Raw genomic sequence first — 56,550 nt, 5'->3', positions numbered from 1 at the left:
CCTGACGTTGCGCGGAAGTCAGTTGTTGCCAAGCGCGATTGAGCGATTGCAAACCGACGCTGCCGTCCTCTTCACGGTGGGCTGCCAGGGTGAGATTTTCGCCCCAGGCCCGACGCTCCAGCTCCACCAGTTCACTGGGTGGCAAGACCTTGTCCTTGCGCAACTCCGGCAACAGTCGAATCACCGCTGACCAATCACCGCGCTGCTGATGCAGTCGCTGCAACTGACGCAGGGTCTGGGCGTTATGCGGATGGCGTTCATGCATCGCTTGCAGCGTGCTCAAGGCGCCGTCGGTGTCGCCTCGATCCGTCTGCAATTGTGCGTGAGTCAACGCAATGGCCAGCTCCGCCTGGGGCTGACGTTCCAGGGCACGCTCGAGCAAATTGTCGCTCTGCTCGTAAAGGCCCTGCTCGTTGGCCGCACGGGCGGCGCCGAGGTAATACAGCAACGGCTGGCGCTCGGCTTCGGCAGCACGATGCAAGTGCCGCTGGGCACTGGCCCAGCGCCCTTCGGCCAGGTCCAGTTGGCCGTGTTCAATCGCCACTTGCACCCGACGACTGCGGTTACGCCGCGACCACGGGTTGACCACCCCAGTGGAAGTGGTCACCAATCCGATCAAGGCGCTCACGCCTCGCCATAAAAGCCAGAGCATCACCACCAGTGCCAGGGTTACCCACAAGCCGGCTTCGTAACGGAAATTTTTGTACGCCACCAGCACGTAACCTGAATGCTCGGCAATCGCCAAGCCCAGTAACGCGGCGGCAGCGATGACCACGAACAGAATCACGTAAAGACGTTTCATGGCGTGGCCCCCTGCTCGCCAGGTTTGGGCAGCGGCTTGACCGATTCTTCGGCATTCAGGTTGCGGCGCTCAAGGTAGGCCTGAACGCTGCTCAGGGTACCTGTCAGGTCCGGCGTGACCACCGTCACCGGCTGCTTGCCCAGCTCAACCACTCGCTCGAGCATGACTTTGCTTTGCGGGTTGTCCTGATTGAAGTTGCTCTTGAGTACGTCGCGCGCCTCGGTCAGCGCCTGGGTGTAGACCGGTGCCTGACCGTTGAGGGCGGCCCATTGCGCTTGCTGCAGTGCCAGGCTCAAGGCCAGGCGTACCTGCACCAGGCTCTGCCCGGCCAGGAGCGGACGGACGTTCTCGTCAGCGTTGAAATCGATGCGGATATAGCGCGAGATCTGATCCCACCACTGTGCCCAACGGCTGGCGCCATCGCCATCGGCGGTCAGGCCCAGCAGGGACTCACCACGGTCCTTGTATTCAGGCGCCAGCTCGGTGAGTTGCAGCACCTGGTCACGCAGGGCACCCAGTTGCAGGAACAGCCCGGTGCGATCCGGCTGTTCAGTGCTGCGCAACGCAGCGAGCGTCTTGGCCAATTGTTCGCGGGCGGCGAACGAGCCAGGGTCATTTTGCTCACGCAGGATTTCGTCGGCGCCCTGAACCAGGGCCTGAGCGCTGCTGATGTCTTGCAGGGCAGAAAGACGCAGGCTGGCCAGGCGCAGCAGATGCTCGGCTTCGGCCAGGCGCCAGTCCTTGCGGCTGGCACCGAGCACGGTTTCCAGGCGCTGGTTCAGGCGTTGCTGATCGCCTTGCAACTGGGCGACCTGACGTCGCCGCTCCTCCAGTTCTTCGGCCGGGGGCAATTGCGCCAGGCGCTCACTCAAGCGTTGCTCATTGAGCTTGAGGGTCTGGGCTTGATCGTTCAGCGCCTGAACCTGGGTGGACTGCTGTTGGTTATTGGCTTGCAGGTGACGTACCTGCCACACACCCCAGCCGCCAACGGCCACACCGGCAGCCCCCAACAACAAGGCGACAATGGCCAGCCCGTTGCCGCGACGCGGCGCCATCGGGGCCGGAGTTTCAACCGGTGCATCGATCGCCGGCTGGTCTTGATCTTTTGGCAAGGCTGTCTCGCTCACGTATCCATCCTTTGCATTAGAAAACGGCACGGAGTGTTCCCGTAACGCCGCCAGCAAAGCCGCGGCATTGGCGCCACGACAATCCACAACTGTTTGGGCCCCGGCGGCACGCGCCAGCTCGGCAACCCTTGGGCTTGGAACAAACAACGGTAACCGAGCCAGAGCGGGCCACGCATCGCCAGCCAGCCGTTGCAGATGCTCGAAGCTCTGCCCACTGCTGACCACCAGCGCGTTCAAGCGTTCCGCTTCGACTCTGGCCGGCAACTCACCGTCGCGGTAGTTCGGCAGGCCGCGCCGGTACAATTCCAGATAATCGACACTAGCACCTTGCTCGCGCAAACGCTCTGCCAGCAAGCCGCGCCCTCCCTCGCCACGCACAATCAAAACCTGTGGGTCGGGCCGGGTGACAGCCTGGCGCAATGCAGGGAGTTCAAGCAAGGCTTCGCTGTCGTCACCGCCGTCGGGATAAAACACGTTGAGGCCGGCGTCGGCAAGGATCTGCCCGGTGGCGGCCCCCACGCTGAACCAAGGCTGGTCTGGTGGCTGGGGCCAATATTGGCGCAGCAGTTCCACGCACAAACGGGCTGCGGGCTTGCTGACCACAATCACCGCGCAGTACTGGTCCAGCCTCTGGAGGATCGCCCGCCCGGAGTCGGACACGGGAATCGGTTCGATATCCAGCAACGGCAGGCTGGTGCTGAATACCCCTGCTTGCGCCAGGACAGTCGCCAGGGCCGACGACTCGTCTGCCGGCCGGGTCAGCAGCAACCGCCAGCCTGTCACGCGTGGCCAGCCTCGCCGTAGACCGCTTTGAGAATGTCATTGGCGCCCTGGCTGAGCAGCTCTTCGGCCACCCGTACGCCCAACGCCTCGGCGTCGCGGCGCGGCGCCCGGGCTTCGGCGCTGAGCAGGCGACCACCGTTGGGATCGCCCACCAACCCGCGCAACCAGACCTGTTCGCCCTCCAGCACGGCATAACAAGCGATCGGCACCTGGCAACCGCCATTGAGATGTTTGTTGAGGGCGCGCTCGGCGAAGACCCGGGTGGCGGTGTCTTCATGGTGCAGCGGCGCCAGCAGGGCGTGAATGTCGCTGTCGGCGCTGCGGCACTCGATGCCCACCGCACCCTGGCCTCCGGCCGGCAGGCTGTCATCGACGCTGATGGCCGAGGTGATGCGGTCTTCGAAGCCCAGGCGGATCAGGCCGGCGGCGGCGAGGATGATCGCGTCATACTCACCCGCATCGAGCTTGGCCAGGCGAGTGTTGACGTTGCCGCGCAGAAAGCGGATTTGCAGATCCGGACGGCGGGTCAGCAATTGCGCCTGGCGACGCAGGCTGGAGGTGCCGACCACGCTCCCGGCAGGCAGCGCATCAAGACTGGAAAACGTATTGGAAACGAACGCATCACGCGGATCTTCCCGCTCGCAGATGCAAAACAGGCCCAGGCCTTCGGGGAAGTCCATGGGCACGTCTTTCATCGAATGCACCGCAATGTCGGCTTCGTTGTCCAGCAGCGCGGTTTCCAGCTCCTTGACGAACAGGCCCTTGCCGCCGATTTTCGACAGCGGCGAGTCCAGCAGCTTGTCGCCGCGACTGACCATGGGCACCAGGGTCACGATCAGGCCGGGGTGAGCCTCTTCCAGACGGGCTTTGACGTATTCGGCCTGCCAGAGGGCCAAGGCACTTTTACGGGTGGCAATGCGGATCTCGCGAGGGGACATGGATCAATCCGTACTTAAAAGATACGACGGATAATAACAGCTCAGCTAAATCCGCTTTGATTTGAATCACGACCCTAAGGCCTCCCTGGCCGTAGGGGGCGTTCTCAAATCAGTTTCCCCACCGCGTTGTCGCCTTGGAACGTTGAGCTAAAGCTGTTGCATCATCTTGCGCACGCCAGCTACATGCCGTCGGCTGACAATCAGCGCGTCGCCATTGAGTCCCTTGAGAAACAGCTGGAAATGTCCAAGGGGGGTACGCTGTAAACGTTCGATACGCTCGCGAGCCACGAGGGCATTACGGTGGATGCGCACAAACCGCTCGCCGAACTCGTCTTCCAGGGCCTTGAGTGGTTCGTCCAACAACACCTCGCCACTTTCATGGCGCAAGGTCACGTACTTATGGTCGGCAATGAAGTAGACCACCTGGTTCAACGGGATCAGCTCGATGCCCTTGCGAGTGCGGGCACTGATATGACTGCGTGGGCCGCTGCCACTTTCAGCAGCCGGGCGAGTCAGCGCCGCCAGTTGCACCCGGTTGGGCCGCTCAGCCTTGCGCAAGGCGTCGGCGATCGCCTCGGCAGAAACCGGTTTGATCACATAGCCCACGGCACCGGCTTGCAACACTTCGGGCGGGAAGTCATCCCGAGTCGTGCAGAACACCACCGCAGGCGGTGACTCTCGCTCGCACAACTTTGCCGCGACCTGCAAGCCATCCAGGCCAGGCATGCGAATGTCGAGCAGCACGATATCCGGTTTATGGCTGTCGATAAGGGCCAATGCCTCTTCGCCATTGGTGGCGCTCGGCTCCAGGACACTGTAACCCTCGAGCTCGCCAACCATTCGGCTCAGGCGCTCACGGGCCAGTGGTTCGTCATCAACGATCAGGACATTCATATTGCGCTGGATTCCTGCGTGAGTCTCGCACAAGGATAGCGTAGACAGGGGAAGTGACATCCGTCACCGCGATCCACGCTAAGACTCATTCGAGGGCCAAAAAGTGCCGCGAGGCGGTGACCTATCTTTACCAGCGCTTGCCAACCGGTGCCCGAGGCGTGTTGTCGCACGGCGCCGCCGTAGGGATTGTTAATATTCGATCTGATCAATATGAGCTCCCCCTTTTCTATTCGTCCGATGCGCCATGAATGAAAAAAGCAAAAGTCCTATCGTCCACTGTAGACGGTTGCCGCGACGATATTGCTCAATCGGAAAATATCGTTGCGCGAAAACCCCATTGAATGCTCAGGCTGCGCGGAAAAAACCTGCCGACCAGTGCCAGCGCCAGCCCCGGCAACCCTGCTATCATCCGCCGCAGCCTTTAAACGCTATTTTTTCTTCAGCCGATCACGAGCGAATTCATGAGCACTGACAAGACCAATCAGTCCTGGGGCGGCCGCTTCAGTGAACCCGTCGACGCCTTCGTCGCCCGCTTCACCGCCTCCGTCAACTTCGACCAGCGCCTGTATCGCCACGACATCATGGGTTCGATCGCCCACGCCACCATGCTGGCCAAGGTCGGTGTGCTGACCGATGCCGAGCGCGACAGCATCATCGATGGCCTGAAGACCATCCAGGGTGAAATCGAGGCCGGCCAGTTCGACTGGCGCATCGATCTTGAAGACGTGCACATGAACATCGAAGCGCGCCTGACCGACCGCATCGGCGTGACCGGCAAGAAGCTGCACACCGGGCGCAGCCGCAACGACCAGGTGGCCACCGACATCCGCCTGTGGCTGCGCGATGAAATCGACCTGATCCTGGCCGAGATCACCCGCCTGCAAAAAGGTCTGCTGGAGCAGGCCGAGCGCGAGGCCGAGAGCATCATGCCGGGCTTCACGCACCTGCAAACCGCTCAGCCTGTGACCTTCGGGCATCACATGCTGGCCTGGTTCGAAATGCTCAGCCGCGACTTCGAGCGTCTGGTCGACTGCCGCAAACGCACCAACCGCATGCCCCTGGGCAGCGCTGCGCTGGCCGGCACCACCTACCCGATCGATCGCGAATATACCGCCCAGCTGCTGGGCTTCGACGCCGTGGGTGGCAACTCGCTGGATAATGTCTCGGACCGCGATTTCGCCATCGAATTCTGCGCCGCCGCGAGCATCGCGATGATGCACCTGTCGCGGTTCTCCGAAGAACTGGTGCTGTGGACCAGCGCACAATTCCAGTTCATTGACCTGCCGGACCGCTTCTGCACCGGCAGCTCGATCATGCCGCAAAAGAAAAACCCCGACGTGCCGGAACTGGTGCGGGGCAAAAGCGGCCGGGTGTTCGGCGCACTGATGGGCCTGCTGACCCTGATGAAAGGCCAGCCATTGGCCTATAACAAGGACAACCAGGAAGACAAGGAACCGCTGTTCGACGCCGCCGATACCCTGCGCGACTCGCTGCGGGCCTTTGCCGACATGGTCCCGGCCATCAAACCAAAGCATGCCGTGATGCGCGAAGCGGCCCTGCGTGGCTTCTCCACGGCCACCGACCTGGCCGATTACCTGGTGCGCCGCGGCCTGCCGTTCCGCGACTGCCACGAAATCGTCGGCCACGCCGTGAAGTACGGCGTGGACAGCGGCAAGGACCTGGCAGAGATGAGCCTGGACGAGCTGCGTCAATTCAGCGATCAGATCGAGCAGGACGTGTTTGCGGTGCTGACCCTCGAAGGCTCGGTCAACGCCCGTGACCACATCGGCGGCACCGCGCCAGCACAGGTCAAGGCTGCCGTGGTGCGCGGCCAGGCGTTGCTGGCCGCCCGCTAACAGCTAAAAACATCGCGAGCAGGCTCGCTCCCACAATAGATCCTCAGTGAACACAAGTCTTGTGAACATGGAGATCCAATGTGGGAGCGAGCCTGCTCGCGGTGACTGACTTCAAAACACTACAAAACTCACTTCTTAGCCGCGATCATCGCCAAAAACTCCGGCATCGCCGCCTCTCGGTCCGCCGCAATCCGCTGCACATGCGGGCTCTGCTCCAAGCGCTCCATCAGCGCCTTGGCCGCAGGCATGTCTGCCAACAGGTCGATATCGAACAATTTCCTGCCCACCTGACAGGCCAGCGACACGCTGTAGAGCAAATACAGATCGGCAATACTCAAGCTGTCGCCCGCCACGTAGGGCGAGAATTTGCCGTGCCTGGCGAGTGAGGCGAACCCCAGCAGCAATTCGGCCCTGGTCTTTTCCTTAATGGCATCGGGTACCGTCATGCCAAAAAACGCCTCGGCGTAGCAGGCCCGTCCCGGCAGTTCGATGTACAGCTCGATCTCCCTGCACAGAGCCAACACCTGGGCGCGCTCGAACGGGTCACTGGGCAGCAGAGCCTTGCCTGGCTGGGTTTGCTCAATGTATTCGAGGATCACGCTGGTTTCGTTGACAAAGCCTTGTTCGGTTTTCAGCACCGGCACCTTGCCGCGAGGGCTGATAGCCAGCGCTTCGGGGGTCTGGTTGCCGAAGAACAGTACTTCTTCGAAGGGCAGGCCCTTCTCCAGCAGGGCCAGCTTGACCATGTTGTAATAATTACTGACGGAGAAACCATAAAGCTTGAGCATGGCAAAGCCTCCAGGCCGTGCGGGGTTGGCAGCCTTGGGTTATAGACCGTCGGGGCGCTTCTCGCCAGGCGCATCACGCCACTGAATGCAGGTAAACTGCCGACCTTTCTTACAGGAGCCTGCCATGAGCGAGCCAACCGACATCGACAGCGACGAAGAAGAGTTCGTCGAGAACACGCTGACCCAGGCCATCGAAAACCAGATCGAAAGTGACAACCCGCCAGCGGCCAAGGCCATTTTCAATAAATTGACCCTGGTGGGTTATGAGCGCGAAGAAATTCTCAACCTGATGGCCCATGTGCTGGCGGTGGAAATTGACGCGATCCTGGAAGAGGACCGTGCGTTCGATACCCAATGGTACGAAGCCGCCCTGCGCGCCCTGCCGGAGTTGCCGCCGGAGAAGAAATAACCGACAGGCGCAGTTGCTCCTGTGGCGAGGGGATTTATGTGGGAGCAAGGCTTGCCCGCGATGAAGGCGATGCGATCTTTCAGAAATCGAGGGGCTGTTTCGCGAGCAAGCTTTGCTCCCACAGTCCAGCGGGGCGGTGCAACGTCTCGATAAATCCCCTCGCCACGGGGTGATTTGCCTGACAGAACAATGACCCCCCTCACCCGAAACAAAAAAAGCATGACACTGACACTGGACAGCTAGGCCGAGTGCGCTCACTTTAGTGACGCTGTCGTCCAAATTCCTAGAAAGGATGGAGTCCTTATGTCGCTTACCCCTGAGCTGGTTGCCGAACTGGAAATCCTTGCACTCTTCAACCTGGACAGTTCCCAGGAAGGCCTGAAAATTCATCAGACCGCTGCCCCTAAAGCTATTGCTGCCGCCCAACGCCTGTACGAAAAAGAGCTGATCGACCAACCCGACGGTGGTTATCTGACCAGCCTTGGCCGAGATGCCGCACAAAATGTACAAACCGTTCTGACGATACTCAGCGTTCAAGAAACCGCCTGATTCCTCCTGTCGCCCACGGAAATCTCCTTTGCAGAGATTTCCGCAGGCGCCCTGACGCCCCGCTTAAAAAATCTGACGTCAAATCCCTATTTTCAGCTTAAGAATTGCGGAGCTCGGACGCTAACCTGCCATCGCCTGTGATCTCCCACGTTCGACGCCGCGAGCCGGTTTGAGCTGACATGACCCGCAATCACGAAATACGCCCCGATCTGGACGAGGGAATCGACCGCAAGGTGCTGAGCCAGTTGCGCGCACGTTTTCTCAAGCTCAACACCGTCCGGATGGAGCGCGCCCTGGAAGGCCTGTCAACCCGCCAGCAAGGCGTGCTGACGCTGCTGCCGCTGCTTTTTCACGTCAACCACCCACTGTTGCCCGGCTACGTCTCGGGCAGCACGCCCGCCGGGTTGTCGAATTACGAGCCCAACGCCACCGTCCTCGCCGAGGCACAGCGGCTGACCCGTTCGTTTTCCTACAAGCCGCGCCACGGCAGCACCCCCCCGCGACCGATTCTGGGTCTGTTTCTGATGGGCAGCCTCGGCACCCTGGCCCAGGCCGATCAGAGCGATATGGACGTGTGGGTCTGCCACGGGCCGGACCTGAGCGACAACGAACTGGCCGAGCTGCGCAGTAAATGCCAGTTGCTGGAGATCTGGGCCGCGACTCAGGGCGCCGAAGCACATTTTTTTCTGATCGAGCCAGCGCGCTTCGTGCAGGGCGACCGGGACAACCAGCTCAGTTCCGACGATTGCGGCACGACCCAGCATTACCTGCTGTTGGACGAGTTCTACCGCACCGCGATCTGGCTGGCCGGGCGCACGCCGATCTGGTGGCTGGTGCCGGTCTACGAAGAAGACAACTATGAGCAGTACACCCATACGCTGATTTCCAAGCGTTTCATCCGCGCGGACGAAACGCTGGACCTGGGGCATCTGGCCTGCATCCCGCCGGGAGAATTCATCGGCGCCGGCCTCTGGCAGTTGTTCAAGGGCATTGAATCGCCGTACAAATCAGTGCTCAAGCTGCTGCTGACCGAGGTTTACGCCAGCGAACACCCGAACGTGCGGTGCCTGAGCCTGCGTTTCAAACAGGCCGTGTTTGCCAACCGCCTGGACCTGGAGGAACTGGATCCGTACATGGTGGTTTACCGCCGCCTTGAGGAATACCTCAATGCCCGGGGCGAACCCGAACGCCTTGAGTTGATCCGACGAGCGCTGTACCTGAAGGTCAATCGCAAACTCACCGGCCAGGCGCGCAGCGGCGGTTGGCAACGGACGCTGCTTGAGCGACTGGCCCGGGAATGGGGCTGGGACCAGCGCCAACTGGCGCTGTTGGACAGCCGCAGTCAGTGGAAAGTGCGCCAGGTCAGCAACGAACGGCGGGCGCTGGTCAACGAGCTGACCTACAGCTACCGCTTCCTGACCCAGTTTGCCCGCACCGAGAAAACCGTCAGCCTGATCAACAAGCGTGACCTCAGCGTCCTTGGCCGGCGCCTGTATGCGGCCTTCGAACGCAAGGCCGACAAGGTCGAGGTCATCAACCCCGGGATTGCACCGGACTTGGCCGAAGACACCCTGACGCTGGTCCAATCGCCCAACAAGAAAGAGCCGGGGCAGCGTCATTGGGGCCTGTACAACGGCAGCCTCAACGCCCTGGAGTGGGAGAACTTCGCGCCGATCAAACGCAGTCGTGAACTGCTGGAGCTGCTGACCTGGTGCCATCGCAACGGCGTCATCGACAGCAGCACACGCCTGGCGCTGCACCCTGGGGATAGCGACCTGAGCGAGTTCGAACTGTTCAACCTGCTGGGCAGCCTGCAACAGTCCATCGCCCTGCCCCTGACCGCGGTGGATGAGGAACAGCTGCTGCATGCCAGCGTCCCCAGCGAAGTGCTGATTTTAGTGAACGTTGGTGTCGACCCGCTCAAGCATCACCGTGACCTGAATATCCTGATGACCACCGAGCGTACCGATTCCCTGAGCTACGCCGGGGTCCGGGAAAACCTGGTGCTGACCCTCGATCAGGTCACGCTCAATAGCTGGAATGAGGTGCTGGTCACCCGTTTTGACGGTGAGCACGCCCTGCTCGACTGCTTGCGCGACTACCTCAACGACCTGCCCACCACACAGCGCCAGCCGCGCTTGCAAGTGCGCTGTTTCTGCCACAACCGCGCGCAGTTCATCGCGCGACGGGTTGAAGAAGTCATCGAAACGGCCCAGACCCTGTTGTTGAGCCGACTCAACCACCGCTATCTGCTTCAGGTCCAGCAGCATTATCACGTGCTGGAACTGGTGCCCGGCCAGGTCAACCACGTGGCGCTGGCCAGCCTGTCGGCGCTGATGGATTACCTGGGCGAGGAAATGACAGCCTACAGCCCGCTGCACCTGGACCCGATGGCCCTGGAAGACCACGACCTGGCGATGGTTTTGCCCATGGCCCAGCCCGAGTGCATCCAGGTGTTCTACCGCGTCAACGAGGACGAAGCCGAGCTGTACGTGCTCGATGAGCTCAACGCCTTGTGGCAACAGCACCTGCCTTATCACGACGAACAAAGCCTGCTGGTGCCGCTGCAACGCTTCTTGCAATCGGTGCTGTATCGCCGAGACGCCTTGCTGCCGATGGATGCGGCCCAACCGTTGACCCTGGAAACCCTGTACTACCAGCTTTTGCCCTCAGGCAACGGACGGGCACGGCGGATCGAAGCGCGACAAGCGCCGCAGACACCAGTGAACAAGCCGTTCTATGACGTGCAGGCAATCATTGGCAAAGTCGCGCATGGGCAAGTGCACGTTACCCTGTATTGCGATCAGCAGGAGTTTTCGGAGCTGGAGCATGGCGACCAGCTGTTTCGCGTGGTCGCCAGGGAGATCGTCGAACAGCGCCGTGACGCCGAACGCTACCGCTGCTACATCACCGACCTGGACCTCTCGGGCCTGGTGGGTGACGGGGCCTGCTCAAGTAATTTGTATCTGCGCTACAAGGCCGATCTGGAGCGCGCGCTGAACGAAGCATTGGCTCTAGTCTGAAGCACTCAGGGGTGGGAAATCGCCGCCCGCTTTGGGCTGGTATTCCACTTCGAGCAACGTCAGCTTCAGCGTCTTGCCGCCCGGAGCCGGCCAGTCGATGTGCTGGCCGACCTTCAGGCCCAGCAGTGCACTGCCCACCGGGGCGAGGATGGAGATCTTGCCTTCGCCGGCATTGGCGTCCTGCGGGTAAACCAGGGTCAGGTGGTAGTCCTTGCCACTGCTTTCTTCGCGGCAGTGCACACGCGAGTTCATGGTCACGACATCGGCGGGCACTTCCTCGTGGCCCACCAGGGTCTCGGCGCGATCCAGTTCGGTTTGCAACGCAATCACGCCCGGCAGCGTTTCATCAAGGCTGTCGATCAGGCGTTCCAGACGCTGTACGTCCAGACGGGTAAGGGTGATGGAAGGTGCGGTCATGATTCAGGCAGACTCCTTTCTTCTGCACGAAAAAAGCAAAACCCCGCCACAAAAAGACGGGGTTTTCACGAGCCTCGATGAGTTGAGGCGTAGCCGGACACTATCAGTAGGAGCTGAGGAGTGCAACGAGGCTGCGATCTTGCCCCAGACAATTGAGTACTAAGCGAAAGCCCCCAAAGATCAAGATCAAAAGATCGCAGCCTTCGGCAGCTCCTACCGGGGCTTGCGTTTGAGCGCCTCGGCACAAATGACCCGCCGGCGCTCATCATCGGCCGAGCGCCATTCGCGGATGTGTTCCACAGGGCGCAAACAGCCGAGGCAGACCTTCTGTTCATCCAGTTTGCACACACGGGTACAGGGCGACGGCACGGCGGGGCTGACGTTGCTGTAGAGCGGCTTGGGCGGCCGCGCCGGGGCAGTTTGGCTCACGCTGTTACAGGCCTTCGAAATCGAGTTCCGCGTCAGCCTGCTGCTTGACGATGCGCTCAAGCATCTCGCCCAGCTGCTCATCGCTCTTGTCGCACATCCAGCGTTTGCTTTCCTCGTCGTAGTCGAAATGGAAACCACCGGACACCGCCGCCAGCCACAGCTGCCGCAACGGCTCCTGGCGACTGAAGATCAACTGGCTGCCGTTTTCGAACTTGACGGTCAGCACACCGGCCGAGCTTTCCAGGTCGATGTCCAGGTCGCTGTCGTCGAACACATCCTCCAGCATTTGCTGGGTGGTATCGACCAGATCGTGGAAACGGGCTTCAGTCAAACTCATTGTGGCAACCTCGAAAATGTCTACTCATGCTCAAGCGCCGCAAGATACGGCCGCTTCCCGGCGATTGCAAAGGATATACCGAGCGACGACGCCAAATGCCCAGGCCCGCCGGACGGGAGCCCCGTTGCATAGGCAAGCTGACGGGTGGCCGGTATACTCCGGCGCAATTAACGCATTTTCAAGGATTTCGCCATGAAGCGCCTGATCTCTTCCCTTGCTGCGCTCGTCGCGGTTGCCTGCCTTGTGACAGCCTGTGGTCAAAAAGGTCCGCTGTACCTGCCTGATGACAGCAAGTCCCCTGAAGAACAGGCCAAGTCGTCGCAATCCAAAGCCCACGCGCACGACACCCACACCACTTACTAAGGGAACGCCATGGACGCTTTTAACTACCGTGGCGGGGAGCTGTTCGCGGAGGGGGTTGCCCTGTCCGCGATCGCCGAACGTTTCGGCACGCCGACCTACGTCTATTCGCGTGCCCACATCGAAGCCCAATACCAGGCCTTCGCCGATGCCCTCGCCGGCATGCCGCACTTGGTGTGCTTCGCCGTAAAAGCCAACTCCAACCTGGGCGTACTCAATGTCCTGGCACGCCTGGGCGCCGGTTTCGACATCGTCTCCGGTGGCGAGCTCGAACGCGTGCTGGCCGCCGGTGGCAGCGCCGACAAAATCGTGTTTTCCGGCGTCGGCAAGACCCGTGAAGACATGCGCCGCGCCCTGGAAGTCGGTGTGCACTGCTTCAACATCGAGTCCACCGATGAGCTGGAGCGCCTGCAAATCGTCGCCGCCGAACTGGGTGTTCGCGCGCCGATTTCCCTGCGCGTGAACCCGGACGTCGACGCCGGCACCCACCCGTACATTTCCACCGGTCTCAAGGAAAACAAGTTCGGCATCGCCATTGCCGACGCCGAAGACGTGTACGTGCGCGCCGCTCAACTGCCGAACCTGGAAGTGCTGGGCGTCGATTGCCACATCGGCTCGCAGCTGACCACCCTCGAACCCTTCATCGATGCCCTCGACCGCCTGCTGGCGCTGGTCGACCGCCTCGGCGATTGCGGCATCTACTTGCGCCACATCGACCTGGGTGGCGGTGTCGGCGTGCGCTACCGCGATGAAGAACCGCCGTTGGTGGCCGATTACATCAAGGCTGTGCGTGAGCGCCTCGAAGGTCGCGACCTGGCACTGATGTTCGAACCGGGCCGGTACATCGTGGCCAACGCCGGCGTGCTGCTGACTCAGGTCGAATACCTCAAGCACACCGAGCACAAGGACTTCGCCATCGTCGACGCGGCCATGAACGACCTGATCCGACCGGCGCTGTACCAGGCGTGGATGGACGTCACCGCAGTGCGCCCTCGCGATACCGCTGCTCGCAGCTACGACATCGTTGGGCCGATCTGCGAAACCGGCGATTTCCTGGCCAAGGGCCGGGAGCTGGCGCTGGAAGAAGGCGATCTGCTGGCCGTGCATTCGGCGGGTGCCTATGGGTTTGTCATGAGTTCCAACTACAACACACGCGGCCGCTGCGCCGAGGTGTTGGTGGACGGTGATCAGGCATTTGAAGTGCGTCGCCGCGAGACGGTAGCCGAGTTGTTTGCCGGCGAAAGCCTGCTGCCGGAGTAAAACCATGCTGCTGCGCTTTACCAAGATGCACGGCCTGGGTAATGATTTCATGGTCCTCGACCTGGTCAGCCAGCACGCGCACATCCTGCCCAAGCACGCCAAGCAATGGGGCGACCGGCACACCGGTATCGGTTTCGATCAGTTGCTGATCGTCGAGGCGCCCAACAACCCGGACGTGGACTTCCGGTACCGGATCTTCAACGCCGACGGCTCGGAAGTGGAGCAATGCGGCAACGGCGCGCGCTGTTTCGCCCGATTCGTGCTGGACAAGCGCCTGACCGCCAAACGGCAGATCCGCGTCGAGACTAAAAGCGGCATCATCGAACTGGATGTGCGCAGCGATGGCCAGATCGGCGTGAACATGGGCGCTCCGCGCCTGACACCAGCAGACATTCCGTTCCAAGCGCCGGCCCAAGCCTTGACCTATCAAGTGGAAGTCGACGGCACCACGGTGGAGCTGGCCGCAGTGTCCATGGGCAACCCCCATGCCGTGCTGCGGGTCAGCGATATCAACAGCGCACCGGTGCACGAGCTGGGGCCGAAAATCGAGCACCATTCACGCTTCCCTGCGCGAGTGAATGTCGGTTTCCTGCAGGTCATTGACCGCCATCGTGCGCAACTGCGCGTATGGGAACGCGGTGCCGGGGAAACCCAGGCCTGCGGCACCGGCGCCTGCGCCGCTGCAGTCGCGGCGATCAGCCAAGGGTGGATGGATTCACCACTGTTGATCGACCTGCCCGGCGGGCGCCTGTCCATCGAATGGGCAGGCCCCGGCCAACCGGTGATGATGACCGGCCCGGCAGTACGTGTATACGAAGGACAAGTTCGTCTTTGAGTGAGCCAAACCCATGACCGACAAGCCACAGGTTCCAGCCCCACAGCCCGACGAATCCCCTATCCAGCTTCCGGAGACAGCGGCAGTGGCCGCTTACCTGGAGGCTCATCCGGACTTCTTCGTCGCGCATGAAGAATTGCTTGCGTCGATGCGCATCCCCCACCGACGCGGTGACACCGTGTCGCTGGTGGAGCACCAGATGAAGATCCTGCGCGAGCGCAACATCGAAATGCGCCATCGTCTCTCGCACCTGATGGACGTGGCCCGTGACAACGACCGGCTCTTCGACAAGACCCGTCGGTTGATCCTGGCCCTGATGGACGCCAGCACCCTCGAAGACCTGGTGATGAGTGTCGAAGACAGCCTGCGCCAGGATTTCCAGGTGCCTTTTGTCAGCCTGATCCTGTTCGGCGACAACGCCATGCCGGTGGGTCGCTGGGTGACCCACGCCGATGCACAGACAGCCATCGGCGGCCTGCTTACGGAAAACAAAAGCGTCAGCGGCAGCCTGCGCGAGCATGAACTGGACTTCCTGTTCGGTGAAGAACAGCGCAAGCAGATCGGCTCCACTGCCGTCGTCGCCATCGCCCATCAGGGCGTCCACGGTGTGCTGGCCATCGCCAGCCGCGATCCACAGCACTACAAGAGTTCGGTGGGTACGCTGTTTTTGAGCTACATCGCCGAAGTCACCGGTCGGGTGCTGCCACGGGTTGCCGGCTCGCTGCGCTCGGTACGCTGACGATGGAACGGCAACTGGACGCCTACTGCGAACACCTGCGCAGTGAGCGCCAGGTGTCGCCCCACACGTTGTCGGCCTATCGCCGCGACTTGGACAAAGTCCTGGGCTGGTGCCAGAAGCAGAACATTGGCAGTTGGTCGGCGCTGGACATCCAGCGCCTGCGCAGCCTGGTTGCCCGCCTGCATCAACAAGGGCAATCGTCCCGCAGCCTGGCTCGACTGTTGTCGGCCGTGCGCGGGCTGTACCACTACCTCAACCGCGAAGGCCTGTGCGACCACGACCCGGCCACCGGCCTGGCGCCGCCCAAGGGCGAACGCCGACTGCCCAAAACCCTCGACACCGACCGTGCCCTGCAACTGCTTGAAGGCGCGGTCGAGGACGACTTCCTGGCACGGCGGGACCAGGCGATTATCGAGCTGTTCTATTCTTCCGGCCTGCGACTTTCGGAGCTGACGGGGCTGAATCTTGATCAACTGGACCTGGCCGACGGCATGGTCCAGGTGCTCGGCAAGGGCAGCAAGACACGTCTGCTGCCCATCGGCCGCAAGGCCCGTGAAGCCCTGGCACTGTGGCTACCGCTGCGGACGCTGACCAACCCGGCCGATGACGCGGTGTTCGTCAGCCAGCAAGGCCGACGCCTCGGCCCGCGGGCGATCCAGTTGCGCGTCAAGGTGGCCGGCGAGCGCGAGCTGGGACAGAACCTGCACCCGCACATGCTCAGGCATTCCTTCGCCAGCCACCTGCTGGAATCCTCTCAGGACCTGCGCGCCGTTCAAGAGTTGCTCGGCCACTCAGACATCAAGACCACACAGATCTACACCCACCTGGACTTCCAGCACCTGGCGACGGTCTATGACAGCGCCCACCCCAGGGCCAAACGCATCAAGGGCGACGAATCATGACCATTGAGCTCATCACTTTCGACCTCGACGACACCCTGTGGGACACCGCCCCGGTGATCGCCAGCGCCGAAGCCGCATTACGCCAGTGGCTGACCGACAACGCACCAAACCTGGGCGGCGTGCCGGTGGAGCATCTGTTTGCCATTCGCGAGCAAGTGCTGCGCGAGGAACCCGGCCTGAAGCACCGCATCAGTGCACTGCGCCGGCGGGTGCTGTTTCGTGCCCTGCAGGAGGCCGGTTATGACCAATGGCAAGCCTCAGCGCTGGCAGACCAGGCTTTCGAGACGTTCCTGCACGCGCGTCATCAACTGGACATCTTCCCCGAGGTGCAACCCACCCTGGAGATTCTGGCCAACCATTTCGCCCTCGGCGTGGTCACCAATGGCAACGCCGACGTGCGTCGCCTGGGCTTGGCAGATTATTTCAAGTTTGCCCTGTGCGCCGAAGACATCGGCATCGCCAAACCTGACGCCCGGCTGTTCCACGAAGCCCTGCAGCGCGGCGGTGCCACTGCGCAAACCGCGGTGCACATAGGCGATCACCCCGGTGATGACATCGCTGGCGCCCAGCAGGCTGGCCTGCGCGCGGTATGGTTCAACCCGGCAGGCAAGGCCTGGGATGCCGATCATGCGCCGGATGCAGAGATTCGCAGCCTGACCGAGCTCCCGGGATTGTTGGCGGGGTGGCATCGCCAGCCCTGAACCGTCTATTTTGTAGCCACCAAGACCCATTGTGGGAGCGAGCCTGCTCGCGATAGCAATGGCACATCCAGCATTGATGTGACGGATAGATCGCTATCGCGAGCAGGCTCGCTCCCACAGGGTCGGCGTCTGGACTGGATTTTTATAGCCATGAAAAAGCCCGCAGCGACGGCGGGCTTTTTCAGCAAGCAAGAAGCAGGTGCTCAGATGGGGCGGCTACCGTACTTGTTGTCAGGCTTCTTGGGCGGATCAGCGACCACGTTGGCCTCCACTTCCTGCACCTTTCCGCCTCGGGCCAAGAACTCTTCCATGGCCTTGGCGAGCGCATCACGCTCTTTGTTCTTGGCCTCTACGCTCGGCAACTCGTCGACCGACACTGCCGCCTTGGCCTTGCCTTTGGCGGTCGTCGGGACCGGTACATCGGCCCCATCATCGTCGGCAACGTCTTCAGCCGCCGCTTCCAGGCCTTCTTCGGCCTCGTCTTCATCGCCTACTTCGAGGTCGTCGTTTTCCAGATCATCGTCGCTCATGTTCTACCTCATGACTTGCCAAAAGCAGATTAGTTATAGCCCAGCTTTGCCATCTGTCGAAGGCTGCCAGAAAAAATTCAACATCCGCCAGCCATCAGCGGTTACGCCCCTTCACCGTACAAGGTGGCGAGGACTTTACGAGCACCGCCGTGATCACGGTGCTCGCCCAGATAAACACCTTGCCAGGTACCCAATGCCAGCTGTCCTGCCGTAACCGGCAAACTGAGCTGGCAGCCAAGCACGCTGGCCTTGAAGTGCGCCGGGAGGTCGTCCAGGCCTTCGTCGTTGTGCTCATAGTCGGCGGTTCCTTGTGGGATCAGCCGATTGAAAAATCGTTCGAAGTCTCGACGTACCGCCGGATCGGCGTTCTCGTTGATGGTCAACGAAGCCGAGGTATGCTGCAGCCACAGATGCAACAGACCGACACGACACGCCTGGAGTTCAGGCAGGCCGGCGAGTAACTCGTCCGTTACCAGATGAAAGCCCCGAGGCCTTGCCCGCAGGGTTATCAGCGTCTGTTGCCACATACAGATCTCCGCACGTTCGGCGCGCATTCTAGCGCGCTCTGAAAAAAAACAAAGGGCCTAATACTCTTGCTTCGATGTAAGCCTTTGGCGGTAGAAAAACCCATGTCGCCTACACAACAAAAGCCGTCGGAAAAACCAGCTCCCTCTGTGAGCAATGACAAATTACAGACAAAAAAATGCCCGGCGAACCGGGCATTTTTTTTGTGCGTGGTGCTTACAGGTTGTAGCCACGTTCGTTGTGCTGGGCCAGATCCAGGCCCACGGCCTCTTCTTCCTCGGAGATACGCAGACCCATGACGGCGTCCAAGACCTTGAGGATGATGAAGGTAACGATCGCGGTATAGACCACTGTGAAGCCCACACCCTTGAATTGAATCCACACTTGCGCGCCGATGTCAGTCACGGTGCCGAAGCCACCCAAGGCCGGCGCTGCGAACACGCCGGTCAGGATCGCGCCGAGGATGCCGCCAATGCCATGCACGCCGAAGGCGTCCAGGGAGTCGTCATAGCCGAGTTTGCGCTTAAGGGTGGTGGCGCAGAAGAAGCACACCACGCCCGCCGCCAGGCCGATGACCAGGGCGCCCATCGGGCCCACGGTGCCGGCAGCCGGCGTAATCGCAACCAGACCCGCCACCACGCCTGAGGCAATGCCCAGTGCGCTTGGCTTGCCGTGGGTGATCCACTCGGCAAACATCCAGCCCAGCGCCGCCGCAGCGGTGGCAATCTGGGTAACCAGCATCGCCATGCCAGCGGTGCCGTTGGCGGCGACGGCAGAACCGGCGTTGAAGCCGAACCAGCCGACCCACAGCATGGCTGCGCCCATCAGGGTGTAACCCAGGTTATGCGGCGCCATTGGCGTAGTCGGGAAGCCTTTGCGCTTACCCAATACCAGGCACGCCACCAGGCCTGCGACACCGGCGTTGATGTGCACCACGGTGCCGCCAGCGAAGTCCAGCACGCCCCAGTCCCACAGCAGGCCGCCGTTGCCGGACCAGACCATGTGTGCAATCGGTGCATACACCAGGGTGAACCACACGCCCATGAAGATCAGCATGGCGGAGAACTTCATCCGCTCGGCAAACGCGCCGACGATCAGGGCCGGGGTGATGATGGCGAAGGTCATCTGGAAGGTGATGAACACCGCTTCAGGGAACAGCGCCGTCGGGCCGGTCAGGCTGGCCGGGGTAACACCCGCCAGGAACGCCTTGCCCAAGCCGCCGACAAAGGAGTTGAAGTTGACGACGCCTTGCTCCATGCCCGTGGTGTCGAACGCGATACTGTAGCCATAAATGACCCACAGAATGCTGATCAGACCGGTAATGGCAAAGCACTGCATCATCACGGAAAGAAGGTTTTTCGACCGAACCATGCCGCCGTAGAACAGCGCCAGGCCTGGGATGGTCATGAACAGTACAAGTATCGTGGCAGTCAGCATCCAGGCGGTGTCGCCGGAGTTCAGGACTGGGGCTGCCGCTTCTTCTGCCATGGCCAGGCCAGGCATTGCGAAGGACAACAGGGCTCCTAGCCCTGCGAATTTACGCAGAGTCATATTGTTTTCTCCTGGGGCGTTGGGTTTGGCGACTTAGATGGCGTCGGTATCGGTTTCGCCGGTACGGATGCGAATAGCCTGTTCCAGATTGACCACAAAGATCTTTCCGTCACCAATCTTGCCGGTGTTGGCCGCCTTGGTGATCGCCTCGATAACCCGGTCAAGATCCTTGTCGTCAATGGCGACATCGATCTTCACCTTGGGCAGGAAATCGACCACGTATTCCGCGCCGCGATACAGCTCGGTGTGACCTTTCTGCCGACCGAAGCCTTTGACCTCAGTAACGGTAATGCCCTGCACGCCGATCTCGGACAACGACTCGCGCACGTCGTCCAACTTGAACGGCTTGATGATGGCAGTGACTAGTTTCATGAAACTTTCTCCCGAATTGGTGGACTTGCCCCAGGAAAACAAACCCGACTCAAGTCTAAGCGCAGTGCCTGGCTTTGTAACGCATCGTCGGCCCAACTTACCCGACTGGTGCCAGTTAACCTTTCCTGACGAAACTCCCCGCTCCGCCTGCTGCACTGCATTCGTCACAGCGACTGCATCAGTGCATGGGTCATCAGCCTCTAAGCAGAAAGCTTGCCATCTGTACCCAAACCCTCTGATTTCAATCCTTTACTCATTGTGCCGGCTCGCGGCGCGCCTCGAACCGGGGCGATACGCACAACAACAGTGCAGTCATGCCCGCCCCGGTGCGCGAAAAGCGTGCATCTCTTGCTTGCGAATTGACTATAGACACTGCGTGGTACACTGCCCGCCATTGTTTTCAGGACACCTGCCATGCTTGCGCCCAAAGACCTCCTCGACGCCCTGAGCGGCCACGCCTCCCGCCTCTTGAGCGGCGACACCCCACTCCCTAAAAGCGAAATCGAAAGCCAGCTCAAGGCCCTCCTGCAAAGCGGGTTCAGCAAGCTGGACCTGGTGAGCCGGGAAGAATTCGATAGCCAGATGGTGGTGCTGGCCCGAACACGGGCACGGTTGGAGAGTTTGGAGGCGAAGGTGGCGGAGTTGGAGGCGAAGCTCGGGGCTGAGGCCGAATAACGTCGGTACGATTCCCTGTGCTGGAATGCTTTGCGACTGTTTCAGGATTCTCTGAACCCAAAAACCCCACGCCATTAGCGTGGGATTCGCCCTTACCTGCTACCCGCAACATCCTGCCAAAATTTCCCCCTTCAAGTGCCGCGCCGAAGCGCCGCCCCACGACTAACCTTCAGGAACCGCAGGATGCGGCGTCCTATTCACCTCAAGGAACGATTCATGTCGCTCGCCATTGTCCACAGCCGCGCCCAAGTGGGGGTGGAGGCTCCTGCCGTTACCGTTGAAGTCCATCTGGCCAATGGCTTGCCGTCGCTGACGATGGTTGGTTTGCCGGAAGCGGCAGTGAAGGAAAGCAAGGACCGGGTGCGCAGTGCGATCATCAATTCGGGTCTGAATTTCCCGGCGCGGCGCATCACGTTGAACCTGGCACCGGCGGATCTGCCGAAGGACGGTGGGCGGTTCGATCTGGCGATTGCCTTGGGGATCCTGGCGGCCAGCGTGCAAGTGCCGACCCTGATGCTGGACGACGTGGAATGCCTCGGCGAACTGGCGTTATCCGGCGCGGTGCGGCCGGTGCGTGGGGTATTGCCCGCAGCGCTGGCGGCGCGCAAGGCCGGGCGTACGCTGGTGGTGCCGCGGGCGAATGCCGAAGAAGCCTGCCTGGCGTCGGGACTGAAGGTGATTGCCGTGGATCATCTGCTCGAAGCGGTGGCGCACTTTAACGGCCACTCTGCGATCGAGTTTTTTGCGTCCAACGGGCTGCTCTCGGCCAGCAAACCCTACCCGGACCTGAATGAAGTACAAGGCCAGGTCGGGGCCAAGCGTGCGTTGCTGATCGCCGCTGCGGGGGCTCATAACCTCTTATTCAGCGGGCCACCGGGCACAGGCAAGACCCTGCTGGCGAGCCGTCTGCCAGGGCTGTTGCCGCCGTTGGCTGAAAGTGAGGCCCTGGAAGTCGCGGCGATTCAGTCGGTCGCCAGTTGCGTGCCGTTGAGCCATTGGCCGCAACGCCCGTTTCGCCAGCCACACCACTCGGCTTCCGGTGCGGCGCTGGTGGGCGGTGGGTCCAAACCTCAACCAGGGGAAATCACCCTCGCCCACCATGGCGTGCTGTTTCTGGATGAACTGCCGGAGTTCGACCGCAAGGTGTTGGAAGTCTTGAGAGAACCGCTGGAGTCAGGCCACATCGTGGTTTCTCGCGCCCGTGATCGAGTGCGTTTTCCGGCGCGCTTCCAGTTGGTGGCGGCGATGAATCCCTGCCCCTGTGGATACCTTGGCGAGCCCAGCGGCCGTTGCTCCTGTACACCGGACATGGTGCAGCGCTACCGCAATAAGCTCTCCAGCCCCCTGCTGGATCGTATCGACTTACACCTGACTGTCGCCCGGGAAGCCACGGCGTTGAACCCCAAGAGCGAACCTGGTGACGATACGGCCACCGTGGCCGAGCAGGTAGCCCAAGCCCGTGACCGTCAGCAAAAACGCCAGGGCTGTGCCAACGCATTCCTGGATCTGCCGGGTTTGCGTCGACACTGCCAACTGTCCACAGCCGATGAGACGTGGCTGGAAACCGCTTGTGAACGGCTGACCTTGTCGCTGCGAGCTGCCCACCGCTTGCTCAAGGTCGCCCGGACGCTGGCGGACCTTGAGCAAGCGGGGCATATCAGCCGGGAGCACCTGGCTGAAGCCTTGCAGTATCGACCCGCTACACCTTGAACCTCATCATGGTTTGGTCAAGTCCACCAGCGGCGTATCCCGTACCTCGGTTTCCCGGCCGCTCTGGATTTCATCGATGCGCTTGAGCGCTTTATCCACCGCGCCCTTGTCCACCAGCAGGCTGTAGTGGATCTGGAATTGCTTCTGCTCTTTCGCCGCGATGGTGGGCACCAGGCCCAGTGGTCGCTGATAGTGGCGGTTATAGGAAAAACTAGTACCCGGTTCCAGCCCGGTCACGTAGCCCTGACCCTGGGTATCGGTGTTTTTCCACAGGGAGAACACGGGAAGCGTCCCGGTGTTGAAACCCACCGACACACCGAGGCTGCCGGCCTTGTTATGCAACACGGTGAGCGTGTCGCCCTTGGCGTCGGCGTACGGCACGACGTTATAGACGGTTTCGTCGTAATCCTTGGTTGGGGCTCGGTAGGTTTGCCAATCGGGCAAATCGCCCTTGGCCTTGTCATTGAACGGCGAGACCTGTTTGACCGGTGCCGCGAAGCGAGCGCCCTGCTCCAGGAACGGGGTGCTGAAATTGCTGTGATAGAGCGCCTGGTATTCCTTCGGATAGTCGCCGTTGTTGGTCAGTGTGTCGTTGAGGGCGAAGGTCACGCTGCCAGGTTCGGTGACCAGTTCGGTCTGGACCGAGAAGTCGACCTTCTTGAAGGCCTGCTCCTTTAGCTCACCCCGCAGAGTAATGGCGTATGGAGGCTTTTCATCGATGTGCAACGTCACCTTGTTGGCCGGGATGTTGGCAGCACGGCCATGCAGGGTCAGCAGCTCGCCGTTGTCCATGCCGGGATGACCGACCCATTCGTAGCCACAGCGGGTCACCAGTTCATTGAAACCTTCGAGCCAGCCCAACCCGCCACGGCCGTTGAGTTCAATGAAGGCCGGATTGACCACTTCCTTCACCGGCGAATCCCAGCCCATGCGTACATTGCCGACCGACGCCTGCAGCACGTTCATGCCACGGGTCGGGACGACTGACAGCTTCATAGTGCCGTTGTCGATGTCGACGATGCTGACGCCTTCTTGTCGGCCGCCGTGCAGGGTGCGCATCGACACGGAAAAGGGTTTATCGGTTTTCACGCCGAGTTGCTGGCTGGTGATTTGCCAGGGTTGAGCGGCTTTATCGGTGTCGAGCAGGACGTAATCCCAGGCCATGGCGTGGGAGGCAGCGCCCAGGGCGCTAAGGGTAACGAGGAGCTTGAGCGGAGTCATGAACGCAGCCTTTTCTTGGAGTTGTGCGGTTTTTATAGACTTGAAGAAACGTTTCAGCAAGGCTAAAAGCGGCAATAACGACGAAAAAGAAAGGGCTGGGCAGAAAAAAGCGTTTGTGGGAGCGAGCCTGCTCGCGATAGCGGTGGGTCAGTTGGTAGGGATGTTGGCCGTGCGGCCGCCTTCGCGAGCAAGCCCGCGCCCACAAGGGTAGCGGTTGGGCTGGCTCGCGACAGTCACAGAACGCCTCAGCGGAACCGATCGACCTCTTGGCGCAAGTCCTGGGCCAGTTTTTCCAGTTCCTTGGCGGTGATCGCCAGGTTCGAGACCACTTGGCGCTGTTCGCTGTTAGCCATGGCGATGCTTTGCAGGTTGCTGCTGAGCAGGGTCGCGGTGCTGCTTTGCTCCTGGGTGGCAGTGGTGATTGCCGCGAACTGCTGGCCGGCGGAGCGGCTCTGCTCGTCGATGCGAGCCAGGGCCGAGGCGACGTTGGCGTTGCGCGACAGGCCTTCCTGCATCAACAGGTTGCCCTGCTCCATCGTGCTAATGGCGTTGCCGGTTTCCTGCTGGATGCTGTTGATCATGCCGGAAATTTCGTCAGTGGCCTTACGGGTACGAGACGCCAGGCTGCGGACTTCATCAGCCACCACGGCGAAACCACGGCCCTGCTCGCCCGCACGGGCGGCTTCGATGGCGGCGTTCAAGGCCAGCAGGTTGGTCTGATCGGCAATCGAGGTGATCACACCGACGATGCCGCCGATTTCCTGGGAGCGCTGGCCCAAGGTGTTGATGACCGTGGCGGTGCTGTTCAGCGCGCCGGCAATTTGTTCCAGGGACGACGAAGCTTCGTCCATCGATGTACGACCGATCCGGGTTTGCTGTGCGTTTTCCTGAGCCAGGCGCTCGGTGTTGCCCATGTTGTCGGCAATGTTCAATGAGGTCGCACTGAACTCCTCTACCGCGCCAGCCATGCTGGTGATTTCGCCAGACTGCTGCTCCATCCCTTCATACGCCCCGCTGGACAACCCGGACAGGGCCTGGGCGCGGCTGTTGACCTCTAGCGAGGCCTTGCGGATGTGCTCGACCATGGTCGACAGGGCCTGGCTCATCTGATTGAAGGCGCGGGACAGTTGGCCGATTTCATCATGACTCGACACGTTCAGACGCACACTCAGGTCGCCGGCGCCCAACGCTTCGGCCTGACGCACTAGATCCCCCAACGGCGCCAGTTTGCTGCGCAGCAGCCACATCGCCGCGCCAACCGCCAGCAACATCGCCAGCAGGCTGCCGATGGCCAGTTGCGTACCGACGCTCCAGGTCACGGCGCGAATTTCGGCTTTCGGCATACTTGCCGCTACCGTCCACGGCCCGCCTGCGAATGGCACCGCAACGCTGTAGAAGTCTTCGGCGGTATCGCTCCAGAACGCACCCTTACCCGGTTTTTTGGCCAGACCAACAATGGTAGTGGCAGCCTGGTCCAGCGCTTGCACGCCTGCCGGCGGTACCAACCATTTGTTTTGCTCGTCCAGCAAGGCCAGCGAACCGGTCTGGCCGATGCGGAAACGCTTGAGGTTCTCGAACTGCGCGTTCTGCGCATCGGTGTAATCAAATCCTACATACAACACGGCAATAACCTTACCGCTGCTGTCGCGTACGGGGGTGTACTGCGACATGTAGAAACGTCCAAAAAGCAAAGCTCGACCAATGTAGCTCTGCCCACTCATCAGCGGGGCATAAGCCGGGCCGGCCCGGTCGAGCAAGGTGCCAATGGCCCGCGTACCGTCCTGCTTGCTCAACGAAGTGCTGACGCGGATGAAATCATCGCCGCTGCGCACGAATACCGTGGCTACCCCGGCCGTCATTTGCTTGAACTCGTCAACCTCCGTGAAGTTGTTGTTCAGCACTTCGCTGCCCAGGTTCAGGCTCGGGGCTTGCACGCCGGCGACCGCAATCGGCTGGTCCGTGTGCACGCTCAGGCCCGCGCTGAAGCGCTTTTCGAACAGGCCGCTCAACCGCTGGGTGCTTTCACGCAAGGTGCCGTGGAAGGTATTGAGCTGATCGGCCATCAGGCGCGCTTCGCTGGCCAGGTGTTCTTCACGGGTGGCTAGGTTGGCATTGTCCAGCGAACGCAGGGCAAAGACGGTACTGCCGGAGATCACGACCGCCAGTATCACAGCGAGGGCAAGGCCTAGCTGTGAGGCGATCCGGGCACGGGGTTGAGGCATGACAGCTCCTAACCGAGAGACCGGATCATCCTGATCACGTCGCGCACTCGGCAATTTATTCGGGTGGTGTGTAGACAGTCCCTTTCTAATACGAAAGTACTGCCTCCACACATTCGGCGGCAAAACCGGATACTTGAGCGGTTTGCAAGCAATAGTACCAAGTGGCTAGCACGCGTGCTGCAACGCTTCAGCCAAGACGCTCTACGGCAGGTAACTGCATGACCTTGACCTCGCCCTGGAGGAAATCGCTGAGTCGCCGCAAACGTTCACCTCCGGGCCGGGTTTTTGGCCAGACGAGGTAATAGTGCTCGCCGCTGGCGACGGCGGTCGGCCATGGCAAGCTCAAGCGCCCTTGGGCCACATCTTCGGCCACCATCAGCAGGTCGCCCATGGATACGCCGTAACCACGTGCCGCCGCGATCATGCCTAACTCCAGCGTATCGAACACCTGCCCGCCCTTGAGCGAGACTTTGTCAGACAAGTCCATGCGTTGAAGCCAGTTGCGCCAGTCCCGGCGGTCCGGCGTTGGGTGCAGCAGTTCGGCACTGGCCAGCCGCGCCACATCCCAGGGCTGGTCGTTCAACAGGTTCGGCGCACCCACTGGAATCAGCTCCTCGGGAAACAGCAAACTGGCCTCCCAGTCCGCAGGAAAATGCCCGTTGCTCAGTAATACAGCGCAATCGAAGGGTTCAGTGTTGAAGTCCACCGAGTCGACGTCCATCCAGGCGCTGGTCAGTTGCACCTCATTGCCGGGCTGCAAATGCCGGAAGCGACTCAGTCGCGCCAACAACCAGCGCATGGTCAGGGTTGAAGGAGCCTTCATGCGCAGGATGCCATCGTCACCATGCAACGTATGACAGGCCCGCTCCAGCGCCATGAAGCCTTCACGCACGCCTGGCAGTAGTAACCGCGCCGCTTCGGTCAATTGCAGATTGCGGCCGCTACGCTGAAACAGCCGACAGGCAAAGTGTTCCTCGAGCGTACGAATATGCCGACTGACCGCGCTCTGGGTGATCGACAGTTCTTCAGCGGCCCGGGTAAACGAGCAGTATCGCGCGGCGGCTTCGAATGCCCGCAACGCATAAAGAGGAGGGAGACGACGCGACATCGAGAAAGCTCCTATAGCGTTTGGCGAACCCTACCAGAAAGCCCACCAGCATGAGTTTTAATCATGCCAGCAATGTTTTTTATCCTTTTGTGCAAACCGCTGAGAGCGCCGAGAATCATTGCTTTACTGCCTTGTCTGGACATAGAGTGTGATGATCATGCGGCATCCGGTGCGTACCGAACTCTGGGCCATCCTGCGGCTGGCGGGGCCGTTGATTGCCTCGCAGTTGGCGCACATGCTGATGGTCCTGACCGACACCTTGATGATGGCGCGCCTGAGTCCCGAAGCCCTGGCCGGCGGTGGGCTCGGGGCGGCCACCTATTCGTTCGTTTCGATTTTCTGCATCGGCGTAATCGCGGCGGTGGGTACGCTGGTGGCGATCCGTCAGGGCGCCGGCGACGTCGAAGGCGCCACCCGGCTGACCCAGGCCGGCTTGTGGCTGGCCTGGCTGATGGCGTTGGTGGCCGGGTTGCTGTTGTGGAACCTCAAACCGGCGCTGCTGCTGTTCGGCCAGACCGAAACCAACGTCCTCGCTGCCGGCCAGTTCCTGCTGATGCTGCCGTTCGCCCTGCCCGGCTACTTGAGCTTCATGGCCCTGCGCGGCTTCACCAGCGCCATTGGCCGGGCCACGCCAGTCATGGTGATCAGCCTCGTCGGCACGGTGGCCAACTTCCTGCTCAATTACGCGCTCATCACCGGCATGTTCGGCTTGCCAAAACTCGGCTTGATGGGGATCGGCCTGGTCACGGCCATCGTCGCCAACTGCATGGCCCTGGCGCTGGCCTGGCATATCCATCGGCATCCGGCCTACCGGGCATATCCGCTGCTGGATGGGCTGTCGCGCCCCAATCGCCAATACCTCAAGGAGCTGTGGCGCCTGGGCTTGCCGATTGGCGGCACTTACGCTGTGGAAGTCGGGCTGTTCGCATTCGCCGCGCTGTGCATGGGGACCATGGGCAGCACGCCGTTGGCGGCGCACCAGATCGCCCTGCAAATCGTCGCGGTAGCCTTCATGGTCCCGGCGGGAATGTCGTACGCAATCACCATGCGCATCGGCCAGCATTACGGTGCCGGTCAATTGCTGATGGCACGACTGGCCGGGCGCGTCGGGATCGGCTCGGGTGCGACCGTGATGCTGGCGTTCGCCATGGTGTTCTGGTTGCTGCCCAACCAGTTGATCGGCTTGTTCCTGGACCACAACGACCCGGCGTTTCGCGAAGTGATCAGCCTGGCCGTGAGCCTGCTGGCCGTGGCGGCGTGGTTCGAGCTGTTCGACGGCACCCAAACCATTGCCATGGGCTGCATTCGCGGACTCAAGGACGCCAAGACCACCTTCCTGGTGGGCCTGGGTTGCTATTGGCTGATCGGCGCACCGGCGGCGTGGTGGATGGCCTTCCACTTGAACTGGGGGCCGACCGGCGTCTGGTGGGGCCTGGCCCTGGGATTGGCCTGCGCGGCAGTGAGCCTGACGCTGGCGTTTGAAGGGAAGATGAAGCGGATGATCCGGAGTGAGCCCGTGCAACGGCGAGGTTTCGAAGCCATCCAGGCCGACTGAGATCGCACAGGGGTTTGTGTCAGCTCATTTCCCGTGCCGACCGTTGGTTGCCATCAACCGTCAGGTATTCAACCAACTCAGGCAACGGCAACGGTTTGCTGATCAGGAATCCCTGCACCTGATCGCAACCAAAACCCCGTAGCAAATCCAGTTGCTCCTGGGTTTCCACACCCTCGGCCACCACTTCCAGGTTGAGGTTGTGGGCCAGGTTGATCATGGCGTGCACCAGTTTGCGGTTTTCTTCGCGTTGGTCCATGCCACCGACAAAACTCTTGTCGATCTTGAGCAAGGCGATTGGCAGGCTGTTGAGGTGTACGAACGAGGAGAATCCGGTGCCAAAGTCGTCCAGGGAGAAGCGCACCCCCAGGCGGCCCAAGGCATCCATGGTCTGCTTGACCAATTCGCTGCGGCGCATGACGGCAGTTTCGGTGAGTTCGAATTCCAGCCATTGAGCCTCGACCCCCCGCTCGGCGATCAGTCGACTCAGGGTTGGCAGCAACTGGCTGTCCTGGAACTGCCGGAACGACAGGTTGACTGCCATGTGCAATGGCGCCAGTCCCCGCTCGCGCAGGGCCTGCATGTCGCGCAGCGCCCGGGAAATCACCCAGTAGCCCAGCGGCACGATCAGGCCACTCTGTTCGGCCAGCGGCACGAACTCACTCGGCGGCAGCAGCCCGCGTTCGCCATGGCGCCAGCGCACCAGGGCTTCGAGGCCGACGATGTTGCCGTTATCGAGGTTCAGCCGGGGCTGGTAATGCAGTTCCAGCTCATCGCGACGCAACGCCCGGCGCAGTTCGCTTTCCAGATCGGCGAGGCTGCGGGCATTGCGGTTGATGCGCTCATTGAAGACATGAAAGGTGCAGCCTTGGGTACTCTTGGCCTGCTGCATGGCAATGTGGGCATGCCACATCAGCGGGTCGGCACCGGCCTGGGCGCGAGCGTGGGCGACACCCAGGCTGCAACCGATCAACAGGCTTTCACCGTCCACCCAATAGGGTTCGGCCATGGCCTCGGTGATGCGCTCGGCCATCCATTCGGCCCGCTGAGGTGCACGGCGGGTGTCGATCAGCAAAGCGAATTCGTCGCTGCCCAGCCGCGCCAGTTGATCGCCGGCCCCGAGTGAACCCTTGAGCCGCGACACCACTTGCAAAATCAAACGATCACCGGCCTGGTGGCCGAGGGCGTCGTTGGCGTGACGGAAGTTGTCCAGGTCCAGGTGCCCGAGCGCCAGGCCGCGGCCTTCGTTTTCATCCAGGCGCGCCGTCAACAAGGTCTGGAAACCCTGGCGGTTGGCGATGCCGGTCAACGGGTCCTGTTCGGCGAGGCGCTGCAGGGTGTTTTCCAGCACGCCGCGTTCGCGCACATGGCGCAGGCAACGACGCAGGGTCGCACTGTCGAGTACATCACGCACCAGCCAATCGCTGACGCCGTCGGGGGCGGTCGTGGGTTCGTGTTCAAGCAACAGGATAGTCGGCAGGCGACAACGGCCCGGCGCCGGTTGCAACGCCGCAACCGTCAGCAGTATCGCGTGGCGATTGTCTTCGAACAGGCTGCTGACAGACTCCCAGCTCGGGGCGCTGATCAACACGACCGAGGGCCCCATGGGCGCCAGGCACTCGCGCAAAATCGCTGACCATTCTGGCCCTTCGGCCAATAACAGCAAACGCAAGGGTTGGACAGGCGTTGACAAGCTGACTCCCTAGACTCTGCAAGGTGGTTGGCGCCAGGCATTATGACCTGCCTATAGGCAATGACCAATGGCAATGCTTCTCAAACACTTGCTTTTGGCGGTTTTTAAAACCCGAAATCGAACGTTGGATGTAAATCCCGCCCGCATCCTGAGCGAAAGTAGCGAAAGCGGCAAATAGAGTTGATGTGCGGCGTCACAAGTCGGACAGAGCAGCACAATTCTCTGAGCCTGTTAAAATGCCGGCCCATTTCGCAAACGACTCCCTGACTCTGTCATGTCCCGACTCAATCCCCGGCAGCAAGAAGCCGTGAACTATGTCGGCGGCCCTCTTTTGGTGCTCGCCGGTGCAGGCTCCGGCAAGACCAGCGTGATCACCCGCAAGATCGCGCACCTGATCCAGAACTGCGGCATCCGGGCCCAGTACATCGTCGCCATGACCTTCACCAACAAAGCCGCCCGGGAAATGAAAGAGCGGGTCGGCAGCCTGCTGCGCGGCGGCGAAGGTCGCGGCTTGACGGTCTGCACCTTCCACAACCTGGGCCTGAACATCATCCGCAAGGAACACACGCGGCTGGGCTACAAGCCGGGCTTCTCGATTTTCGACGAGACCGACGTCAAGGCCCTGATGACCGACATCATGCAGAAGGAGTACTCGGGCGACGACGGCGTGGATGAGATCAAAAACATGATCGGCGCCTGGAAAAACGACCTGGTGCTACCACCACAAGCCCTGGAAAACGCCCGCAACCCGAAGGAGCAGACCGCCGCCATTGTCTACGCCCATTACCAGCGCACGCTCAAGGCGTTCAACGCGGTGGACTTCGACGACCTGATCCTGCTGCCGGTCAAGCTCTTCCAGGACCACGCCGACATCCTCGAAAAATGGCAGAACAAGGTGCGTTACCTGCTGGTGGACGAATACCAGGACACCAACGCCAGCCAGTATCTGCTGGTGAAACTGCTGATCGGCAAACGTAATCAGTTCACCGTGGTGGGTGACGACGACCAGTCAATCTACGCCTGGCGCGGCGCACGGCCGGAAAACCTGATGCTGCTCAAGGAGGACTACCCGTCGCTCAAGGTGGTGATGCTGGAGCAGAACTACCGCTCCACCAGCCGCATCCTGCGCTGTGCCAACGTGCTGATTTCCAACAACCCCCACGAGTTCGAAAAGCAGCTGTGGAGCGAGATGGGCCACGGCGACGAAATCCGCGTGATCCGTTGCCGCAACGAAGACGCCGAAGCCGAGCGCGTGGCCATGGAAATCCTCAGCCTGCACCTGCGTACCGACCGGCCGTACAGCGACTTTGCGATCCTGTATCGCGGTAACTACCAGGCCAAGCTGATCGAGCTGAAATTGCAGCATCACCAGATCCCCTATCGCCTATCAGGGGGCAACAGCTTTTTCGGACGCCAGGAAGTGAAAGACCTGATGGCCTACTTCCGCCTGATCGTGAACCCGGACGACGACAACGCCTTCCTGCGGGTGATCAACGTCCCACGTCGGGAGATCGGTTCCACAACCCTGGAAAAGCTCGGCAATTACGCCACCGAGCGCAAGATCTCGATGTACGCCGCCACGGACGAAATTGGCCTGGGCGAGCATCTGGACAGCCGCTTCACCGATCGCCTGGCGCGCTTCAAGCGCTTCATGGACAAAGTCCGCGAGCAGTGCGCCGGCGAAGATCCGATCTCGTCGCTGCGCAGCATGGTCATGGACATTGACTACGAGAACTGGCTGCGCACCAACAGTTCCAGCGACAAGGCCGCCGACTACCGCATGGGCAACGTCTGGTTCCTGATCGAGGCGTTGAAAAACACCCTGGAAAAAGACGAAGACGGGGAAATGACCGTCGAGGACGCCATCGGCAAACTCGTGCTGCGAGACATGCTTGAACGCCAGCAGGAAGAGGAAGACGGCGCCGAAGGCGTGCAGATGATGACCCTTCATGCATCCAAGGGCCTGGAATTCCCTTACGTGTTCATCATGGGCATGGAAGAAGAAATCCTGCCTCACCGTTCCAGCATCGAGGCCGACACCATTGAAGAAGAACGGCGCCTGGCCTACGTCGGAATTACCCGGGCTCGTCAGACGCTGGCCTTCACCTTCGCCGCCAAGCGCAAGCAATACGGCGAAGTGATCGACTGCGCCCCGAGCCGCTTTCTCGACGAGCTGCCGCCGGACGACCTGGCCTGGGAAGGCAACGACGACACACCGACCGAAGTCAAAGCCGTTCGCGGCAACAGCGCCCTGGCCGATATACGAGCGATGCTCAAGCGCTAGCATCGACTATTTTTCACTGACCTTAGGCGCTGAAGGCGTCATTAGAGGAAGCTTCATGGAAGCCCTGCACCAGAAAATTCGCGAGCAAGGCATCGTGCTTTCCGATCAGGTTTTGAAAGTCGACGCGTTCCTGAATCACCAGATCGACCCGCAGTTGATGAAGCTGATCGGCGACGAATTTGCCGCGCTGTTCAAGGATTCGGGCATCACCAAGATCGTCACCATCGAAGCCTCGGGCATTGCCCCAGCGATCATGACCGGCCTGAACCTTGGCGTACCGGTGATTTTCGCCCGCAAGCAACAGTCCCTGACCCTGACGGAAAACCTGCTGTCGGCGACCGTGTATTCGTTCACCAAGAAGACCGAAAGCACCGTGGCCATCAGCCCGCGCCACCTGACCAGCAGCGACCGGGTGCTGATCATTGATGACTTCCTGGCCAACGGCAAGGCGTCCCAGGCGCTGATCTCCATCATCAAACAGGCAGGCGCCACCGTGGCCGGGCTGGGCATCGTGATCGAGAAGTCGTTCCAGGGTGGCCGCGCGGAGCTGGATGCCCAGGGGTATCGCGTTGAATCGTTGGCCCGGGTGCAATCGCTGGCGGGTGGGGTTGTGACCTTTATCGATTAATCACCACACCATGACCCTCCCACAGTAGTTTTGGGGTGGCATTAAGGTGTGGTGGCCTTGAGACCGGTAAGCAACAACCGCTGGAACAACTCCTCTTTCAACCCTTGCGAGTCGCTCAATTGCATGCGCTCCAGATGCTCAGGAAAGGAAGAAGGTGGTGGCGCATCCAGCGCAGCCTTGCCCAACTCCAGCATCTCGGTGAGCTTGAACTTGCTCTTGAGCCAGTTCAGCGCCCGCAACAGGTCCCGCTCCACCGCGTCGAAATCACAGCCCAGCGGATACTCCGGAAACAGGTTCGGATGTCGCGCCTGAATGGCCTGCAACCGCTGCGAAGTGTTGTCCGCGAACCGCGGATCGAGACGGAAATCCTTGGGCAATTTACCCGCGTTTTGTGCCTGTTCGATCAGCCCCGGCTGGAAGCGTGAATCGCTGATGTTCAGCAGCGCCTCGATCACCTTTGCATCGGTCTTGCCCCGCAGGTCAGCGATGCCGTATTCGGTCACCACGATGTCCCGCAGGTGCCGGGGAATCGTGCAATGGCCGTACTCCCAGACGATATTCGAACTGATCTCGCCTCCCGACTCACGCCAACTGCGCAGGAGCAGAATGGAGCGCCCGCCCTCCAGCGCATGGCCCTGGGCAACGAAGTTGTATTGCCCGCCCACACCGCTGAGTACCCGCCCGTCTTCCAACTGATCGGCCACACCAGCGCCCAGCAGGGTCATGGTGAAGACCGTGTTGATGAAACGCGCATCGAGTCGCTGCAGGCGCTTGAGTTGTTCCTGCCCGTACAGTTCGTTGATGTAGCTGATGCGGGTCATGTTGAATTCCAGACGCCGGCTCTGCGGCAACTCGCGCAGGCGCTCGTAAAAACTGCGCGGGCCGAGGAAGAATCCGCCATGTACGCAGATGCCGTCGGTTTGCGCCGCCTCATCGAGGGTACCGGCGTTGGCTTGCTCCTGGGTCGGCTCGTCGGGGTAGACCTTGCGCCGGATGATCCCGGCATCCGCCAGTACCAGCAGGCCATTGACAAACATTTCACTGCAGCCATACAGCCCTTTGGCAAACGGCTCGACGCCGCCCTCACGCTCGATCAATTGCGCCCACTGGCTGAGGTTCAGCTCCGTCAGCAAGGCTTGGTAACCGGCGTTATCGGCCTGACGTGCCAACAGCGCCGCCGTCAATGCATCGCCCATCGAGCCAATGCCGATCTGCAGCGTACCGCCATCGCGTACCAGGGTACTGGCGTGCAGGCCGATCAAATGATCCTGGAACCCCACCGGCATGTTCGGCGTGGAAAACAATGTGTGGCTGTCCTTCTCGTCGATCAACAGGTCGAAACCGTCGATGCCGATTTCCGCGTCCCCTGGCATGTAGGGCAAGTCACTGTGAACCTGGCCCACCATGAGGATGGTTTCCCCGGCCGCCCGCCGCTTGGCGATCATGGGCAACAGGTCGAGGGTAATGTCCGGGTTGCAACTCAGGCTCAGGCGATCCGGATGTTGCGGGTCGCTCGCCACCAGTTGCGCCACCAGGTTCAAGCCCGCGGCGTTGATGTCCCGGGCGGCGTGGCTGTAGTTGCTGCTGACGTAGTTCTGCTGGGCCGACGCGCTGTGCAGCAGGCTGCCGGGCTGCATGAAGAACTGCTCGACCCGGATGTTGGCCGGCAGACTGTCGCGTTGCAGGTCGACGAGGTAATCGAGCTCGGGGTAGTCGCCGAAGACCCGCTCTATAAAAGGCTCAAGGAAACGTTTCTGCAAACCATCGCCCAGGTTCGGCCGGCCCAGGCTCAGGGCCGTGTAAATGGTCAGTTGTCGCTCGGGCAATTGTGCGATGCGCCGGTACAGCGCGTTGGCAAACAGGTTGGGTTTGCCCAGCCCCAGGGGCATGCCGAGATGAATATGCGCGGGCAGGCGCTCAAGCACCTCCTCCACCGCCTGTTCGATTGAACACAACTGCACCATCCGACCCTCCTGGACATTCCATGAATGTGGGTTGGACCGAGCTTGCCGGGTCTTGGTTGCGATGAACAGCCCCGAAAAATCCCAGGCGCAAAAAAGCCGCTCGTAAGCGGCTTTTTATGGAAGATGCTGGCGAGTTACAGGCCGGACATCTCTTTGATGGCGCCCTTGAGCTCATCATCCGAGCAATCGGCGCAGGTGCCTTTAGGCGGCATGGAGTTGACGCCGGTAATGGCCTTGGCCAGGATGCCGTCGAGGCCACCTTGGTGATCGGCTCGCTCTTTCCAGGCCGCCTTGTCACCGACTTTCGGAGCGCCCAGCAGCCCGGTGCCGTGGCAAGCATTGCAATGTTTTGCAATAACATCTTTCGGCGCCTTGGCCCCGCCAGCGCCGCCCGCCGCCGTGGCAACTTCCATGCCTTTACATTCCTTCCCCTGAACGCAGACCTGGCCGACGGGTTCAAGGCGCTTGGCAATTTCGTCGTTCGGCGCCGCTTGAGCGCTGGCAGCCCATAGGGCCAATACGGTTGCTGGTGCAGCCAGCATTTTCATAATTAGGTTCACGCGTACACCCTCAATGGTGGCTAGTCACGCCTGCGGCCACGGTTTGCAGGCGGGCGCAAGTATAGCGGTAAGGCCGTCACACTGAAACAACCCCAAAGTCGCAAGGGTCTTTTTTGTAACGACAGCCCACCCCTCGGGCGCCTTTGCCGTAAAGGCTCGGCGCCTCTTTTCCTAGAAATTGGCCGGCGTAGCTGCGCTGATCAGTCGCGCCGGCACATCGAACGGATTACGGAAACGGTGTGGCTTGGTGCTCTCGAAATAGTAGCTGTCGCCCGCCTCAAGCACGAAAATTTCGACACCCACCACCAGTTCCAGCCGCCCTTCCACCAGAATCCCGGTTTCCTCGCCCTCATGGGTGAGCATCTCTTCACCGGTATCGGCACCAGGCGGATAAATTTCGTTCAGGAAGGCAATCGCCCGGCTCGGGTGTGCCCTGCCCACTAATTTCATGGTCACGGCGCCGTCGGAGATGTCGATCAGTTCGTTGGCTTTGTAGACGATCTGAGTCGGTTTCTCCTGAAGGATTTCTTCGGAGAAAAACTCGACCATGGACATGGGAATCCCGCCAAGGACCTTACGCAGCGAGCTGATCGAGGGGCTGACGCTGTTTTTCTCGATCATCGAAATAGTGCTGTTGGTGACGCCCGCGCGCTTGGCGAGTTCACGCTGGGAAAGGCCTTTGAGTTTACGAATGGATTGCAGTCGTTCACCGACGTCCAATGCTGGAGCCTCCAGGGAATCAGGTTGTGTGGAAAGTGAGCGTTATCATGGCGACAGCGTTCAGTATTTACAACACTTGGACCCGAATCCTGTGCGGTGAAGCGACTTTCGGTAGGTTGCGCCTTGCATCAACGCCCGCAATAGAGCCGTGGCACCCGTCGCAGGTTGCAGAAAATCTGATAGGGAATCATGCCAGCGGCCTTCGCGACGTCACTGGCGAGGACGTTTTTGCCCCACAACTCCACGGTCGAACCGAGGCCGGCCAGGGGGATATTCGTCAAGTCGACGCACAGCATGTCCATCGACACCCGCCCGACCAGTTGGCTGCGCTGCCCGTCTACCAGCACCGGCGTACCGTTCGGTGCCTGGCGTGGGTAACCGTCGGCATAGCCCATGGCGACCACCCCGACCCGCGTTGGTTGCGCTGTAACAAAGCGGGCGCCGTAACCCACCGGCTCGCCGGCAGGCAATTCACGCACGCAGATGATCTTCGATTCCAGGGTCATCACCGGTTGCAGGCGCGAGGCGACGGCGTTGGTTTCGTCGAAAGGCGTCGCGCCGTACAGCATGATGCCCGGACGCACCCAGTCGCTTGGCATCTGCGGCCAGCCCAGCACGGCCGGGGAGTTGCGCAGGCTGACCTCCGCTGCCAGGCCCTGGCGGGCGGCCTCGAACACTGCCAGTTGCTCGGTACTGCTGGGGTCATGCAGTTCATCGGCACGGGCGAAGTGGCTCATCAACACAATCTTCGCCACCTTGCCGCTGGCCAGCAGTCGACGATAGGCCGCCTGATAATCCGCCGGGTGCAGGCCGACCCGATGCATCCCCGAATCGAGCTTGAGCCAGACCGTGATCGGCTTGCTCAACGCGGCGCTTTCAATCGCTTCGAGCTGCCACAACGAATGCACCACACACCAGAAATCATGCTCGACGATCAACGGCAGCTCATCGGCCTCGAAGAAACCTTCCAGCAGCAAGACCGGCGCACGAATCCCGCCTGCCCGCAGCTCCAGGGCTTCTTCGATGCAAGCCACGGCGAACCCGTCGGCCATGTCCTGCAGAGCCTCGGCGCAGCGCACCGCGCCATGCCCGTAGGCGTCGGCCTTGATCACCGCAAGGGCCTTGGCCCCCGTGACTTCGCGGGCCAATTGGTAGTTGTGACGCAGGGCTTGAAGGTCGATCAGGGCACGGGCAGGACGCATGGCAGCAGGCTTCTAGGCGATCATGGGTAAGAAAAAACCGGCGCGGGCTGACGGCATCAACCGCCAACAGCGCCGCAACAAGAGGGATCGTTCCGACTGGATTAAGGCAGCGCGGCCACAACTGAAAGCTCAATCAGAATTTCCGGCTCGCACAGTTTGGCTTGCACGGTGGCACGGGCCGGGGCGACGCCTTTGGGCAGCCACTTATCCCAGACCGCATTCATGCCTTCAAAATGGGCGTCGATGTCATTCAGATAAATCGTCACCGACAGCAGACGGGTCTTGTCGGTCCCGGCCAAGTCCAGCAAGCGTTCGATGTTGGCCAAGGTTTCGCGGGTCTGCTGCTCAATGCCGGCATTCATGTCGTCGCCGACCTGTCCGGCCAGGTACACGGTACCGTTGTGCACGACAACCTGGCTCATGCGGTCATTGGTGAGCTGGCGCTGGATTGACATGTTTTGCAGACTCCTGGTGTTTATTGCCATAACGGGAAATATCGAGACCTTCGGCGCTGATCTGCGGCTTTTTCTTCGCCATCAGATCCGCCAGCAAGCGACCGGAACCACAGGCCATGGTCCAACCGAGCGTGCCGTGGCCGGTGTTCAGGAACAGGTTTCTGAACGGTGTGGCACCCACGATCGGTGTGCCGTCCGGTGTGGTCGGGCGCAAACCGGTCCAGAAACTGGCCTGGGCCAGATCGCCGCCCTGAGGATAAAGGTCGTTGACGATCATCTCCAGGGTTTCGCGCCGACGCGGGTTCAGGGACAGGTCAAAACCGGCGATTTCCGCCATGCCGCCCACGCGAATGCGGTTGTCAAAACGGGTGATCGCGACCTTGTAGGTTTCGTCGAGAATGGTCGAGGTCGGTGCCATCGCCGGGTGGGTGATCGGCACGGTCAGGGAATAACCCTTGAGCGGATACACCGGGGCGCGAATACCCAGCGGCTTGAGCAATTGTGGCGAATAGCTGCCCAGGGCCATGACATAGCGGTCGGCGGTTTCCAGCTTGCCGTCGATCCAGACGCCGTTGATGCGGTCGCCGGCGTAGTCCAGGCGCTGGATATTCTGTTCGAAACGGAATTGCACACCGAGCTTCACGGCCATTTCCGCCAAGCGGGTGGTAAACATCTGACAGTCACCGGTCTGGTCGTTGGGCAGACGCAAGGCACCGGCCAGGATGTCAGTGACATTGGCCAGGGCCGGCTCGACCCGGGCGATGCCCTCGCGGTCGAGCACTTCGAACGGCACACCGGACTCTTTCAGCACGGCAATGTCTTTTGCCGCGCCATCGAGTTGTGCCTGGGTGCGGAACAGTTGTGTAGTCCCCAGGCTACGGCCTTCGTAGGCAATGCCGGTTTCGGCACGCAGCTCGTCGAGGCAGTCGCGGCTGTACTCGGACAGTCGCACCATGCGCTCCTTGTTGACGGCATAACGGTTGGCGGTGCAGTTGCGCAACATCTGCGCCATCCACAGGTACTGGTCGATGTCGGCGGTGGCCTTGATCGCCAGCGGCGCGTGGCGCTGCAGCAGCCATTTGATGGCCTTGAGCGGCACACCCGGCGCGGCCCACGGCGAGGCATAACCCGGCGAAACCTGGCCGGCGTTGGCGAAGCTGGTTTCCATGGCCGGCGCTGGCTGACGGTCGACCACCACCACTTCAAACCCGGCCCGGGCCAGGTAGTAAGCACTGACGGTACCGATGACGCCGCTACCCAAGACCAGAACGCGCATGTTGATGCCCTCATCGCGGATAACCGCTGACGTTTGTTGTACAAAGCTTTGATGTGGGCAGTGTAAAAAAGATTAGCCAGTGCTTTTCACTATATAACCGCCTATATTTGGCGAGATTTCTCGGCAAAAACCGTTTTTATGGAGGCGCATCACCTGTGCGTACCAGTACCCAGACCAAACGCGAGCTGGACAAGATCGACCGCAACATCCTGCGCATCCTCCAGGCGGACGGACGAATCTCCTTCACCGAGCTGGGGGAAAAGGTCGGCCTCTCCACGACGCCCTGCACCGAGCGGGTGCGGCGCCTGGAACGCGAGGGGATCATCATGGGCTACAACGCCCGGCTCAATCCGCAGCATTTGAAGGGTAGCCTGCTAGTGTTCGTCGAGATCAGCCTCGACTACAAATCCGGCGACACTTTCGAAGAGTTCCGACGTGCGGTACTGAAATTGCCTCACGTGCTGGAATGTCATCTGGTGTCCGGGGACTTCGACTACCTGGTCAAAGCGCGGATTTCCGAGATGGCCTCGTACCGCAAGCTGCTGGGGGACATCCTGCTCAAGCTGCCCCATGTGCGCGAGTCCAAGAGCTACATCGTGATGGAAGAGGTGAAGGAGAGCTTGAACCTGCCGATTCCCGATTGAGCCTCGAGATCATTCCCACGCTCTGCGTGGGAATGATCTCGCTAGACCAGAACCTGGCGATTAGTAGCCATGTACTCGTGGATCTGTTTCTCGACCCGCGGATGGATCAACTCCACCGGCCGTCGCCCGTTGGGGCACGGCAGGGTCGCCGTGGTGCCGAACAACCGGCAGATCAGCGGCCGCTCGTCATAGACGGTGCAACCGTTCGGCCCCAAGTGCACACAGTCGAGTGCTTCCATGGCAGCGTCTTGTTCGGCGCGCGTCTTGCGCGGCAAGCGGGCCATTTCTTCGGGTGAAGTGGTCACCGGACCACAGCAGTCATGGCAGCCCGATACGCACTCGAACGAGGGAATCTGCTGGCGCAACGTGCGGATTTTTTGACTGTTGCAGCTCATCGAGGCGGTTACCGAGGCAGGACTGTTCGCGATTCTGCCTTAAAAGCCTGGTGCCAGACAGCGCCAGCCGACCGGTGTTGCCCACGGATGAACCCACGGCTTATGCTCCGTAAAATTTCTCAAACACAACAATCAGGATTACGCACATGAACGCCCGTGTTCAGCAAGCTGTCCCGAGCCACCTGCACGCCGCCTCTTATTACGCCGCCAGCAGCCTGCCGCAGCCTGACCATCCGGTGCTGCAAGGCGAGGTGGTGGCGGATGTGTGTGTGGTAGGCGGCGGGTTCTCCGGGTTGAACACGGCGATCGAATTGGCCGAGCGTGGTATGAGCGTCGTGTTGCTGGAAGCGCACAAGATCGGCTGGGGCGCCAGCGGGCGTAACGGCGGCCAATTGATTCGCGGCGTTGGCCATGGCCTTGATCAGTTCTCCCCTGTCGTCGGTGCCGACGGCGTACGTCAGATGAAACTCATGGGCCTCGAAGCGGTAGAAATCGTCCGACAGCGCATCGAGCGTTTTCAGATCCCCTGTGACCTCACGTGGGGCTATTGCGACCTCGCCAATAAGCCTGGCGACCTGGAAGGCTTCGCCGACGATGCCGAAGAGCTGCGCAGCCTGGGTTATCGCCACCAGACCCGACTGCTGCAGGCCCACGAAATGCACAGCGTAGTGGGTTCGGATCGCTACGTGGGCGGCCTGATCGACATGGGATCGGGCCATCTGCATCCGCTGAACCTGGCCCTGGGAGAAGCCGCCGCCGCGCAACAACTGGGGGTCAGGCTGTTCGAACAATCGACCGTCACCCGCATCGACTACGGCCCCGAAGTGAAGGTGCACACTCAACAAGGCTCGGTGCGTGCCAAAACCCTGGTGCTGGGCTGCAACGCCTACCTCAATGGGCTCAATCCGCAACTCAGCGGCAAAGTGTTGCCCGCCGGCAGCTACATCATTGCCACTGAACCCTTGAGCCAGGCCCAGGCTCAAGCGTTATTGCCACAGAATATGGCGGTCTGTGATCAACGGGTGGCGCTGGATTACTACCGGCTTTCGGCGGATCGGCGTTTGTTGTTCGGCGGGGCCTGTCACTATTCGGGCCGCGACCCGCAGGACATTGGCGCTTACATGCGTCCGAAAATGCTCAAGGTCTTCCCACAATTGGCGGACGTAAAAATCGACTATCAATGGGGCGGGATGATTGGCATTGGTGCCAACCGCTTGCCACAGATCGGCCGGCTCAAGGACCAGCCCAATGTGTATTACGCCCAGGCCTATTCCGGCCATGGGGTGAATGCCACGCACCTGGCCGGCAAGCTATTGGCAGACGCCATCAGCGGGCAGCAAAGCGGAGGGTTCGATCTGTTTGCCCAGGTGCCGCACATGACCTTTCCCGGAGGGAAACATCTGCGCTCACCGCTGTTGGCACTGGGAATGTTGTGGCACAGGTTCAAAGAGCTGGTTTAAAGAGCTTTAGCGCTACTGACGACGCTATCGCGGGCAAGCCTTGCTCCCACAGTTGAAAGAGGGCTGTGGGAGCAAGGCTTGCCCGCGATAGCAGTTTCAGGGCCGGCACCGCTTCAAAGCCGCCAGAACGGCTTCAGCCCCTCCTCTCGCGCCTGCTCCCGGCTCATCCCGATATCACGCAACTGTTCGGGTGTCAGCTCCAACAATGCTTGGCGTGTATGCAAACGACGCCAGAACAGGCTCCAGCGGCTCAGGCCGGACGGAGCATTGCCCAACGTCGCACTTCGCAGCTCCTTTTTCTGCCCTGCCACCAGTTCCTGACTGTGTAACGTCAGCCGCACATCGCTCAAGCCGTTCATTTTCGTTGCTCCTGTTTACTTGGGTAGCCAGAGGTTTCATGATGCGCGGACGGTCCAAAGCAATACAGATTCAACCAATATGTTTTATATACATACAGATCGAGCATTTTTGCGACTGAATCATAGTTTTCTGACCTAACTGTATCGGTTACCGTTATCCACCTCATCGAGAGCACGCCATGACTCTTTACGTGAACCTCGCCGAATTGCTCGGCACCCGCATCGAACAGGGCTTCTACCGCCCTGGCGACCGGCTGCCGTCGGTGCGCGCATTAAGCACGGAACATGGCGTCAGTCTGAGTACGGTGCAGCAGGCCTATCGCGTGCTGGAGGACAGCGGGCTGGCGATGCCGAAACCCAAATCCGGCTATTTCGTACCGGTCAGCCGCGAGCTGCCAGACCTGCCGGTGGTGGGCCGGCCGGCCCAGCGACCGGTGGATATTTCCCAATGGGACCAAGTGCTGGAGCTGATTCGCGCGGTGCCGCGCAAGGATGTGGTGCAGTTGGGACGCGGCATGCCGGATATCAACTCGCCCACCATGAAACCGCTGCTGCGCAGCCTGGCGCAGATCAGCCGTCGGCAAGACATGCCCGGTCTGTATTACGACAACATCTACGGCAACCTTGGGCTGCGCGAACAGATTGCTCGCCTGTCGCTGGATTCGGGCTGCAAGCTGGGGGCCGGCGACGTGATCGTCACCACGGGTTGTCACGAAGCGCTGTCCGTCAGCATTCGCGCCACCTGTGAGCAAGGCGATATCGTCGCGGTGGATTCGCCCAGCTTTCACGGCGCCATGCAAACCCTCAAGGGTTTGGGCATGAAGGCCCTGGAAATCCCCACCGACCCACTTACCGGTATCAGCCTCGACGCACTGGAGCTGGCGCTGGAACAATGGCCAATCAAGGCCATACAGTTGACGCCCAGCTGCAATAACCCATTGGGCTGCATCATGCCCGAGGCCAATAAACGCGCCCTGCTGACGTTGGCGCAGCGCTTTGACGTGGCGATCATCGAAGACGATGTGTATGGAGAATTGGCCTACACCTATCCGCGACCACGCACGATCAAATCCTTCGACGAAGACGGTCGCGTCCTGCTCTGCAGTTCTTTTTCCAAGACGTTGGCACCGGGGCTGCGAATTGGCTGGGTTGTACCGGGCCGGTATCTTGAGCGGGTGCTGCACATGAAATACATCAGCACCGGCTCCACCGCCCCACAACCGCAGATCGCCATTGCCGAATTCCTCAAAGGCGGGCATTTCGAACCACATTTGCGGCGTATGCGCACACAATATCAGCGCAATCGCGACGTGATGATCGACTGGGTCACCCGGTATTTCCCGCCGGGAACCCGCGCCAGTCGCCCACGGGGCAGCTTTATGTTGTGGGTGGAACTGCCAGAAGGCTTCGACACGCTGAAGCTCTATCGGGTCTTGCTTGACCAAGGGGTGCAAGTCGCCGTCGGCAGTATTTTTTCGGCATCGGGCAAGTACCGCAATTGCCTGCGCATGAACTACGCTGCCAAACCAACGGCACAGATCGAAGAGGCCGTGCGCAAGGTCGGCGCAGCCGCCATCGCGTTGTTGAACGAAACCCAGCGTGACGCCGTCTGAGGTTTACTCAGGAAAGCAGCAACCCTAAGCCGATCAACGCAAACAAGCGGAACGATCCTACGTGAGATCCAGACCGATCCTGCCTGCGCTACTGTTAGTCGCCTCGCTGCTGGGTGGCTGCGCCAGTTTTGATGTCACCCGCGAGCCCTCCCAGGCGTTGCCGGCCTCCGAATCCTCGTTCGGCCGTTCGGTCCAGGCCCAGGTCGCGCCCCATGAAGGACGGTCGGGCTTTCGCCTGCTATCGGACAGCACCGATGCCTTCACCGCCCGGGCCGAGCTGATTCGCAACGCCCAAAGCAGCCTGGACTTGCAGTACTACATCGTTCACGACGGCATCAGCACGCGGATGCTGGTGGATGAATTGCTCAAGGCCGCCGACCGGGGCGTGCGGGTGCGAATCCTGCTGGACGACACCACCAGCGATGGCCTGGATCAGATCATCGCGACCCTCGCCGCTCATCCGCAGATCCAGATCCGCCTGTTCAACCCACTGCACCTGGGGCGCGCCACCGGCGTGACCCGCAGCCTCGGGCGCCTGTTCAACCTGTCACTGCAGCACCGCCGGATGCACAACAAGCGATGGCTGGCAGACAACAGTATGGCCATCGTCGGCGGCCGCAATTTGGGGGATGAGTATTTCGACGCCGAACCCAACCTGAACTTCACCGACATCGACCTGCTCGGCGTCGGACCAGTGGCCGAACAATTGGGGCACAGCTTCGATCAGTACTGGAACAGCGCCCTGAGCAAACCCATTGAGCAGTTCCTGTCCCATCGACCCACCCCCAAGGACTTGACCAACAGTCGCCTTCGCCTGCAAGAATCCCTGGAACAGACGCACAAGGAAAATCACGCGCTCTACCAGCAGCTGACCACCTACAAGACCCAACCGCGCCTGGATACTTGGCGCAGTCAGTTGATCTGGGCCTGGAACAAGGCATTGTGGGACGCGCCCAGCAAAGTATTGGCCAAGGACGAGCCGGACCCGCAGCTCTTGCTGACCACACAACTGGCCCCGGAAATGACGGGCGTCAGCAAAGAACTGATCATGATTTCGGCCTACTTCGTCCCCGGTCAGACAGGCCTGGTGTACCTGACCAGCCGCGCCGATGCGGGGGTGTCGGTGAGCCTTTTGACCAACTCCCTGGAGGCCACCGACGTGCCGGCGGTGCATGGCGGTTATGCGCCGTATCGCAAGGCGCTGCTGCAACATGGCGTACACCTGTTCGAGCTTCGACGGCAACCGGGCGACAAAGGCAGCAGTCCCCACCTGTTTTACAGCAAGTCCTACGGCGAATCGAGCTCGAGCCTGCACAGCAAGGCGATCATTTTTGACCGACAGAAATCGTTCATCGGCTCGTTCAATTTTGACCCGCGCTCAGTATTGTGGAACACCGAAGTCGGCATACTGGTGGATAGCCCGGAACTCGCCGGGCAGGTTCGTGAGTTGGCGTTGCAAGGCATGGCGCCAGCCCTGAGTTACCAGGCCCGCCTGAAAGACGGAAAGCTTGTGTGGACCACCGAAGACGACGGCAAAGTGCACGACCTGGACCGCGAACCGGGCAGTTGGTGGCGCCGGTTCAATGCCTGGTTCAGCACGACCGTCGGACTGGAACGAATGTTGTAGGACTACGCCACAGGGGTTTGGGGGTGTTCAAGCGGTTTGGGTGGCCCCGAACGCCCCTTGGCGCAACAACAGAATCACCAGCCCAAACGCCCCCGCCGCCATGAACAATGGCAACGCATGCCCGCTGATCCATTGGCTACCCGCCCCCGCCGCCAGCGGGCCGATCAGGCAACCGATCCCCCACAGCTGCGCCACGTGGGCGTTGGCCCGTACCAGTGCATCGTCGCGGTAACGCTCGCCGATCAGGATCAGCGACAAAGTAAACAATCCACCGGCGCTGGCGCCAAACAGCACCCATAACGGCCAGATCAACAAGGTATCGATCAGCAATGGAACCGCCAGGCTCGACAACGTCAGCGCCACCGCGCAGCCGATGAATAACGATCGGCGAGACAAGCGATCGGCCAGAGCGCCAATGGGCAACTGCAGCAAGGCATCCCCAACCACCACCGTACTGACCATCGCCAGCGCAATGTCGGCGCTAAAACCCTGGCGCAGGCAATAGACCGGCAACAATGTCAGGATCATCGCCTCGAACGCCGCAAACAATGACACGGCCCAAGCGATCGCCGGCAAGCCACGGCAAAAAACCCATAAATCCTTGAGCGTAACGCCGCAGGCTTCACTGGTAGGCGCGCCGCTGCGGCCGAGTAACAGCAATGGCGAGGCCAGCAGCAGACCGACGCCGACCCAGAACCCGTCATCGTGATCAGTCCCCAGCGCGCCGAGCAACAACGGGCCAGCCAACTGGCTCAACGCGTAGCTGCTGCCGTACAACGCCACCAGCCGTCCACGCCATTGTTCGATGACCAGTTGATTGATCCAGCTTTCACCGAGAATGAACACCAGGGTCAGGACCACGCCAATCATCAGCCGCAGCACCAACCAGACCGGATAACTGGGCAACAGCGCCAGCAACCCGATGGAGACCGCCCCGCCCCACAGGCACAGGCGCATCAACGCCGCCGTCCCGAACCGCGCCGCCAACCGACTCGACACCTTGGCCCCGAGCAACACCCCAACGGCCGGCATGGCGGCCATCACGCCGATGGCAAACGAGCCATAACCCCAGCTTTCCAAGCGCAGCGACACCAGCGGCATGCTCACGCCCAGGGCCAGGCCGACACTCAGGACAGACGCCAACACGGCGAAATAAGTCGCCCAACGCATTTCCACGCTCCTGTGGATGGTTATTGGTTCAGGCATTACATAAAACAAATGTGGGAGCGGGCTTGCTCGCGAAGGCGCAGTGTCAGTCAACTTAGCCGTTGAATGTTAAACCGCCTTCGCGAGCAAGCCCGCTCCCACAGAGATCTGTGCTGCATGAAGCCCCGCAAAGGATCCGGGGCCATCATCGTCAGAGCTTGATCCAGGTCGCCTTCAGTTCGGTGTATTTGTCGAACGCATGCAACGACTTGTCGCGGCCGTTGCCCGACTGCTTGAAGCCACCGAATGGTGCGGTCATGTCGCCGCCATCGTACTGGTTGACCCAAACGCTGCCGGCACGCAGGGCCTTGGCGGTCAGGTGAGCCTTGGAGATGTCTTTGGTCCATACCGCCGCAGCCAGGCCGTACGGCGTGTCGTTGGCGATCTGGATGGCCTCCTCGGCGGTATCGAAGGCAATGACCGACAGCACCGGGCCGAAAATCTCTTCCTGGGCAATTTTCATGGCGTTGCTCACGCCGTCGAAAATCGTCGGTTCGACGTAGGTACCACCGGTTTCCTCAAGAATCCGCTTGCCACCGGCCACCAGTTTCGCGCCGTCGCTGTGACCAGACTCAATGTAGGACAGCACAGTGTTCATCTGCTGGGTATCGACCAGGGCGCCGACGTTGGTGGCCGGGTCCAGGGGGTTGCCAGGCTTCCAGCCCTTGAGGGCCTCGATCACCAGCGGCAGGAAAGTGTCCTTGATGGAACGCTCCACCAACAACCGCGAGCCAGCGGTGCAGACTTCGCCCTGATTGAACGCGATGGCGCTGGCGGCAGATTCGGCAGCCGCTTGAAGGTCCGGAGCATCGGCGAACACGATATTCGGACTCTTGCCACCGGCTTCCAGCCAGACGCGCTTCATGTTGGATTCGCCGGAGTAAATCATCAGTTGCTTGGCGATCTTGGTGGAACCGGTGAACACCAGCGTATCAACGTCCATGTGCAGGGCCAGGGCCTTGCCGACGGTATGGCCGTAGCCTGGCAGCACGTTCAGCACGCCTTTGGGAATACCGGCCTCGACAGCCAGGGCCGCAATGCGGATGGCAGTCAGAGGGGATTTTTCCGACGGCTTGAGCACCACCGAGTTACCGGTGGACAGCGCCGGGCCGAGCTTCCAGCAGGCCATCATCAGCGGGAAGTTCCACGGCACGATGGCACCCACGACACCCACCGGTTCGCGAGTCACCAGGCCCAACTGGTCGTGTGGGGTCGCGGCCACTTCGTCGTAGATCTTGTCGATGGCTTCACCGCTCCAGCTCAACGCTTGAGCCGCGCCGGGAACGTCGATGTTCAGGGCGTCGCTGATCGGCTTGCCCATGTCCAGGGTTTCGAGCAGGGCCAACTCTTCGGCGTGCTGCTTGAGCAGGCCGGCGAAACGAATCATGGTGGCTTTACGCTTGCTCGGCGCCAGGCGCGACCAGACTCCGGAATTGAAGGTGGCGCGAGCGTTTTCGACAGCACGCTGGGCGTCGGCCACGTCGCAGCTGGCGATCGCGCCCAGCCGGCGGCCATCGACCGGGCTCAGGCAATCAAAGGTTTCGCCGGACACCGCATCGGTGTATTCGCCATTGATGAAGGCGCGGCCTTCGATATTCAGGTCGCGGGCGCGTTGCTCCCAATCGGCACGAGTCAGGGTGGTCATGCGGGTGTCCTCCTCTTATTGAGTACGAACGCCGCGCAATGCGCAGCGCTCAAAGAATTCTGCCCGGCCAGCCTGTTTTCGGCGCAAGGCATCTGCCACCCTAAACCAGCGGCAGGTCATGTTTCAATATATTTGACACAACGCCGGTAAACGGCCTTGCGATGTTCGTTTTAATAAACATAGACTTTGGCTCTTCCAGCCATTCGCGCCGTCATTACCGGGGGATTACCGCATGAGCATTCAGGACATCGTCGATTTCAGCCAGGCCAATACCACCGCCGAACGCTATCGCCCGGACCCGACCAAGGTGCTCAAAGGCGATCCCGAGCAAGTGGTGTTCAACCATTACAACAGCCCTTGCGGGCAAATGAATGCTGGCGTGTGGGAAGGCGACATTGGCCAGTGGATGGTCAACTACACCGAGCATGAATATTGCGAAATCGTCCAGGGCGTTTCCGTGCTGCGCGACAGCGAGGGCAAGGCCAAGACGCTGCGGGCTGGCGACCGTTTCGTGATTCCAGCGGGGTTCAAGGGCACCTGGGAAGTGCTGGAGGCGTGCCGCAAGATCTATGTGGTGTTTGAACAGAAGGCTTGAGGATTTGTGTTGGCTAGCCTGGCCTGCTCGCGAAGAGGCAAACACAGGCAACAAAAAAGGCCCGTATCTCGCGATACGGGCCTTTTTTGTAAGAGGGAAAAATCAATTACTTGATTTTGCCTTCTTTGTAGATCACGTGCTTGCGAACAACCGGATCATATTTCTTGATCTCGATTTTGTCCGGGGTAGTACGCTTGTTCTTGTCGGTAGTGTAGAAGTGACCAGTACCGGCGCTCGAGATCAAACGAATCAATTCACGCATGATTAGCTCCCTTAAACCTTGCCATCGCGACGAAGTTCGGCCAGCACGACACTGATGCCACGCTTGTCGATGATACGCATGCCTTTGGCAGATACGCGCAGACGCACAAAACGTTTCTCTTCTTCAACCCAGAAGCGGTGATGCTGCAGGTTCGGCAGGAAACGACGACGGGTTTTGTTGTTTGCGTGGGAAATGTTATTCCCAGTCACCGGACCCTTACCGGTAACTTGACAGACTCTCGACATGCCTCAGCCCTCTAAAACCACATGCCCAACCCGGCATGGGTTGGCCGCTTAATCTCTCAGTCATTTGGCGCCAGGCGCCGCGTTTCTTTAAGGGTCTTACCGGCTACACCTACAGTGAAGGAACCGGGCCCCTAGAAAAGAGCGCTGCTTTATACCAGAAAGACCACAGCGCAACAACAGCCGATGTGATTTGTCTTCATTGGAAACCCTCGCTCAACCGCCCCGGACGGCTGGGGCAAAGGCTGACGCCGTCGGTGACCGCTCGTCGCTGCATGCAGGTTTTTTTAACCGGCAGCAAGTTTGGGTCGTTAACGCGCCGCCGCAGAGTGCCGGAAAATGCAAAAAGGGGATAGTCATTTACCAGCGAGCCCACTAGGGTAGACCTTTTCCAGACTGCACTCGCAGATGGGCCTTCGACCTGCACAGGAAACCCGATTATGCGCCTCGTTGCCCTACCGCTGTTGCTCGCCCCTCTGCTGATCAGCCCGCTGGCCCAGGCTGGCGCCCTGAGCGTTTGTACCGAGGCCAGCCCGGAAGGGTTCGATGTCGTTCAATACAATTCGCTGACAACCACCAACGCCTCCGCTGACGTGCTGATGAACCGCCTGGTGGATTTCGACAGCGCCAGCGGCAAAGTAGTCCCCAGCCTGGCCAATCATTGGGAAGTCTCACCCGACGGCCTGAGCTACACGTTCAAGCTGCGGCCACAGGTGAAGTTCCACCGCACCGAATACTTCACGCCGCGTCGCGACCTGACCGCCGAGGACGTGAAATTCAGCTTTGAGCGCATGCTCGATCCGGCGAATCCCTGGCACAAGGTCGCGCAGAGTGGCTTCCCCCACGCCCAGTCCATGCAGCTACCGGCGCTGATCAAGAAAATCGACGCACTGGACCCGCTGACCGTGCGCTTCACCCTCGATCACGCGGACTCGACCTTCCTGGCAACCTTGAGCATGGGTTTTGCGTCCATCTATTCGGCCGAATACGCCGAGCAGTTGATGAAGGCCGGCACACCAGAAAAACTCAATAACCTACCCATCGGCACCGGCCCGTTCATTTTCAGCCGGTTCCAGAAAGACGTCTCGATTCGCTACAAGGCCAACGACGATTATTTCGGCGGCAAGCCCCAAGTGGACCCGTTGATCTTCGCCATCACGCCGGACGCCAATGTGCGCCTGCAGAAATTGCGCCGCAACGAATGCCAGATCGCCCTGTCGCCCAAGCCGTTGGACGTACAGGCCGCCAAGCAAGAGCCTACGTTGAATGTGGTCCAGACCGACGCCTTCATGACTGCATTCGTGGCGATCAACAGCCAGCATCCGCCATTGGACAAGCCTGAGGTACGACAGGCCATCAACCTTGCCTTCGACAAGGCCACCTACCTCAAGAGCGTCTTCGAAGGCACCGCCCAAGCGGCCAACGGCCCTTACCCACCGAACACCTGGAGCTACGCCAAAAGTTTGCCCGGCTATGCCCATGACCCCGCCAAGGCCCGCGACCTGCTGGCCAAGGCCGGCTTGAAGGAAGGCTTTCAAACCACCCTCTGGACCCGCCCTTCCGGCAGCCTGCTGAACCCCAATCCCAGTCTTGGCGCGCAACTACTGCAGGCCGACCTGGCCGAAATCGGCATTCAAGCCGAGATCCGGGTGATTGAATGGGGTGAACTGATCCGCCGCGCCAAGGCCGGCGAGCATGACCTGCTGTTCATGGGCTGGGCCGGCGACAACGGCGACCCGGACAACTTCCTCACGCCGCAGTTTTCCTGTGCGGCGGTCAAGTCCGGCACCAACTTCGCCCGCTACTGCAACCCGGATCTGGACAAACTGATCAGCGCCGGCAAGACCACCGGCGAACAAGGCGTGCGCACCAAACTCTACGAACAGGCCCAGGCACAGATCCAGCAACAGGCCTTGTGGCTGCCCTTGGCACACCCGACCGCGTTCGCCCTGACCCGCAAGGATATCCAGGGTTATTCGGTCAGCCCGTTTGGGCGCCAGGATTACTCGAGGGTCAGCTTCAAGCCGTAAGCTGCAAGCGCAAATCAAGGGCAGACCGCACACGGCTCTGACTTTCCGCTTGAAGCTTGCAACTTGCCGCTGCTTCAAAGCCACCCATACTCGGCCATGGACAGCGGCTCCCCATCGCCGACGATGAAGTGATCAAGCACCCGCACATCGATCAGCTCCAGCGCCTCCTGGAGCCGGTCGGTGAGGATCCGATCGGCCTGGCTGGGCTCGGTATTGCCCGAGGGGTGGTTGTGGCACAGGATCAGCGCAGCGGCGTTGTGGGCCAGGGCGCGCTTGACCACCTGACGGGGATAGACGCTAGCGCTGTCGATTGAGCCGCGAAACAGCGCCTCATACGCCAGTACCCGGTGCCGGGAATCCAGGAACAGGCAACCGAACACCTCATGGGGTTCGTGGCGCAGCATGGCCTTGAGGTAATCGCGCACCGCCAGCGGGCTTTCCAGCACCGAGTCTCGTCGCAGGTCTTCGGCCAGATGCCGACGGCTCATTTCCAGCACCGCCTGCAACTGCGCAAACTTCGCCGGCCCCAGGCCTAGTTGCGCGCTGAAGGTACACAGGTCGGCCTCCAGTAAAACCCGCAGGCAGCCAAATTGATGCAGCAGGTGTCGCGCCAGGTCCACCGCGCTCTTGCCGGACACGCCGGTGCGCAGGAAGATCGCCAGCAACTCGGCGTCTGACAGGCTCGCCGGGCCCTGGCCCAGCAGTTTCTCCCGCGGGCGTTCCGCCGCGGGCCAATCGCGAATGCTCATAGCACCTCCGTGTGAGTTGGGCGCCGCTGTTCCGTAGCGGTCGCTGTGATATCGTAGCCCATCTTTTTTGCAGGCGATTTGCACCCTGGCAGGCTGCTGCCAAGGGGTTCGCCCTGCACTGACCACTGAAATCGAAAGGCAGGCCTATGCAGCGGCTGTATCGGAAACGCATCGTTCTGGGCGTCGGCGGCGGCATTGCCGCCTACAAGAGCGCCGAGCTGGTTCGCCGGCTCATCGACCAGGGTGCGGAAGTGCGGGTCGTCATGACCCGTGGCGGCAGTGAATTCATCACCCCGCTGACCATGCAGGCCCTGTCCGGGCACCCGGTTCACCTGGATTTGCTCGATCCGGCGGCCGAAGCCGCCATGGGGCATATCGAACTGGCCAAGTGGGCCGACCTGGTGCTGATCGCCCCGGCCACGGCTGACCTGATCGCCCGTTTGGCCCAGGGCATCGCCGACGACCTGCTGACGACGCTGGTACTCGCCACCGACGCCGTGGTCGCCATCGCACCGGCCATGAACCAGGCCATGTGGCGCGATCCGGCCACCCAAGCCAACCTGCAACTGCTCGAAAGCCGCGACCTGAAAGTCTTCGGTCCGGCCTCCGGCAGCCAGGCCTGCGGCGATGTCGGCATGGGTCGCATGCTCGAAGCCACGGAGCTTGCCCAGTGCGCCGCCGACTGCTTCCAGCGTCAGGCCTTGACCGGCAAACATGTGCTGATCACCGCCGGGCCGACCCAGGAAAACATCGACCCGGTGCGCTACATCACCAACCACAGCTCCGGGAAAATGGGCTTCGCCCTGGCCGAAGCCGCCGTGGAAGCCGGTGCCCGAGTGACACTGATCACCGGCCCCGTGCACTTGCCCACCCCGGATCGGGTGACCCGCATCGACGTGGTCAGTGCCCGGGACATGCTCGCGGCTTGCGAAGCGGCCATCCCATGCGACCTGTTCATCGCCTCGGCGGCGGTGGCGGACTACCGCCCCGAAGTCGTCGCCCCGCAAAAATTGAAGAAAGACCCTACAAGCGGCGACGGCCTGCTACTACAAATGGTGCGCAACCCAGACATCCTGGCCAGCATCGCCACCCGTCCCGACCGTCCGTTCAGTGTTGGCTTCGCCGCCGAAACCGAACACCTGCTCGATTACGCCGCGCGCAAGCTCAAGGACAAGAATCTGGACTTGATCGTCGCCAACGACGTTGCCAACCCGAGCATCGGCTTCAACAGCGAAGAAAACGCCTGCAGCGTCATCGACCGCCAGTTGCACGCCACACTTTTTGCCCAGACCAGCAAAGGCAAGATTGCCCGCCAGCTGATCACTTTTATCGCCGAACGTCTGAACCAGGTTTAATGCCCATGCACGCCTTACAAGCCAAGATCCTCGATTCGCGCATCGGTAACGAATTCCCGCTGCCGCAATACGCCACACCGGGCTCCGCCGGCCTCGACCTGCGGGCGATGCTCAAACAGGACACCGTCCTGGAGCCGGGCCAGACCCTGCTGATCCCTACCGGCCTGTCGGTGTACATCGGCGACCCGGGCCTGGCCGCGCTGATCCTACCGCGCTCGGGCCTGGGCCATAAACACGGCATCGTGCTAGGCAACCTGGTGGGTCTGATCGACTCCGATTACCAGGGCGAACTGATGGTGTCGTGCTGGAACCGCGGCCAAACGGCATTCAACATCGCCGTGGGCGAGCGCATCGCCCAGTTGGTGCTGGTGCCAGTGGTCCAGGCCCACTTCGAACTGGTAGAAGAGTTCGACGAAAGCCAGCGCGGCGCCGGCGGTTTCGGGCACTCCGGCAGCCACTGATCCTGCTATTTCAGGCCGGGTACCCTGCCCGGCCCGTATATTAAGCTTCTGTTTCAGGACGAAAAATGCACGAAGGCTGGCAGCAAAGTTTCCCATCCGGAATCAATGTATTAGGCGCCACAGCCGGGGTAACGCTGTCTCGTGGCATTTTCCCACCACGAACTCTCTGTCATAAATGCCGTCATACCCTTCAGCTTGAGCCTGCCGACACGAACCGTCGACCTGTCCAATCACTTCCTGATAGAGCGCCCGCCCATGAACACCCCAGCCGCAATCGCCCCGATCTTCCCTGACAGCATCTTCCGCGCCTACGACATCCGTGGCGTGGTACCGGAAACCCTCACCGCCGAAACCGCCTACTGGATCGGCCGCGCCATCGGCTCCCAGAGTCTGGCCCAGGGCGAACCGAACGTGTCCGTCGGCCGCGATGGCCGTTTGTCGGGCCCCGAACTGGTCGAACAGTTGATCAAAGGCGTTGCCGACAGCGGCTGCCACGTCAGCGACGTGGGCCTGGTGCCGACGCCAGCGCTGTATTACGCCGCCAACGTGCTGGCCGGAAAATCCGGCGTGATGCTCACCGGCAGCCACAACCCGTCGAACTACAACGGCTTCAAGATCGTCATTGCCGGCGACACCCTCGCCAACGAGCAGATCCAGGCCCTGCACACCCGCCTCAAGACCAACGACCTGAGCAGCGGCCAGGGCAGTGTCACCAAGGTGGCTATTCTCGAGCGCTACAACGATGAAATCGTTAAAGACGTGAAACTCGCCCGCCGCCTGAAAGTGGTGGTCGATTGCGGCAACGGTGCGGCCGGCGTGATCGCCCCGCAACTGATCGAAGCCCTGAACTGCGAAGTCATTCCGTTGTTCTGCGACGTGGACGGTAACTTCCCCAACCATCACCCGGACCCGGGCAAGCTGGAAAACCTGGAAGACCTGATCGCCAAGGTCAAGGAAACCAACGCTGACCTGGGCCTGGCTTTCGACGGCGACGGCGACCGCGTGGGGGTGGTAACCAATACCGGCAGCGTCGTGTTCCCCGACCGCCTGCTGATGCTGTTCGCCAAAGATGTGGTGGCACGCAACCCCGATGCTGAAATCATCTTCGACGTTAAGTGCACCCGTCGCCTGGTGCCGCTGATCAAGGAATATGGCGGTCGCCCCCTGATGTGGAAGACCGGTCATTCGTTGATCAAGAAGAAAATGAAGCAAAGCGGCGCCCTGCTGGCCGGCGAGATGAGCGGCCACATCTTCTTCAAGGAGCGCTGGTTCGGTTTCGACGACGGCATTTACAGTGCTGCGCGCCTGCTGGAAATCCTCAGCAAGGAAAAATCCACGGCCGAAGAGCTGTTCGCGACCTTCCCGAACGATATTTCTACGCCAGAAATCAATATCCATGTGACCGAAGAGAGCAAATTCAGCATCATTGATGCACTGCACGACGCTCAATGGGGCGAAGGTGCCGAACTGACCACCATCGACGGTGTACGGGTCGACTATCCCCATGGCTGGGGCCTGGTTCGCGCGTCCAACACCACACCGGTGCTGGTACTGCGTTTCGAGGCCGACAACGAGGCCGAACTGCAGCGCATCAAGGATGTGTTCCACACCCAACTCAAACGTGTTGCACCCGATCTCCAACTACCGTTTTGATTTTTTGAAGCATCACCGGAGCCCTGAATGACCCTCGAACGCGAAGCCGCCGCCAATACCGCCAAGGTCCTGTCCGAAGCGTTGCCTTATATCCGACGCTACGTCGGCAAGACCCTGGTGATCAAATACGGCGGCAACGCGATGGAAAGCGAGGAGCTGAAAACCGGCTTCGCCCGCGACATCGTGCTGATGAAGGCCGTGGGCATCAACCCGGTGGTGGTGCACGGCGGCGGCCCGCAGATCGGTGATCTGCTCAAGCGCCTGTCGATTGAAAGCCACTTTATCGATGGCATGCGCGTCACCGACGCGCAGACCATGGATGTGGTGGAAATGGTCCTCGGCGGCCAGGTCAACAAAGACATCGTCAACCTGATCAACCGCCATGGCGGCAGCGCCATCGGCCTGACGGGCAAAGATGCCGAGCTGATCCGGGCAAAAAAACTCACCGTCACCCGCCAGACGCCGGAGATGACCCAACCGGAAATCATCGACATCGGTCAGGTGGGCGAAGTGGTCGGCATCAACACCGACTTACTGAACCTGTTGGTCAAGGGCGACTTCATCCCGGTGATCGCGCCAATCGGCGTGGGCGCCAACGGTGAGTCGTACAACATCAACGCCGACCTCGTGGCCGGCAAAGTGGCCGAAGCACTGAAAGCTGAAAAGCTGATGCTGCTGACCAACATCGCCGGCCTGATGGACAAGACGGGCAAGGTTCTGACCGGACTGTCGACCCAGCAGGTCGATGAGCTGATCGCTGACGGCACCATCTACGGCGGCATGCTGCCCAAGATCCGTTGCGCACTGGAAGCAGTACAGGGCGGCGTCGGCAGCTCGCTGATCATCGACGGCCGGGT

Annotated in this window: 54 protein-coding genes and 3 pseudogenes (2 of these 57 only partly in view); 26 read left to right on the top strand and 31 right to left on the bottom strand. The window is 60.9% G+C overall.

The annotated features are described in order from the left end of the window. From ACA047_RS01050 to ACA047_RS01030, 5 genes and pseudogenes are all read right to left on the bottom strand, one after another. A protein-coding gene (locus ACA047_RS01050) for a heme biosynthesis protein HemY (protein WP_497355879.1) crosses the window boundary here: on the bottom strand, positions 1 to 802 show its 5' portion. Its footprint begins 434 nt before the window's first position; only the first 802 of its 1,236 coding nucleotides appear in the window; its start codon is at positions 800 to 802; its stop codon lies beyond the left edge, outside the window. Next, positions 799 to 1,929, bottom strand: coding sequence for a uroporphyrinogen-III C-methyltransferase (locus ACA047_RS01045; RefSeq protein WP_497360608.1), 1,131 nt, complete (start codon positions 1,927 to 1,929; stop codon positions 799 to 801). The genes ACA047_RS01050 and ACA047_RS01045 overlap by 4 nt, the downstream gene beginning before the upstream one ends. Positions 1,930 to 1,965: 36 nt before the next feature. Next, positions 1,966 to 2,712: pseudogene (locus ACA047_RS01040) on the bottom strand (uroporphyrinogen-III synthase); the annotation flags it as partial. Beyond that, entirely contained in the window at positions 2,709 to 3,650 is a 942-nt protein-coding gene (gene hemC, locus ACA047_RS01035; protein ID WP_497355877.1) for a hydroxymethylbilane synthase, read from the bottom strand. The pseudogene ACA047_RS01040 and the gene hemC, both read right to left, overlap by 4 nt. 147 nt (positions 3,651 to 3,797) lie before the next feature. Then, the gene (locus ACA047_RS01030) at positions 3,798 to 4,544 is read right to left on the bottom strand and encodes a LytR/AlgR family response regulator transcription factor (RefSeq protein WP_497355875.1); all 747 of its coding nucleotides are present in this window, start codon (positions 4,542 to 4,544) and stop codon (positions 3,798 to 3,800) included. 461 nt (positions 4,545 to 5,005) lie between these two features. Here ACA047_RS01030 and argH point away from each other — a divergent pair, with 461 nt between their 5' ends. After that, positions 5,006 to 6,400, top strand: a complete 1,395-nt coding sequence (argH, locus tag ACA047_RS01025; protein WP_497355873.1) for an argininosuccinate lyase — start codon at positions 5,006 to 5,008, stop codon at positions 6,398 to 6,400. A gap of 128 nt (positions 6,401 to 6,528) precedes the next feature. Here argH and ACA047_RS01020 read toward each other — a convergent pair whose 3' ends face one another. After that, a complete protein-coding gene (locus ACA047_RS01020; RefSeq protein ID WP_497355871.1) occupies positions 6,529 to 7,188 on the bottom strand; it encodes a glutathione S-transferase family protein in 660 nt (219 codons plus the stop codon). A gap of 124 nt (positions 7,189 to 7,312) precedes the next feature. On the opposite strand from ACA047_RS01020, the gene ACA047_RS01015 reads away from it, so the two are divergent. The 3 genes from ACA047_RS01015 (at position 7,313) to ACA047_RS01005 (ending at position 11,169) form a co-directional block, all read left to right on the top strand. Next, a complete protein-coding gene (locus ACA047_RS01015) occupies positions 7,313 to 7,597 on the top strand; it encodes a hypothetical protein (RefSeq protein ID WP_497355869.1) in 285 nt (94 codons plus the stop codon). A 303-nt stretch (positions 7,598 to 7,900) separates the two neighbouring features. Further along, positions 7,901 to 8,146, top strand: coding sequence for a TIGR02647 family protein (locus ACA047_RS01010; protein ID WP_094470036.1), 246 nt, complete (start codon positions 7,901 to 7,903; stop codon positions 8,144 to 8,146). Positions 8,147 to 8,325: 179 nt separating this feature from the next. Then, the gene (locus ACA047_RS01005) at positions 8,326 to 11,169 is read left to right on the top strand and encodes a class I adenylate cyclase (RefSeq protein ID WP_497355867.1); all 2,844 of its coding nucleotides are present in this window, start codon (positions 8,326 to 8,328) and stop codon (positions 11,167 to 11,169) included. Here the strand turns inward: ACA047_RS01005 and rnk are convergent. The 3 genes from rnk to cyaY all read right to left on the bottom strand — a co-directional run bounded on the left by rnk (position 11,161) and on the right by cyaY (position 12,352). After that, entirely contained in the window at positions 11,161 to 11,586 is a 426-nt protein-coding gene (gene rnk / locus ACA047_RS01000) for a nucleoside diphosphate kinase regulator (RefSeq protein ID WP_497355865.1), read from the bottom strand. The two genes, ACA047_RS01005 and rnk, sit on opposite strands and share 9 nt — an antisense overlap. A 213-nt stretch (positions 11,587 to 11,799) precedes the next feature. Further along, positions 11,800 to 12,015: a DUF1289 domain-containing protein gene (locus ACA047_RS00995; protein WP_497355863.1), complete on the bottom strand. Its 216-nt coding sequence runs from the start codon at positions 12,013 to 12,015 to the stop codon at positions 11,800 to 11,802. A gap of 4 nt (positions 12,016 to 12,019) precedes the next feature. Next, a complete protein-coding gene (gene cyaY / locus ACA047_RS00990) occupies positions 12,020 to 12,352 on the bottom strand; it encodes an iron donor protein CyaY (protein WP_497355861.1) in 333 nt (110 codons plus the stop codon). Between the two features lie 192 nt (positions 12,353 to 12,544). Here cyaY and lptM point away from each other — a divergent pair, with 192 nt between their 5' ends. The 6 genes from lptM to ACA047_RS00960 are packed head-to-tail and all read left to right on the top strand — an operon-like array spanning position 12,545 to position 17,149. Continuing rightward, positions 12,545 to 12,715, top strand: a complete 171-nt coding sequence (lptM, locus tag ACA047_RS00985; RefSeq protein ID WP_003177310.1) for an LPS translocon maturation chaperone LptM — start codon at positions 12,545 to 12,547, stop codon at positions 12,713 to 12,715. Positions 12,716 to 12,724: 9 nt separating this feature from the next. Then, the gene (gene lysA / locus ACA047_RS00980; protein WP_497355859.1) at positions 12,725 to 13,972 is read left to right on the top strand and encodes a diaminopimelate decarboxylase; all 1,248 of its coding nucleotides are present in this window, start codon (positions 12,725 to 12,727) and stop codon (positions 13,970 to 13,972) included. A gap of 4 nt (positions 13,973 to 13,976) precedes the next feature. Continuing rightward, positions 13,977 to 14,807, top strand: coding sequence for a diaminopimelate epimerase (gene dapF, locus ACA047_RS00975; protein ID WP_497355857.1), 831 nt, complete (start codon positions 13,977 to 13,979; stop codon positions 14,805 to 14,807). A 13-nt stretch (positions 14,808 to 14,820) separates the two neighbouring features. Then, a complete protein-coding gene (locus tag ACA047_RS00970; protein ID WP_497355855.1) occupies positions 14,821 to 15,546 on the top strand; it encodes a DUF484 family protein in 726 nt (241 codons plus the stop codon). A 2-nt stretch (positions 15,547 to 15,548) separates the two neighbouring features. Next, on the top strand, positions 15,549 to 16,448 hold the full coding sequence (xerC, locus tag ACA047_RS00965; protein ID WP_497355853.1) for a tyrosine recombinase XerC: 900 nt from the start codon (positions 15,549 to 15,551) through the stop codon (positions 16,446 to 16,448). Then, positions 16,445 to 17,149, top strand: coding sequence for an HAD family hydrolase (locus ACA047_RS00960; protein ID WP_497355851.1), 705 nt, complete (start codon positions 16,445 to 16,447; stop codon positions 17,147 to 17,149). Before xerC ends, ACA047_RS00960 begins: the two co-directional genes overlap by 4 nt. A 203-nt stretch (positions 17,150 to 17,352) precedes the next feature. Here ACA047_RS00960 and sutA read toward each other — a convergent pair whose 3' ends face one another. The 4 genes from sutA to glnK all read right to left on the bottom strand — a co-directional run bounded on the left by sutA (position 17,353) and on the right by glnK (position 20,127). Next, positions 17,353 to 17,679, bottom strand: a complete 327-nt coding sequence (sutA, locus tag ACA047_RS00955; RefSeq protein ID WP_497355849.1) for a dormancy-specific transcriptional regulator SutA — start codon at positions 17,677 to 17,679, stop codon at positions 17,353 to 17,355. A gap of 101 nt (positions 17,680 to 17,780) precedes the next feature. Further along, positions 17,781 to 18,206, bottom strand: a complete 426-nt coding sequence (locus ACA047_RS00950; protein WP_497355847.1) for a secondary thiamine-phosphate synthase enzyme YjbQ — start codon at positions 18,204 to 18,206, stop codon at positions 17,781 to 17,783. Positions 18,207 to 18,420: 214 nt separating this feature from the next. Further along, positions 18,421 to 19,755 (bottom strand): ammonium transporter, encoded by a 1,335-nt coding sequence (locus tag ACA047_RS00945; protein ID WP_497355845.1) that lies wholly within the window; start codon positions 19,753 to 19,755, stop codon positions 18,421 to 18,423. A 33-nt stretch (positions 19,756 to 19,788) separates the two neighbouring features. Further along, positions 19,789 to 20,127, bottom strand: a complete 339-nt coding sequence (gene glnK / locus ACA047_RS00940) for a P-II family nitrogen regulator (protein WP_002555808.1) — start codon at positions 20,125 to 20,127, stop codon at positions 19,789 to 19,791. 414 nt (positions 20,128 to 20,541) lie between these two features. Between glnK and ACA047_RS00935 the strand changes: the two genes are divergently transcribed. Both ACA047_RS00935 and ACA047_RS00930 read left to right on the top strand, forming a co-directional pair. Next, complete coding sequence (locus tag ACA047_RS00935) at positions 20,542 to 20,802, top strand: accessory factor UbiK family protein (protein WP_497355843.1); 261 nt, start codon at positions 20,542 to 20,544, stop codon at positions 20,800 to 20,802. A 216-nt stretch (positions 20,803 to 21,018) separates the two neighbouring features. Next, positions 21,019 to 22,512, top strand: coding sequence for a YifB family Mg chelatase-like AAA ATPase (locus ACA047_RS00930; protein WP_497355841.1), 1,494 nt, complete (start codon positions 21,019 to 21,021; stop codon positions 22,510 to 22,512). A gap of 6 nt (positions 22,513 to 22,518) precedes the next feature. On the opposite strand, the gene ACA047_RS00925 is transcribed toward ACA047_RS00930, so the two are convergent. Beyond that, positions 22,519 to 23,733: an aldose 1-epimerase family protein gene (locus ACA047_RS00925; RefSeq protein ID WP_497355839.1), complete on the bottom strand. Its 1,215-nt coding sequence runs from the start codon at positions 23,731 to 23,733 to the stop codon at positions 22,519 to 22,521. Here ACA047_RS00925 and ACA047_RS00920 point away from each other — a divergent pair. Next, complete coding sequence (locus ACA047_RS00920) at positions 23,732 to 23,944, top strand: hypothetical protein (protein WP_497355837.1); 213 nt, start codon at positions 23,732 to 23,734, stop codon at positions 23,942 to 23,944. The two genes, ACA047_RS00925 and ACA047_RS00920, sit on opposite strands and share 2 nt — an antisense overlap. A gap of 34 nt (positions 23,945 to 23,978) precedes the next feature. On the opposite strand, the gene ACA047_RS00915 is transcribed toward ACA047_RS00920, so the two are convergent. The 3 genes and pseudogenes from ACA047_RS00915 to ACA047_RS00905 form a co-directional block, all read right to left on the bottom strand. Then, positions 23,979 to 24,701, bottom strand: coding sequence for a methyl-accepting chemotaxis protein (locus ACA047_RS00915; protein ID WP_497360606.1), 723 nt, complete (start codon positions 24,699 to 24,701; stop codon positions 23,979 to 23,981). Between the two features lie 132 nt (positions 24,702 to 24,833). Continuing rightward, positions 24,834 to 25,955, bottom strand: a pseudogene (locus ACA047_RS00910) (Cache 3/Cache 2 fusion domain-containing protein); the annotation flags it as partial. A 187-nt stretch (positions 25,956 to 26,142) separates the two neighbouring features. After that, on the bottom strand, positions 26,143 to 27,063 hold the full coding sequence (locus ACA047_RS00905) for a LysR substrate-binding domain-containing protein (protein WP_497355835.1): 921 nt from the start codon (positions 27,061 to 27,063) through the stop codon (positions 26,143 to 26,145). Positions 27,064 to 27,220: 157 nt separating this feature from the next. Between ACA047_RS00905 and ACA047_RS00900 the strand changes: the two genes are divergently transcribed. Next, entirely contained in the window at positions 27,221 to 28,618 is a 1,398-nt protein-coding gene (locus ACA047_RS00900; protein WP_497360604.1) for a NorM family multidrug efflux MATE transporter, read from the top strand. 19 nt (positions 28,619 to 28,637) lie between these two features. Here the strand turns inward: ACA047_RS00900 and ACA047_RS00895 are convergent, their stop codons facing one another. Further along, positions 28,638 to 30,308, bottom strand: a complete 1,671-nt coding sequence (locus tag ACA047_RS00895; RefSeq protein ID WP_497355833.1) for a putative bifunctional diguanylate cyclase/phosphodiesterase — start codon at positions 30,306 to 30,308, stop codon at positions 28,638 to 28,640. A 274-nt stretch (positions 30,309 to 30,582) separates the two neighbouring features. On the opposite strand from ACA047_RS00895, the gene rep reads away from it, so the two are divergent. Next, a complete protein-coding gene (rep, locus tag ACA047_RS00890) occupies positions 30,583 to 32,592 on the top strand; it encodes a DNA helicase Rep (RefSeq protein WP_497355831.1) in 2,010 nt (669 codons plus the stop codon). A gap of 55 nt (positions 32,593 to 32,647) precedes the next feature. Further along, on the top strand, positions 32,648 to 33,220 hold the full coding sequence (locus ACA047_RS00885) for a xanthine phosphoribosyltransferase (protein WP_014340844.1): 573 nt from the start codon (positions 32,648 to 32,650) through the stop codon (positions 33,218 to 33,220). Between the two features lie 41 nt (positions 33,221 to 33,261). Here ACA047_RS00885 and ACA047_RS00880 read toward each other — a convergent pair whose 3' ends face one another. The 6 genes from ACA047_RS00880 to dadA form a co-directional block, all read right to left on the bottom strand. Beyond that, on the bottom strand, positions 33,262 to 35,184 hold the full coding sequence (locus tag ACA047_RS00880) for an acetyl-CoA hydrolase/transferase C-terminal domain-containing protein (protein WP_497355829.1): 1,923 nt from the start codon (positions 35,182 to 35,184) through the stop codon (positions 33,262 to 33,264). A 134-nt stretch (positions 35,185 to 35,318) separates the two neighbouring features. Further along, entirely contained in the window at positions 35,319 to 35,732 is a 414-nt protein-coding gene (locus tag ACA047_RS00875) for a c-type cytochrome (protein WP_497360602.1), read from the bottom strand. A gap of 183 nt (positions 35,733 to 35,915) precedes the next feature. Beyond that, positions 35,916 to 36,464: a cupin domain-containing protein gene (locus ACA047_RS00870; RefSeq protein WP_497355827.1), complete on the bottom strand. Its 549-nt coding sequence runs from the start codon at positions 36,462 to 36,464 to the stop codon at positions 35,916 to 35,918. 128 nt (positions 36,465 to 36,592) lie between these two features. Next, a complete protein-coding gene (gene alr / locus ACA047_RS00865) occupies positions 36,593 to 37,666 on the bottom strand; it encodes an alanine racemase (protein WP_497355825.1) in 1,074 nt (357 codons plus the stop codon). A gap of 101 nt (positions 37,667 to 37,767) precedes the next feature. After that, a complete protein-coding gene (locus ACA047_RS00860) occupies positions 37,768 to 38,121 on the bottom strand; it encodes a RidA family protein (protein WP_497355823.1) in 354 nt (117 codons plus the stop codon). Then, entirely contained in the window at positions 38,093 to 39,397 is a 1,305-nt protein-coding gene (gene dadA / locus ACA047_RS00855) for a D-amino acid dehydrogenase (RefSeq protein WP_497355821.1), read from the bottom strand. The genes ACA047_RS00860 and dadA overlap by 29 nt, the downstream gene beginning before the upstream one ends. 155 nt (positions 39,398 to 39,552) lie before the next feature. Between dadA and ACA047_RS00850 the strand changes: the two genes are divergently transcribed. Next, the gene (locus tag ACA047_RS00850; protein ID WP_497355819.1) at positions 39,553 to 40,041 is read left to right on the top strand and encodes an Lrp/AsnC ligand binding domain-containing protein; all 489 of its coding nucleotides are present in this window, start codon (positions 39,553 to 39,555) and stop codon (positions 40,039 to 40,041) included. A 41-nt stretch (positions 40,042 to 40,082) separates the two neighbouring features. On the opposite strand, the gene ACA047_RS00845 is transcribed toward ACA047_RS00850, so the two are convergent. After that, a complete protein-coding gene (locus ACA047_RS00845) occupies positions 40,083 to 40,436 on the bottom strand; it encodes a YkgJ family cysteine cluster protein (protein ID WP_497355817.1) in 354 nt (117 codons plus the stop codon). Between the two features lie 146 nt (positions 40,437 to 40,582). Here ACA047_RS00845 and ACA047_RS00840 point away from each other — a divergent pair, with 146 nt between their 5' ends. Then, positions 40,583 to 41,896: an NAD(P)/FAD-dependent oxidoreductase gene (locus tag ACA047_RS00840; RefSeq protein ID WP_497355815.1), complete on the top strand. Its 1,314-nt coding sequence runs from the start codon at positions 40,583 to 40,585 to the stop codon at positions 41,894 to 41,896. A gap of 113 nt (positions 41,897 to 42,009) precedes the next feature. Here the strand turns inward: ACA047_RS00840 and ACA047_RS00835 are convergent, their stop codons facing one another. After that, the gene (locus tag ACA047_RS00835; protein ID WP_497355813.1) at positions 42,010 to 42,255 is read right to left on the bottom strand and encodes a DUF1127 domain-containing protein; all 246 of its coding nucleotides are present in this window, start codon (positions 42,253 to 42,255) and stop codon (positions 42,010 to 42,012) included. A 179-nt stretch (positions 42,256 to 42,434) separates the two neighbouring features. On the opposite strand from ACA047_RS00835, the gene ACA047_RS00830 reads away from it, so the two are divergent. Together ACA047_RS00830 and ACA047_RS00825 are read left to right on the top strand one after the other, a co-directional pair. Next, positions 42,435 to 43,868: an aminotransferase-like domain-containing protein gene (locus ACA047_RS00830; protein ID WP_497355811.1), complete on the top strand. Its 1,434-nt coding sequence runs from the start codon at positions 42,435 to 42,437 to the stop codon at positions 43,866 to 43,868. 61 nt (positions 43,869 to 43,929) lie between these two features. Then, entirely contained in the window at positions 43,930 to 45,495 is a 1,566-nt protein-coding gene (locus ACA047_RS00825) for a phospholipase D family protein (RefSeq protein WP_497355809.1), read from the top strand. A gap of 27 nt (positions 45,496 to 45,522) precedes the next feature. Here ACA047_RS00825 and ACA047_RS00820 read toward each other — a convergent pair whose 3' ends face one another. Both ACA047_RS00820 and ACA047_RS00815 read right to left on the bottom strand, forming a co-directional pair. Continuing rightward, on the bottom strand, positions 45,523 to 46,665 hold the full coding sequence (locus ACA047_RS00820) for an MFS transporter (RefSeq protein ID WP_497355807.1): 1,143 nt from the start codon (positions 46,663 to 46,665) through the stop codon (positions 45,523 to 45,525). A 187-nt stretch (positions 46,666 to 46,852) separates the two neighbouring features. Continuing rightward, a complete protein-coding gene (locus ACA047_RS00815; protein ID WP_497355805.1) occupies positions 46,853 to 48,346 on the bottom strand; it encodes an aldehyde dehydrogenase in 1,494 nt (497 codons plus the stop codon). Between the two features lie 232 nt (positions 48,347 to 48,578). On the opposite strand from ACA047_RS00815, the gene ACA047_RS00810 reads away from it, so the two are divergent. Then, positions 48,579 to 48,941, top strand: coding sequence for a cupin domain-containing protein (locus ACA047_RS00810; RefSeq protein WP_497355803.1), 363 nt, complete (start codon positions 48,579 to 48,581; stop codon positions 48,939 to 48,941). Positions 48,942 to 49,047: 106 nt separating this feature from the next. Here ACA047_RS00810 and rpmG read toward each other — a convergent pair whose 3' ends face one another. Continuing rightward, the gene (gene rpmG / locus ACA047_RS00805; RefSeq protein WP_003177274.1) at positions 49,048 to 49,203 is read right to left on the bottom strand and encodes a 50S ribosomal protein L33; all 156 of its coding nucleotides are present in this window, start codon (positions 49,201 to 49,203) and stop codon (positions 49,048 to 49,050) included. 11 nt (positions 49,204 to 49,214) lie between these two features. Beyond that, complete coding sequence (rpmB, locus tag ACA047_RS00800) at positions 49,215 to 49,448, bottom strand: 50S ribosomal protein L28 (protein ID WP_003177273.1); 234 nt, start codon at positions 49,446 to 49,448, stop codon at positions 49,215 to 49,217. 437 nt (positions 49,449 to 49,885) lie between these two features. Between rpmB and ACA047_RS00795 the strand changes: the two genes are divergently transcribed. After that, positions 49,886 to 51,475: an ABC transporter substrate-binding protein gene (locus ACA047_RS00795; RefSeq protein ID WP_497355801.1), complete on the top strand. Its 1,590-nt coding sequence runs from the start codon at positions 49,886 to 49,888 to the stop codon at positions 51,473 to 51,475. A gap of 74 nt (positions 51,476 to 51,549) precedes the next feature. On the opposite strand, the gene radC is transcribed toward ACA047_RS00795, so the two are convergent. Further along, positions 51,550 to 52,224: a RadC family protein gene (gene radC / locus ACA047_RS00790; protein WP_497355799.1), complete on the bottom strand. Its 675-nt coding sequence runs from the start codon at positions 52,222 to 52,224 to the stop codon at positions 51,550 to 51,552. A gap of 146 nt (positions 52,225 to 52,370) precedes the next feature. Between radC and coaBC the strand changes: the two genes are divergently transcribed. The 4 genes and pseudogenes from coaBC to argB form a co-directional block, all read left to right on the top strand. After that, positions 52,371 to 53,579 (top strand): bifunctional phosphopantothenoylcysteine decarboxylase/phosphopantothenate--cysteine ligase CoaBC, encoded by a 1,209-nt coding sequence (coaBC, locus tag ACA047_RS00785; RefSeq protein ID WP_497355797.1) that lies wholly within the window; start codon positions 52,371 to 52,373, stop codon positions 53,577 to 53,579. A gap of 5 nt (positions 53,580 to 53,584) precedes the next feature. Continuing rightward, a complete protein-coding gene (gene dut / locus ACA047_RS00780; protein WP_497355795.1) occupies positions 53,585 to 54,040 on the top strand; it encodes a dUTP diphosphatase in 456 nt (151 codons plus the stop codon). A gap of 237 nt (positions 54,041 to 54,277) precedes the next feature. Then, positions 54,278 to 55,693, top strand: a pseudogene (locus tag ACA047_RS00775) (phosphomannomutase/phosphoglucomutase); the annotation flags it as partial. Positions 55,694 to 55,720: 27 nt separating this feature from the next. Continuing rightward, positions 55,721 to 56,550, top strand: the 5' portion of a protein-coding gene (gene argB, locus ACA047_RS00770) for an acetylglutamate kinase (protein ID WP_123426174.1). 76 nt of this gene lie beyond the right edge of the window; only the first 830 of its 906 coding nucleotides appear in the window; its start codon is at positions 55,721 to 55,723; its stop codon lies off the right edge, out of view.

This window comes from Pseudomonas sp. LBUM1664 (genome assembly GCF_059695895.1).
Note: the sequence above shows the minus strand (reverse complement) of the source record. Positions and strands in the feature narration are given on the sequence as shown.

Coding starts and splice junctions, on each gene's coding strand:
- hemC (WP_497355877.1), bottom strand. CDS start 3,650: ATGTCCCCTCGCGAGATCCGCATTGCCACCCGTAAAAGTGCCTTGGCC.
- ACA047_RS01030 (WP_497355875.1), bottom strand. CDS start 4,544: ATGAATGTCCTGATCGTTGATGACGAACCACTGGCCCGTGAGCGCCTG.
- argH (WP_497355873.1), top strand. CDS start 5,006: ATGAGCACTGACAAGACCAATCAGTCCTGGGGCGGCCGCTTCAGTGAA.
- ACA047_RS01020 (WP_497355871.1), bottom strand. CDS start 7,188: ATGCTCAAGCTTTATGGTTTCTCCGTCAGTAATTATTACAACATGGTC.
- ACA047_RS01015 (WP_497355869.1), top strand. CDS start 7,313: ATGAGCGAGCCAACCGACATCGACAGCGACGAAGAAGAGTTCGTCGAG.
- ACA047_RS01010 (WP_094470036.1), top strand. CDS start 7,901: ATGTCGCTTACCCCTGAGCTGGTTGCCGAACTGGAAATCCTTGCACTC.
- ACA047_RS01005 (WP_497355867.1), top strand. CDS start 8,326: ATGACCCGCAATCACGAAATACGCCCCGATCTGGACGAGGGAATCGAC.
- rnk (WP_497355865.1), bottom strand. CDS start 11,586: ATGACCGCACCTTCCATCACCCTTACCCGTCTGGACGTACAGCGTCTG.
- cyaY (WP_497355861.1), bottom strand. CDS start 12,352: ATGAGTTTGACTGAAGCCCGTTTCCACGATCTGGTCGATACCACCCAG.
- lptM (WP_003177310.1), top strand. CDS start 12,545: ATGAAGCGCCTGATCTCTTCCCTTGCTGCGCTCGTCGCGGTTGCCTGC.
- lysA (WP_497355859.1), top strand. CDS start 12,725: ATGGACGCTTTTAACTACCGTGGCGGGGAGCTGTTCGCGGAGGGGGTT.
- dapF (WP_497355857.1), top strand. CDS start 13,977: ATGCTGCTGCGCTTTACCAAGATGCACGGCCTGGGTAATGATTTCATG.
- ACA047_RS00970 (WP_497355855.1), top strand. CDS start 14,821: ATGACCGACAAGCCACAGGTTCCAGCCCCACAGCCCGACGAATCCCCT.
- xerC (WP_497355853.1), top strand. CDS start 15,549: ATGGAACGGCAACTGGACGCCTACTGCGAACACCTGCGCAGTGAGCGC.
- ACA047_RS00960 (WP_497355851.1), top strand. CDS start 16,445: ATGACCATTGAGCTCATCACTTTCGACCTCGACGACACCCTGTGGGAC.
- sutA (WP_497355849.1), bottom strand. CDS start 17,679: ATGAGCGACGATGATCTGGAAAACGACGACCTCGAAGTAGGCGATGAA.
- ACA047_RS00950 (WP_497355847.1), bottom strand. CDS start 18,206: ATGTGGCAACAGACGCTGATAACCCTGCGGGCAAGGCCTCGGGGCTTT.
- ACA047_RS00945 (WP_497355845.1), bottom strand. CDS start 19,755: ATGACTCTGCGTAAATTCGCAGGGCTAGGAGCCCTGTTGTCCTTCGCA.
- glnK (WP_002555808.1), bottom strand. CDS start 20,127: ATGAAACTAGTCACTGCCATCATCAAGCCGTTCAAGTTGGACGACGTG.
- ACA047_RS00935 (WP_497355843.1), top strand. CDS start 20,542: ATGCTTGCGCCCAAAGACCTCCTCGACGCCCTGAGCGGCCACGCCTCC.
- ACA047_RS00930 (WP_497355841.1), top strand. CDS start 21,019: ATGTCGCTCGCCATTGTCCACAGCCGCGCCCAAGTGGGGGTGGAGGCT.
- ACA047_RS00920 (WP_497355837.1), top strand. CDS start 23,732: ATGAACGCAGCCTTTTCTTGGAGTTGTGCGGTTTTTATAGACTTGAAG.
- ACA047_RS00925 (WP_497355839.1), bottom strand. CDS start 23,733: ATGACTCCGCTCAAGCTCCTCGTTACCCTTAGCGCCCTGGGCGCTGCC.
- ACA047_RS00915 (WP_497360606.1), bottom strand. CDS start 24,701: ATGGCTGGCGCGGTAGAGGAGTTCAGTGCGACCTCATTGAACATTGCC.
- ACA047_RS00905 (WP_497355835.1), bottom strand. CDS start 27,063: ATGTCGCGTCGTCTCCCTCCTCTTTATGCGTTGCGGGCATTCGAAGCC.
- ACA047_RS00900 (WP_497360604.1), top strand. CDS start 27,221: ATGCGGCATCCGGTGCGTACCGAACTCTGGGCCATCCTGCGGCTGGCG.
- rep (WP_497355831.1), top strand. CDS start 30,583: ATGTCCCGACTCAATCCCCGGCAGCAAGAAGCCGTGAACTATGTCGGC.
- ACA047_RS00885 (WP_014340844.1), top strand. CDS start 32,648: ATGGAAGCCCTGCACCAGAAAATTCGCGAGCAAGGCATCGTGCTTTCC.
- ACA047_RS00880 (WP_497355829.1), bottom strand. CDS start 35,184: ATGGTGCAGTTGTGTTCAATCGAACAGGCGGTGGAGGAGGTGCTTGAG.
- ACA047_RS00875 (WP_497360602.1), bottom strand. CDS start 35,732: ATGAAAATGCTGGCTGCACCAGCAACCGTATTGGCCCTATGGGCTGCC.
- alr (WP_497355825.1), bottom strand. CDS start 37,666: ATGCGTCCTGCCCGTGCCCTGATCGACCTTCAAGCCCTGCGTCACAAC.
- ACA047_RS00860 (WP_497355823.1), bottom strand. CDS start 38,121: ATGTCAATCCAGCGCCAGCTCACCAATGACCGCATGAGCCAGGTTGTC.
- dadA (WP_497355821.1), bottom strand. CDS start 39,397: ATGCGCGTTCTGGTCTTGGGTAGCGGCGTCATCGGTACCGTCAGTGCT.
- ACA047_RS00845 (WP_497355817.1), bottom strand. CDS start 40,436: ATGAGCTGCAACAGTCAAAAAATCCGCACGTTGCGCCAGCAGATTCCC.
- ACA047_RS00840 (WP_497355815.1), top strand. CDS start 40,583: ATGAACGCCCGTGTTCAGCAAGCTGTCCCGAGCCACCTGCACGCCGCC.
- ACA047_RS00835 (WP_497355813.1), bottom strand. CDS start 42,255: ATGAACGGCTTGAGCGATGTGCGGCTGACGTTACACAGTCAGGAACTG.
- ACA047_RS00830 (WP_497355811.1), top strand. CDS start 42,435: ATGACTCTTTACGTGAACCTCGCCGAATTGCTCGGCACCCGCATCGAA.
- ACA047_RS00820 (WP_497355807.1), bottom strand. CDS start 46,665: ATGCGTTGGGCGACTTATTTCGCCGTGTTGGCGTCTGTCCTGAGTGTC.
- ACA047_RS00815 (WP_497355805.1), bottom strand. CDS start 48,346: ATGACCACCCTGACTCGTGCCGATTGGGAGCAACGCGCCCGCGACCTG.
- ACA047_RS00810 (WP_497355803.1), top strand. CDS start 48,579: ATGAGCATTCAGGACATCGTCGATTTCAGCCAGGCCAATACCACCGCC.
- rpmG (WP_003177274.1), bottom strand. CDS start 49,203: ATGCGTGAATTGATTCGTTTGATCTCGAGCGCCGGTACTGGTCACTTC.
- rpmB (WP_003177273.1), bottom strand. CDS start 49,448: ATGTCGAGAGTCTGTCAAGTTACCGGTAAGGGTCCGGTGACTGGGAAT.
- ACA047_RS00795 (WP_497355801.1), top strand. CDS start 49,886: ATGCGCCTCGTTGCCCTACCGCTGTTGCTCGCCCCTCTGCTGATCAGC.
- radC (WP_497355799.1), bottom strand. CDS start 52,224: ATGAGCATTCGCGATTGGCCCGCGGCGGAACGCCCGCGGGAGAAACTG.
- coaBC (WP_497355797.1), top strand. CDS start 52,371: ATGCAGCGGCTGTATCGGAAACGCATCGTTCTGGGCGTCGGCGGCGGC.
- dut (WP_497355795.1), top strand. CDS start 53,585: ATGCACGCCTTACAAGCCAAGATCCTCGATTCGCGCATCGGTAACGAA.